This is a genomic window from Paractinoplanes durhamensis, from assembly GCF_016862175.1.
GTDB lineage: Bacteria > Actinomycetota > Actinomycetes > Mycobacteriales > Micromonosporaceae > Actinoplanes > Actinoplanes durhamensis.
This window is the reverse complement of sequence record NZ_BOML01000048.1, coordinates 1-56651: the sequence shown is the minus strand read 5'-3', so window position 1 is coordinate 56651 and position 56651 is coordinate 1. Positions and strand designations below refer to the sequence as shown.

The 56651-nt window shown below is 71.1% G+C and carries 48 protein-coding genes and 2 pseudogenes (1 of these 50 running past the window's edge); 22 read left to right on the top strand and 28 right to left on the bottom strand.

Annotated elements, in window-relative coordinates:
- Positions 1 to 676 carry the 3' portion of a helix-turn-helix transcriptional regulator gene (locus Adu01nite_RS29355; protein WP_203731412.1) on the top strand. Its footprint begins 20 nt before the window's first position, so the window shows 676 of its 696 coding nt (coding positions 21-696); the start codon falls outside the window, past its left edge; its stop codon occupies positions 674 to 676.
- 3 nt (positions 677 to 679) lie between these two features.
- On the opposite strand, the gene Adu01nite_RS29350 is transcribed toward Adu01nite_RS29355, so the two are convergent.
- Complete coding sequence (locus Adu01nite_RS29350; RefSeq protein WP_203731410.1) at positions 680 to 1081, bottom strand: hypothetical protein; 402 nt, start codon at positions 1079 to 1081, stop codon at positions 680 to 682.
- Positions 1082 to 1165: 84 nt separating this feature from the next.
- On the bottom strand, positions 1166 to 1540 hold the full coding sequence (locus Adu01nite_RS29345) for a VOC family protein (protein WP_203731408.1): 375 nt from the start codon (positions 1538 to 1540) through the stop codon (positions 1166 to 1168).
- A 105-nt stretch (positions 1541 to 1645) separates the two neighbouring features.
- Between Adu01nite_RS29345 and Adu01nite_RS29340 the strand changes: the two genes are divergently transcribed.
- A complete protein-coding gene (locus tag Adu01nite_RS29340; protein ID WP_203731406.1) occupies positions 1646 to 2431 on the top strand; it encodes a type 1 glutamine amidotransferase in 786 nt (261 codons plus the stop codon).
- Position 2432: 1 nt separating this feature from the next.
- A complete protein-coding gene (locus tag Adu01nite_RS29335; protein WP_203731404.1) occupies positions 2433 to 5441 on the top strand; it encodes a bifunctional [glutamine synthetase] adenylyltransferase/[glutamine synthetase]-adenylyl-L-tyrosine phosphorylase in 3009 nt (1002 codons plus the stop codon).
- On the opposite strand, the gene Adu01nite_RS48565 is transcribed toward Adu01nite_RS29335, so the two are convergent.
- Complete coding sequence (locus Adu01nite_RS48565) at positions 5428 to 5550, bottom strand: hypothetical protein (protein ID WP_275414707.1); 123 nt, start codon at positions 5548 to 5550, stop codon at positions 5428 to 5430. The two genes, Adu01nite_RS29335 and Adu01nite_RS48565, sit on opposite strands and share 14 nt — an antisense overlap.
- Before the next feature lie 651 nt (positions 5551 to 6201).
- On the opposite strand from Adu01nite_RS48565, the gene Adu01nite_RS29330 reads away from it, so the two are divergent.
- On the top strand, positions 6202 to 6486 hold the full coding sequence (locus Adu01nite_RS29330) for a MerR family transcriptional regulator (protein ID WP_203731633.1): 285 nt from the start codon (positions 6202 to 6204) through the stop codon (positions 6484 to 6486).
- A gap of 75 nt (positions 6487 to 6561) precedes the next feature.
- Here Adu01nite_RS29330 and Adu01nite_RS29325 read toward each other — a convergent pair whose 3' ends face one another.
- On the bottom strand, positions 6562 to 6867 hold the full coding sequence (locus tag Adu01nite_RS29325) for a hypothetical protein (protein WP_203731402.1): 306 nt from the start codon (positions 6865 to 6867) through the stop codon (positions 6562 to 6564).
- Between the two features lie 60 nt (positions 6868 to 6927).
- Positions 6928 to 7374, bottom strand: coding sequence for an Hsp20/alpha crystallin family protein (locus Adu01nite_RS29320; RefSeq protein WP_203731400.1), 447 nt, complete (start codon positions 7372 to 7374; stop codon positions 6928 to 6930).
- Positions 7375 to 7511: 137 nt separating this feature from the next.
- On the opposite strand from Adu01nite_RS29320, the gene Adu01nite_RS29315 reads away from it, so the two are divergent.
- A complete protein-coding gene (locus Adu01nite_RS29315) occupies positions 7512 to 8207 on the top strand; it encodes a type III effector protein (protein ID WP_203731398.1) in 696 nt (231 codons plus the stop codon).
- On the opposite strand, the gene Adu01nite_RS48015 is transcribed toward Adu01nite_RS29315, so the two are convergent.
- Positions 8153 to 8866 carry a Glu/Leu/Phe/Val dehydrogenase family protein gene (locus Adu01nite_RS48015; protein WP_239132780.1) on the bottom strand — a complete coding sequence of 238 codons (714 nt, stop codon included), beginning with the start codon at positions 8864 to 8866 and terminating at the stop codon, positions 8153 to 8155. The genes Adu01nite_RS29315 and Adu01nite_RS48015 overlap by 55 nt on opposite strands.
- Before the next feature lie 172 nt (positions 8867 to 9038).
- Positions 9039 to 9107: pseudogene (locus Adu01nite_RS48970) on the bottom strand (hypothetical protein); the annotation flags it as partial.
- A 217-nt stretch (positions 9108 to 9324) separates the two neighbouring features.
- Between Adu01nite_RS48970 and Adu01nite_RS29305 the strand changes: the two are divergent.
- A complete protein-coding gene (locus tag Adu01nite_RS29305) occupies positions 9325 to 9780 on the top strand; it encodes an Lrp/AsnC family transcriptional regulator (RefSeq protein WP_203731396.1) in 456 nt (151 codons plus the stop codon).
- Here the strand turns inward: Adu01nite_RS29305 and Adu01nite_RS29300 are convergent.
- Positions 9777 to 11342, bottom strand: a complete 1566-nt coding sequence (locus Adu01nite_RS29300; protein ID WP_203731394.1) for a hypothetical protein — start codon at positions 11340 to 11342, stop codon at positions 9777 to 9779. The genes Adu01nite_RS29305 and Adu01nite_RS29300 overlap by 4 nt on opposite strands.
- A gap of 58 nt (positions 11343 to 11400) precedes the next feature.
- On the opposite strand from Adu01nite_RS29300, the gene mptB reads away from it, so the two are divergent.
- From mptB to Adu01nite_RS29275, 5 genes are read left to right on the top strand one after another with little or no spacing between them, the layout of a single operon-like run.
- Positions 11401 to 12810, top strand: coding sequence for a polyprenol phosphomannose-dependent alpha 1,6 mannosyltransferase MptB (gene mptB, locus Adu01nite_RS29295; RefSeq protein WP_239132779.1), 1410 nt, complete (start codon positions 11401 to 11403; stop codon positions 12808 to 12810).
- The gene (locus tag Adu01nite_RS29290) at positions 12734 to 13897 is read left to right on the top strand and encodes a glycosyltransferase 87 family protein (RefSeq protein ID WP_203731389.1); all 1164 of its coding nucleotides are present in this window, start codon (positions 12734 to 12736) and stop codon (positions 13895 to 13897) included. Before mptB ends, Adu01nite_RS29290 begins: the two co-directional genes overlap by 77 nt.
- A 9-nt stretch (positions 13898 to 13906) precedes the next feature.
- Positions 13907 to 16099, top strand: a complete 2193-nt coding sequence (locus Adu01nite_RS29285; RefSeq protein WP_203731387.1) for an esterase-like activity of phytase family protein — start codon at positions 13907 to 13909, stop codon at positions 16097 to 16099.
- Positions 16096 to 17034, top strand: a complete 939-nt coding sequence (locus tag Adu01nite_RS29280; protein WP_203731385.1) for an ATP-binding cassette domain-containing protein — start codon at positions 16096 to 16098, stop codon at positions 17032 to 17034. The genes Adu01nite_RS29285 and Adu01nite_RS29280 overlap by 4 nt, the downstream gene beginning before the upstream one ends.
- Positions 17031 to 17819, top strand: a complete 789-nt coding sequence (locus tag Adu01nite_RS29275) for an ABC transporter permease (RefSeq protein WP_203731384.1) — start codon at positions 17031 to 17033, stop codon at positions 17817 to 17819. Before Adu01nite_RS29280 ends, Adu01nite_RS29275 begins: the two co-directional genes overlap by 4 nt.
- On the opposite strand, the gene Adu01nite_RS29270 is transcribed toward Adu01nite_RS29275, so the two are convergent.
- The 5 genes and pseudogenes from Adu01nite_RS29270 to Adu01nite_RS29245 form a co-directional block, all read right to left on the bottom strand.
- Positions 17745 to 20849 carry an AfsR/SARP family transcriptional regulator gene (locus tag Adu01nite_RS29270; protein ID WP_203731382.1) on the bottom strand — a complete coding sequence of 1035 codons (3105 nt, stop codon included), beginning with the start codon at positions 20847 to 20849 and terminating at the stop codon, positions 17745 to 17747. The genes Adu01nite_RS29275 and Adu01nite_RS29270 overlap by 75 nt on opposite strands.
- A gap of 225 nt (positions 20850 to 21074) precedes the next feature.
- Positions 21075 to 21904: pseudogene (locus Adu01nite_RS48010) on the bottom strand (PaeR7I family type II restriction endonuclease).
- A 167-nt stretch (positions 21905 to 22071) separates the two neighbouring features.
- Positions 22072 to 22878: a PaeR7I family type II restriction endonuclease gene (locus Adu01nite_RS29255; RefSeq protein ID WP_203731378.1), complete on the bottom strand. Its 807-nt coding sequence runs from the start codon at positions 22876 to 22878 to the stop codon at positions 22072 to 22074.
- Positions 22859 to 24619: an Eco57I restriction-modification methylase domain-containing protein gene (locus tag Adu01nite_RS29250; protein WP_239132778.1), complete on the bottom strand. Its 1761-nt coding sequence runs from the start codon at positions 24617 to 24619 to the stop codon at positions 22859 to 22861. Before Adu01nite_RS29250 ends, Adu01nite_RS29255 begins: the two co-directional genes overlap by 20 nt.
- A gap of 61 nt (positions 24620 to 24680) precedes the next feature.
- Complete coding sequence (locus Adu01nite_RS29245) at positions 24681 to 25871, bottom strand: MFS transporter (RefSeq protein ID WP_203731376.1); 1191 nt, start codon at positions 25869 to 25871, stop codon at positions 24681 to 24683.
- Positions 25872 to 25941: 70 nt separating this feature from the next.
- Between Adu01nite_RS29245 and Adu01nite_RS29240 the strand changes: the two genes are divergently transcribed.
- A complete protein-coding gene (locus Adu01nite_RS29240; RefSeq protein ID WP_203731374.1) occupies positions 25942 to 26238 on the top strand; it encodes a hypothetical protein in 297 nt (98 codons plus the stop codon).
- 46 nt (positions 26239 to 26284) lie between these two features.
- Here the strand turns inward: Adu01nite_RS29240 and glnA are convergent, their stop codons facing one another.
- Positions 26285 to 27709 carry a type I glutamate--ammonia ligase gene (gene glnA, locus Adu01nite_RS29235; RefSeq protein WP_203731372.1) on the bottom strand — a complete coding sequence of 475 codons (1425 nt, stop codon included), beginning with the start codon at positions 27707 to 27709 and terminating at the stop codon, positions 26285 to 26287.
- A 229-nt stretch (positions 27710 to 27938) separates the two neighbouring features.
- On the opposite strand from glnA, the gene Adu01nite_RS29230 reads away from it, so the two are divergent.
- Positions 27939 to 28340: an RDD family protein gene (locus tag Adu01nite_RS29230; protein WP_203731371.1), complete on the top strand. Its 402-nt coding sequence runs from the start codon at positions 27939 to 27941 to the stop codon at positions 28338 to 28340.
- 99 nt (positions 28341 to 28439) lie between these two features.
- Here Adu01nite_RS29230 and Adu01nite_RS29225 read toward each other — a convergent pair whose 3' ends face one another.
- The gene (locus Adu01nite_RS29225) at positions 28440 to 29132 is read right to left on the bottom strand and encodes a DUF4191 domain-containing protein (RefSeq protein WP_203731369.1); all 693 of its coding nucleotides are present in this window, start codon (positions 29130 to 29132) and stop codon (positions 28440 to 28442) included.
- A 163-nt stretch (positions 29133 to 29295) separates the two neighbouring features.
- On the opposite strand from Adu01nite_RS29225, the gene Adu01nite_RS29220 reads away from it, so the two are divergent.
- Positions 29296 to 29484: a hypothetical protein gene (locus Adu01nite_RS29220; protein ID WP_203731367.1), complete on the top strand. Its 189-nt coding sequence runs from the start codon at positions 29296 to 29298 to the stop codon at positions 29482 to 29484.
- Between the two features lie 44 nt (positions 29485 to 29528).
- Positions 29529 to 32375: a helix-turn-helix transcriptional regulator gene (locus Adu01nite_RS29215; RefSeq protein WP_239132777.1), complete on the top strand. Its 2847-nt coding sequence runs from the start codon at positions 29529 to 29531 to the stop codon at positions 32373 to 32375.
- Between the two features lie 234 nt (positions 32376 to 32609).
- Here the strand turns inward: Adu01nite_RS29215 and Adu01nite_RS29210 are convergent, their stop codons facing one another.
- Together Adu01nite_RS29210 and lipA are read right to left on the bottom strand one after the other, a co-directional pair.
- Positions 32610 to 33650, bottom strand: a complete 1041-nt coding sequence (locus Adu01nite_RS29210) for a hypothetical protein (protein ID WP_203731363.1) — start codon at positions 33648 to 33650, stop codon at positions 32610 to 32612.
- Positions 33651 to 34066: 416 nt separating this feature from the next.
- Positions 34067 to 34990 carry a lipoyl synthase gene (gene lipA, locus Adu01nite_RS29205; protein WP_239132776.1) on the bottom strand — a complete coding sequence of 308 codons (924 nt, stop codon included), beginning with the start codon at positions 34988 to 34990 and terminating at the stop codon, positions 34067 to 34069.
- A 355-nt stretch (positions 34991 to 35345) separates the two neighbouring features.
- Here lipA and aspS point away from each other — a divergent pair, with 355 nt between their 5' ends.
- Both aspS and Adu01nite_RS29195 read left to right on the top strand, forming a co-directional pair.
- Positions 35346 to 36611 carry an aspartate--tRNA(Asn) ligase gene (aspS, locus tag Adu01nite_RS29200; RefSeq protein WP_203731361.1) on the top strand — a complete coding sequence of 422 codons (1266 nt, stop codon included), beginning with the start codon at positions 35346 to 35348 and terminating at the stop codon, positions 36609 to 36611.
- 42 nt (positions 36612 to 36653) lie between these two features.
- Positions 36654 to 37868 (top strand): outer membrane protein assembly factor BamB family protein, encoded by a 1215-nt coding sequence (locus Adu01nite_RS29195; protein ID WP_203731359.1) that lies wholly within the window; start codon positions 36654 to 36656, stop codon positions 37866 to 37868.
- Positions 37869 to 37874: 6 nt separating this feature from the next.
- Here Adu01nite_RS29195 and Adu01nite_RS29190 read toward each other — a convergent pair whose 3' ends face one another.
- The 6 genes from Adu01nite_RS29190 to lpdA all read right to left on the bottom strand — a co-directional run bounded on the left by Adu01nite_RS29190 (position 37875) and on the right by lpdA (position 44830).
- On the bottom strand, positions 37875 to 38039 hold the full coding sequence (locus Adu01nite_RS29190) for a peptide ABC transporter substrate-binding protein (protein ID WP_203731357.1): 165 nt from the start codon (positions 38037 to 38039) through the stop codon (positions 37875 to 37877).
- Entirely contained in the window at positions 38039 to 38674 is a 636-nt protein-coding gene (gene lipB / locus Adu01nite_RS29185; RefSeq protein WP_203731355.1) for a lipoyl(octanoyl) transferase LipB, read from the bottom strand. The genes Adu01nite_RS29190 and lipB overlap by 1 nt, the downstream gene beginning before the upstream one ends.
- A gap of 23 nt (positions 38675 to 38697) precedes the next feature.
- A complete protein-coding gene (locus Adu01nite_RS29180; protein ID WP_203731354.1) occupies positions 38698 to 40566 on the bottom strand; it encodes a DUF6311 domain-containing protein in 1869 nt (622 codons plus the stop codon).
- A 32-nt stretch (positions 40567 to 40598) separates the two neighbouring features.
- A complete protein-coding gene (locus tag Adu01nite_RS29175; protein WP_203731623.1) occupies positions 40599 to 41516 on the bottom strand; it encodes a TIGR01777 family oxidoreductase in 918 nt (305 codons plus the stop codon).
- Between the two features lie 82 nt (positions 41517 to 41598).
- Positions 41599 to 43398 carry a 2-oxoglutarate dehydrogenase, E2 component, dihydrolipoamide succinyltransferase gene (sucB, locus tag Adu01nite_RS29170; protein WP_203731352.1) on the bottom strand — a complete coding sequence of 600 codons (1800 nt, stop codon included), beginning with the start codon at positions 43396 to 43398 and terminating at the stop codon, positions 41599 to 41601.
- 43 nt (positions 43399 to 43441) lie between these two features.
- The gene (gene lpdA / locus Adu01nite_RS29165; protein ID WP_203731350.1) at positions 43442 to 44830 is read right to left on the bottom strand and encodes a dihydrolipoyl dehydrogenase; all 1389 of its coding nucleotides are present in this window, start codon (positions 44828 to 44830) and stop codon (positions 43442 to 43444) included.
- Between the two features lie 164 nt (positions 44831 to 44994).
- Between lpdA and Adu01nite_RS29160 the strand changes: the two genes are divergently transcribed.
- Positions 44995 to 45327: a hypothetical protein gene (locus tag Adu01nite_RS29160; protein ID WP_203731348.1), complete on the top strand. Its 333-nt coding sequence runs from the start codon at positions 44995 to 44997 to the stop codon at positions 45325 to 45327.
- On the opposite strand, the gene Adu01nite_RS29155 is transcribed toward Adu01nite_RS29160, so the two are convergent.
- Positions 45324 to 46859, bottom strand: coding sequence for a leucyl aminopeptidase (locus Adu01nite_RS29155; protein ID WP_203731346.1), 1536 nt, complete (start codon positions 46857 to 46859; stop codon positions 45324 to 45326). The two genes, Adu01nite_RS29160 and Adu01nite_RS29155, sit on opposite strands and share 4 nt — an antisense overlap.
- Before the next feature lie 137 nt (positions 46860 to 46996).
- Here Adu01nite_RS29155 and gcvT point away from each other — a divergent pair, with 137 nt between their 5' ends.
- A complete protein-coding gene (gene gcvT, locus Adu01nite_RS29150; protein ID WP_379128208.1) occupies positions 46997 to 48100 on the top strand; it encodes a glycine cleavage system aminomethyltransferase GcvT in 1104 nt (367 codons plus the stop codon).
- Positions 48101 to 48104: 4 nt separating this feature from the next.
- Entirely contained in the window at positions 48105 to 48473 is a 369-nt protein-coding gene (locus tag Adu01nite_RS29145) for an MmcQ/YjbR family DNA-binding protein (protein WP_203731342.1), read from the top strand.
- On the opposite strand, the gene Adu01nite_RS29140 is transcribed toward Adu01nite_RS29145, so the two are convergent.
- Together Adu01nite_RS29140 and Adu01nite_RS29135 are read right to left on the bottom strand one after the other, a co-directional pair.
- The gene (locus Adu01nite_RS29140; RefSeq protein ID WP_203731340.1) at positions 48444 to 49184 is read right to left on the bottom strand and encodes an adenosylcobinamide-GDP ribazoletransferase; all 741 of its coding nucleotides are present in this window, start codon (positions 49182 to 49184) and stop codon (positions 48444 to 48446) included. The genes Adu01nite_RS29145 and Adu01nite_RS29140 overlap by 30 nt on opposite strands.
- The gene (locus Adu01nite_RS29135; protein ID WP_203731338.1) at positions 49181 to 51157 is read right to left on the bottom strand and encodes a bifunctional adenosylcobinamide kinase/adenosylcobinamide-phosphate guanylyltransferase; all 1977 of its coding nucleotides are present in this window, start codon (positions 51155 to 51157) and stop codon (positions 49181 to 49183) included. Before Adu01nite_RS29135 ends, Adu01nite_RS29140 begins: the two co-directional genes overlap by 4 nt.
- 84 nt (positions 51158 to 51241) lie before the next feature.
- On the opposite strand from Adu01nite_RS29135, the gene Adu01nite_RS29130 reads away from it, so the two are divergent.
- Both Adu01nite_RS29130 and Adu01nite_RS29125 read left to right on the top strand, forming a co-directional pair.
- Positions 51242 to 51439, top strand: a complete 198-nt coding sequence (locus Adu01nite_RS29130) for a hypothetical protein (RefSeq protein ID WP_203731336.1) — start codon at positions 51242 to 51244, stop codon at positions 51437 to 51439.
- 90 nt (positions 51440 to 51529) lie between these two features.
- Complete coding sequence (locus Adu01nite_RS29125) at positions 51530 to 52360, top strand: site-2 protease family protein (protein ID WP_203731334.1); 831 nt, start codon at positions 51530 to 51532, stop codon at positions 52358 to 52360.
- A 1-nt stretch (position 52361) separates the two neighbouring features.
- Here the strand turns inward: Adu01nite_RS29125 and Adu01nite_RS29120 are convergent, their stop codons facing one another.
- Positions 52362 to 53360 carry an aldo/keto reductase family protein gene (locus Adu01nite_RS29120; protein ID WP_203731333.1) on the bottom strand — a complete coding sequence of 333 codons (999 nt, stop codon included), beginning with the start codon at positions 53358 to 53360 and terminating at the stop codon, positions 52362 to 52364.
- Positions 53361 to 53366: 6 nt separating this feature from the next.
- Entirely contained in the window at positions 53367 to 56534 is a 3168-nt protein-coding gene (locus tag Adu01nite_RS29115) for a WG repeat-containing protein (RefSeq protein ID WP_203731332.1), read from the bottom strand.
- Between the last annotated feature and the right edge of the window lie 117 nt (positions 56535 to 56651).

Below are 56651 nucleotides of genomic sequence, written 5' to 3'. Positions count from 1 at the left end.
TTACGCCCTGGTCGAGGAGCTGCGCGCGGTCGCGCCGCGGCCGCGCAGCGCGCGCTGGCTGGCCGACCGCTTCGAGGTGAGCGTGCGCACCGTCGAGCGGGACATCTCGGCGCTGCAGCAGTCCGGCACCCCGGTCTACGCCGAGACCGGCCGCACCGGCGGCTACTGCCTCGACCGCGCGCACACGCTGCCCCCGGTCAACTTCACCCCGAGCGAGGCGGTGGCGATGGCGGTCGGGCTGCACGGCCTGGCCGGCTCGCCGTTCCACGCCGCCGCGGCCACCGCCCTGCGCAAGCTGGTCGCCGCCATGCACGCCGACGACGCGGCCCGGGCCCGGCAGTTGGCCGGCCGGGTGCGGCTGGCCGCGCAACCACCCGCGGCCGAGATGCCGCGCGTGCTGGCCGACGCCCTGTCGATGCGCCGGGTGCTGCGGATCCGCTACGCCGACAAGACCGGCGCCGGCTCGGTGCGCGAGATCGAGCCGCTCGCGTTCGTCGGCATGCCCACGTATTGGTATCTGGTGGCCTGGTGCCGCCTGCGCCGGTCGGTGCGGGTCTTCCGCACCGACCGGATCTCCTCGGTCGCGGTCACCGCCGAGGTGCCCCCGCCGCGCGAACTGCTCCCCGGCGACCTCGACGTGCCCGGCGACCGGATGAGCGAGCTCAGCCTGGCCTGAGGCTCAGAGCTCCGCGAAGCTCTTGATCCCGGCCGCCTTGAGCAGCTCGGCCCGGGTGTCCGGGCAGGTCTTGGCGGCCTGCGCGTCGACCACGTCGCCGCTGAGCTGGTCGAGGTGGTCGTCGTAGAGGTTGGCGATGCTGATGCTCAGCTGCGCCATCGCGCCGACCTCGGAGCCGACCGCCTTGATCCGCGGCGCCTCTTTCTTCAGGTGCGCGCAGAGCGCCTCGGCCGAGATCGGCGCGTCCGCGCCCGCTTTGTCGGCGGGAGCTGCGGCGTTGCCTGCGGCGTTGCCTGCGGCGTTGCCTGCGGCCGGGGCGGCGGTGTCGCTGCCGGTTACCTTGCACCCGGTCAGCGCCAGCGCCGCCGCCAAGCCGACGCACACCAGTGCCGGTCGAACTCGCATCGCCCACCTCGTTCGGTCCGGGAGGCGATCGTCCGCCTCCAGGACCACAAGGGCAGCACCGCCGGCCAAAGAACCGCCAAAGGACTAGTTGTTGGCGCCCGGGGTGTAGACGCCGAGGTGGTTGCCGCTCGGGTCGAGCAGGTGGGCGAAGATCAGGCCACCGCCGCCGTCGCGCGGCGCGACCAGGATCTTGCCGCCGGCCGCCTCGGCCCTACGGCAGGTCTCGGCGGTGTCGGCGACGTTGACGAAGAAGATGGCGTGGCTCGCCGTGCCGCCGTTGGTGGTGTCGGCAAGGCCACCGGCCGGCCCACCGGCCCCGGGCGTGCTGACCAGGCGGTAGCCCGGGGTGTCGTCGTCGTTGCCGAAGCTCCAGCCGAAGACATCGCCGTAGAAGCGCTCGGCCACGGCCGGCTGGTCGGTGCCGATCTGGAACCAGTCGACCTTGTTCACTGCGGACATCGGATAACTCCCTCGGTGTTGCGGGTTGATGGGTCCACCCTCGCTTCCGGCCGCGACAACCTCCTGTCGGTGTTTCCGGACGAGTCGGGTACTAGCCTCGGGGGCGTGGGAATCGCACTTGTCATCGAGAACGACCCGTCTGACGACCTGCGGCGGCTTGGCGAGTGGCTTACCGAGGCCGGGCTCGAGCTGAGCGTGCTGCGGCCGCATGCCGGGGACGCGCTGCCCGAGACGCTCGACGACTACCAGGCGCTGGTGGTGCTCGGTGGGGACCAGAGCGCCTACTCGGCGGCCGACGGCACCCCGGGCGCGCCCTGGTTCGCGGAGCTGGAGGGGCTGCTGCGCAAGGCGGTCCGCAACCGGGTGCCGACCCTCGCGGTCTGCCTCGGCGCCCAGCTGCTGGCCCAGGCGCACGGCGGGCTGGTCGAGCGCAGCACCTCGGGGCCGGAGATCGGGCCGGGGCTGGTCGGCAAGCGCGACGCGGCCGACACCGACCCGCTGTTCAAGTGGGTGCCGCTGCTGCCCGACGTGATCCAGTGGCACGCCGACGAGATCACCGAGCTGCCGCTGAAGGCGGTGCTGCTCGCCGCGTCCAGCCGCTACCCGCACCAGGCGTTCCGGCTCGGCGACCGGGCCTGGGCCGTGCAGTTCCACATCGAGTGCGACATCGAGATGATCGAGGCGTGGGCGGCGAGCGACGCGGCCACTCTCGACGAGCTGGGCTACGACGCCGAGGCGGTGGTCTACGCGATCGCCGACATCCTGGCCGACGTCGAGGAGGTCTGGCAGCCGTTCGCGGCCCGGTTCGCCGCGCTCGCCCTGGGCACGCTGCCCGACGCCGACATACCCAACCCGGGCAACATCCGCACCCTGCCGCTCCTGGGGCAGTGACGTGACGCGGCCCAGCCGGCTCGCCCGGTACGGCTTCGCCGACAACGGTGCCCGCGCCGCCGACCTGCTCGGGCCGACCGGCCTGCGGCTGTGGGACGGCGAGGCGCAGGGCCCGGTCGGCACCGACGCGGCCGAGCTGATCCACTCGCTGTCCCGGGCCGCCGACCCCAACCTGGCGCTGCGCCAGCTGCACCGGCTGGTCGACGCGGCCGCCCGCGCCGCGGCCCGGGCCAACGGCGGGCCGGCCATCGGCCCCAGCGGCGACATCAGCACCAACGAGGCCACCGACGAGCTGTTCGAGGCGCTGTTCCGCGATCACGGCCTGCGGCGGCGACTCGTCGCGGTGCTCGGGGCGTCCTCCGCGCTCGGCGATCACCTGGTGGCCAACCCGGACGACTGGCGGGTGCTGGCCACCGGCAAGACCGGGATGCCGCCGAGCGCCGAGGGCCACCTGGAGGTCGAGGGCGAGCCGACCGTGCCGGCGCTGCGCCTGGCGTACCGGATCTCGCTGCTGCGCATCGCCGCGGCCGACCTCACCGGTGGGCGGGGGCTGGAGCCGACCATGGCCGCGCTGTCGCGCCTGGCCGACGAGACGCTGTCCACGGCGTACGAAATAGCGCTGGCCGGACTCCCGAAGAGCGTGCCCGAACCGCGTCTTGCCGTTGTCGCCATGGGCAAGTGCGGCGGCAACGAGCTCAACTACGTCTCCGACGTGGACGTCATCTTCGTCGCGGCCGGCGACGAGGACCTGAGCACCGGCACCACGGTGGCGGCCCGGCTCATCGAGATCTGCGGGCAGGTGGCCTGGCCGGTCGACGCGGCGTTGCGCCCCGAGGGCAGCCGTGGTCCGCTGGTCCGCACGCTCGCCAGCCACCAGGCCTACTACCGGCGGTGGGCGCGGACCTGGGAGTTCCAGGCGCTGATCAAGGCCCGCCCGGCGGCCGGCGACCTGGCCCTCGCCCAGGAGTGGATCGACGATCTGGCGCCGCTGGTGTGGCACGCGGCCGAGCGGCCGGAAGCGGTCGCCGACGTGCGCGACATGCGCCGCAAGATCATCGAGAACACGCCGGCCGGCCAGGTGGACCGGGAGATCAAGCGCGGGCCGGGCGGCCTGCGCGACATCGAGTTCGCGGTGCAGCTGCTGCAGCTCGTGCACGGCCGGGTCGACGAGACGCTGCGGCACGGCGGCACCCTGCCGGCGCTGCGCGCCCTGGTCACCGGCGGCTATGTGGGCCGGGAGGACGGCGAGACGCTGCTGCGCGGCTACCGCTTCCTGCGCGGTGTCGAGCACCGGCTGCAACTGCAGAATCTGCGGCGTACGCACACCGTGCCGGACGATCCGGCCGGGCTGCGCTGGCTCGCCGCCGCCCTCGGCTACACCGCCCTGCCCGGCCGGGACGCGGTCGAGGCGTTCAAGTCCGACTGGGTCGGGCACGCCGCGCAGGTCCGCCGCCTGCACATCAAGCTGCTCTACCGCCCGCTGCTCGAGGCGGTGGCCCGGGTGCCGGCCGAGGCGCTGCGAATGACCGACGAGTCGGCCCGCAAGCGGCTGGCGATCCTCGGCTTCGACGACCCGGCCGCCGCGATCCGGCACCTGCAGGCGCTCACCGGCGGGGTGACCCGGACCGCCGCGATCCAGCGGACCCTGCTGCCGATGCTGCTGCAGGAGTTCGCCGACGCCCCCGAACCCGACCGCGGCCTGCTCAACTACCGGCACGTGTCGGACAAGCTCGGCAGCACCCCGTGGTATCTACGGCTGCTGCGCGACGGCGGCCCGGTGGCCCGCCGGCTGGCCCGGGTGCTGAGCCTCTCCCGGTACGCGACCGACCTGCTCATCCGCGACCCGGAGGCGCTGCGGCTGCTCGCCGACGACGCCGAGCTGGTGCCACGCAGCCGCGAGTCGCTGATCGTCGGCTTCGCGGCGACCGCCGAACGGCACTCCGACGACCCGGTCAAGGCGACCGCGGCGGTCCGTGCGCAGCGCCGCCGCGAGCTGTTCCGGCTGGCCTGCGCCGACATCCTCAGCAAGGCCGGCGAGCTCGCCCCGGCCCAGCCGATCGACGTCGGCAAGCTCGGCGAGGCGCTGTCCGACGTCACCGACGCCACCCTGAACGCGGCGCTGAAGGTGGCCTGGCGGGCCAAGCCCGGCCCGGACGGCCTGCGCTTCGCGATCATCGGGATGGGCCGGCTCGGCGGCTACGAGATGAGTTACCCGTCCGACGCCGACGTGCTGTTCGTCTACGACCCGCCGTCGGGCCGGCCGGAAAGTGAGGCGGCCGCCGCCGCGCACGCGGTCGCCGAGGAGTTGCGCCGGATGCTGGCCGCGCCCGCCCCCGACCCGCCGCTCGGCGTCGACGCCGACCTGCGCCCCGAGGGCCGGCAGGGCCCGCTGGTCCGCAGCCTCGGCGCCTACCAGCAGTACTACGCCCGCTGGTCGAAGGTGTGGGAGGCGCAGGCGCTGCTGCGGTCGAGGTTCGTGGCCGGCAACGAGTCGCTGGGCCGCGAGTTCGAACGGCTCGCCGACACCATGCGCTACCCGTCCGGCGGGCTGAGCCGGGAGCAGGTCACCGAGATCCGGCGGATCAAGGCCCGGGTGGAGACCGAGCGGATGCCCCGCGGCGCCGACCCGAACACGCACACCAAGCTGGGCCGGGGCGGGCTGTCCGACGTGGAGTGGGCGGTGCAGCTGTTGCAGTTGCGGTACGCGTACGCGGTGCCCGAGCTCCGCAAGACGCAGACCCTGGACGCGCTGAACTCGGCGGTGAAGGCGAAGCTGGTGGACAAGGTGGACGCGGCCGCGATGACGGCCGGCTGGACCCTGGCCGCCCAGGTCCGCAACGCGCTGACCCTGGTCCGCGGCCGCCCCACCGACCAGCTGCCCCGGCACGGCGTCGAGCTGGCCGGCACGGTGCTGCTGCTCGGCGGCGGCGACCCGGGCGAATTCGTCGACCGCTACCTGCGGCTGACCCGCCGCTCCCGGGCCGCGATGGAACGGGTCATGGATTCCTGAGCGCGGCCGGCAGCTTCTCGTCGTCGGCGACCTGGGCCGGCGAGAAGCTCCAGTCGTCGGTGCCGGCCCGCTCGACCGCGCCGGCTCCGCCTCGAACAGCCAGGCGCACACCTCGACGGGCCGGTCTGGTCGCTCGCCCACGAGCTAGGCGCGTCCTTCTAGAAAATCTATGTCTGAGTTAGTAGACATGCTCGCCGCGGTCGACTAATGTTCCTGATGTCGAGGACGAAGTAACAAAAAGACGCAGACGAAGAACCGCCTGTCAGGGGCGATGGGGCCGGACCGACAACGACCCGGCTCGAGAATGTGGCAGTGGATAGGAAATTGCAGGATCCCGGGGTTCTCGGGGGTGGCGGGGCCGACGTCAAGCATCAGGGCTTCGCCGCAGGAAGGAGTGTTCGTCGTACGTGTCAGGGGCCATGAAGTCGCGTGGGGCTCCGGCACCGGCGGACAGGTACGAAGAGATACAGATGTCAGGAAGTCAGAGGAAAGGGAGGGCTTTACACCGTTGGATCGCCCGCTGCCGGCCGCACGTATCGGGCCGGGCGCGGACACCGAAGTTTTCCATCGAACGAGAGGTGGTCTCCGGTCACGCTTATGCGATCCTCGCACCCGAAACCCTCAGCGAGGGCTGGTGTGGATACGACAAGCCGACGTTCCTGTCGGTAAATGGTGTTTCTGACCCGCAACCCTTGGGCCCCGGCGCTTTCCAGCGCCGGGGCCCTCGTGATGGAGGTGATGTGTGGCTCAACCGGACGACATGCTCGACGACGACGACTACCCCGCTTACACGATGGGCCGCGCCGCGGAGATCATCGGCTGCACGCCGGAGTTCCTGCGCCGGCTCGGCGAGGCGAAACTGATCGACCCCTTGCGGTCCGGTGGCGGGCACCGCCGCTACTCCCGCTACCAGATCCGGCTCGCCGCCCGGGCCCGCGAGATGTGCGACCAGGGCACCGACATGGCCTCCGCGGTACGGATCATCATCCTCGAAGACCAACTCGAAGAAGCCCTGCGGCACAACGCCGACCGTCAGGACCGCTGACTTTCGCGCCGCGGCCGGAACCAACGAGTCCGCCACCCGAACCGGGTGGCGGACTTTCGTCATGCGGGGTGTGTGTCAGGTCGGCGGCCGCGGGGGCCGGTCGGCCGGGTCGGGCTGATGCCCGGTGCCTGCGGCCGGTGCCTCCGGCCCGACGGCGGTGGCGGGCTGCGTTCCGGCCGGCTCAGCACCGGACGGAACGGGTGGGGCGGGTGGTGCCGGCGGCGTGGGCGGTTCGTCGAAGTTGGCGCCGATGAGCGCGTCGAACTCGGCGGCGACCAGGTCGGGGTCGCTGGTTATCAGTTCGGTGAAGGCCTCGTCGAAGCCACGGTCCCATTCCGGGGACAACGCGGTGCCCGCCTTCGCTACGGGGTCGCTGGTCATGCCGGTCACCACCCGCCACACAATCGGGGTCCTTGCCAGGGCTGACGTGACGAACGCCGGTCAGCCGGCGATCACCTTCTGCTCGGTGTGCTGCCGGCCGGCCACGGTGATCTTGCGGGGCTTGGCCTTCTCCGCGATCGGGATCCGCAGGACCAGCACGCCGTTGTCGTACGCGGCGTCGATCCGGTCGGCGTCCAGGGCGTCCCCGAGGAACAGCTGGCGGGAGAACACCCCGAGCGGACGCTCGGTCACCTGCGCGGTGGCCTGCTCGCCCAGATCGATCGGGCGGCGCTCGGCGCGCACGGTCAGCACGTTGCGTTCCACATCGATGTCGATCGCGTCGGCGTCGACCCCGGGCAGATCGAACGCGAGCACGAACTCGTCGCCGTTGCGGTACGAGTCGACCGGCATCGCTGTCGGCCGTGACCAGGTCCCGGCGGCGGCGGTGCCGAACAGCTGCTGGGCGAGCCGGTTGACCTCGGTGAAGGGTTCGCTGCGCATCAACATTTCCCCACCTCCTGCGGTATCGACTTGACGGTCAATGCGCGATACCGTGTTTCTAACACGTCATCGCGACGATGACAAGTGGGTCGTCAACGAAAAGATGACGTCGTCAGCGAAGAGATGAAAGGGACGGAGACCACATGGCCGACACACCCGCCGGGGCTGCGCTGTCGGCACCCGCAAAGCGGGATCTGGCGGTCGTCATCGCCGCGATCGCCGCCGCCGCACACGCCGTCCAGCAGCCCGCCGCCGACCACGCGGCCCTGCAGCCCGCCGAGCTGCTGGATGCCCTGGTGCTGCTGCGCTGGGCGCAGAGCGAACTCGCCGGCCTCGAACCGACCCTGATCGCCGCCGCCCGCGCCGCCGGGGTCTCCTGGCAGGCCCTGGCCCCCGCGCTCGGCGTGGCCAGCCGCCAGGCCGCCGAGCGCCGCTACCTGCGCAGCACCGCAGCGGCCACCGACCAGCCCGGCGACACCCGTGACGCCCGCGTGCAGGCCGAACGCGACCGCCGGTCCGCCCACCGCGCTGTCACCCAGTGGGCGAACGACAACGTCGCCGACCTGCGCCGGCTCGCCGGGCAGATCACCGCCCTGACCGACCTCGACGAGACCGCAGCCACAGCCCTCGCCCGGCTGCATCAGGCCCTCGGCGACCCGGACGCGTCCGCCCTGCCCGCTCTGCTCGCGGCGATCCACCACCATCTGCCCGAGCATCCCGATCTGGCCGGCCAGATCGACACGGTCACCGCCCACACCGACCACATTCGGCGCCGGCACCCAGCTCAGGGCAGGGGTGGCATCTCCCCGGCACCCGCGGCCGACCGGACGGCACGCTGATCGTTCACGTCCTGGAGCGCCCGGGCGGCCGCCTCAGCGGGCGGGATGCCGGCGACCGACGCGGATCGCAGCAGCGCGGCCAGGGTGTCGCCGATCGCCTCCACCCGGTGCCGGGCCTGGCGTTCCGGCTCGTGGCGCAGCTCGACGGCGGTGGCGTGGATGATGCCGCCCGCGCTGACCACCGCGTCCGGGGCCCAGAGGATGCCGCGCTCGTGCAGCAGGTCGGCGGTCGGCGGGGCGTCGAGCTGGTTGTTGGCCGGGCCGGCGACGGCCCGGCAGCGCAACGACGGGACGGTCGCGGGGGTGAGGACGCCGCCGAGGGCGGCCGGGACCAGCACGTCCACCTCGGCGCTGAGGCAGTCGGCCGGGCTCGTCCACGTCGCCGCCGGGGCCAGCGCCCGCCGTGACTCGTCGATGTCGCTGACGGTCAGCTTCGCGCCCGCGTCGGTCAGCAGGCCGGCGACGTGCGCGCCGACCCGGCCCAGGCCGAGGATCGCGAAGCTGTGCCCGGCCAGGTCGGGCGAGCCGAACAGGGCGGCGCACACCGCCTTCAGCGCGGCGACCGTGCCGATCGCGGTGGCGGGGGAGGAGTCGCCGCTGCCACCCAGCGCGGCCGGGCGGCAGAAGACGTGGCCGGTGCGCTCGCCGATGACGGCCATGTCGTCCGGGCCGGTGCCGACGTCCGGGCCGGTCGCGTAGGCGCCGTTCAGCTCGGCGATCGTGGTGGGCGTCGTGCAGGGCGGCGCGGCGCAGTTCCGGGTCGATCGGGCCGGGCGGCAGCGCGATCACCGTCTTGCCGCCGCCGTTGGGGAGGCCGGCCAGGGCGCACTTGTCGGTCATCGCGGCCGACAGCCGCAGCGCGTCGGCCAGGCCGTCCGGCCAGTCCGGGTAGGCCTTCATCCGGCAGCCGCCGATCGCCTGGCCGCGGGCGGTGGAGTGGACCGCCACGACGATCGGCAGGCCGGACTCCGGGCCGCGGCGCACGATCACCCGCTCATGCGAGAACATCGCTTTCCTCCGTACAGTTGCTCGGGTCAATGAGCAGAAGTTAGGCGCCTGGCCTGGGCCCAACGGGGTTTGCCGAACGAAGTTCGGCGGCGGAGGGAAAGTGGTGGTCGTGGACGACGTTGATTCGGCGATCGTGCGGGAATTGCAGCGCAACGCCCGGCAGACCAACCGCGACCTGGCCCGCGCGGTCGGCATCGCGCCCTCTACCTGCCTCGAACGGGTGCGGCTGCTGCGCGACCGCGGGGTGCTCACCGGCTACCACGCGGAGATCAGCCTGGCCGCGCTCAACCGGCACGTGCAGGCCTTCCTGCACGTGCAGCTGCGGCCGATGAGCCGGGACGTGATCGAGGGCTTCAAGGCGTACGCGACCGGGCTGCCCGAGGTGCTGAGCGTGTTCGTGGTGGCCGGTGGCGACGACTTCCTGGTGCACGTGGCGGTGCCGAGCGTGGACGCGCTGCACTCGTTCCTGATGGACAAGTTCACCGGCCGCCGCGAGATCGTCGGTTTCCGCAGCTCGGTGATCTACCAGCACGCCCGCAAGCCGGTGATCGAGTCGCTGGATTAGCTGGTCAGGGTGTATTCGCCGGCGGAGGGGACGCGGACCAGGGTCCAGACGCCGCTCTTCTCGACGACCGCGCCGCCGGAGGCACGCAGCCAGCGGTAATGGCGGACCCGGATCACCACGTCGCCGGCGCGTTCGGCGCGGAACGTCACCGCGTCGGCGGTCTGGGCGACCATGGTGGCCGGCGGCGCGACGATCGGCTGCGGGTCGGCCACCCGGTAGAGGTGCCAGTGGTCGCCCCGCCAGATCTCGGTCAGGTAGGGCAGGCCGGCCGTGACCAGCGCCGCCTCCGGGCGGCCCGACCAGGTCAGCTCGGCGTCGGGGACGGCCACGAACTGCACGGCCACGTCGGCCAGCCAGGTGCGGTAGCTGTCCGCGGTCAGGGCGACGCCGGTGCCGGTGGTGCCGGGGATGTCGGCGAAGAACAGCGGGTTGCGGTCGATGTCGGCCTGCCGCAGCCAGCCGCGGGCCAGCGGCACGTCGCCCAGGTGGGCGGACTCCCAGTAGTCGCGGGTCGGCGGGATCTCCACCCGGCCGGTCAGCGTCTCCTGGCCGAGGCGGGCCAGCAGGGGCGTGAAGTAGGCGCGGTCGGCGGTCGGGTTGCCCAGGTCGCGCACGTCGCCGGTGACCACCGGCGGTTGCCACCAGCACGCTACGACCAGTAACGGGAGCACGGCCCAGAGCGGAGCCGGCGGCCGGCCGGCTTTTTCGTGCAGGCCGGGCGGCAGTTTCGGTAGCGGCAGCGCGGCGTAGGCAGCCAGCAGCGGGAGGGTGAACATCACCGCCAGGCGGGTCGCGTTCAGGCCGACCGGGGTGTGCACCAGCGCGGCGGCCAGCACGCCGAGCGCCGACAGCACCGCGCCGATCCGGACCGGGCGGGCCGGGACCAGCAGCGCCACCACCAGGCTCGCCACCACGGCGCGCAGCGTGTCGGTGTGGCTGATGTTCATCCAGCCACCGTCGCCCAGCCACAGCGCACTCGCGCCGAGCGGCACCGCGGCCGGCACCGCCACCAGCAGACCGTCGAGCATCCGGCCGGACAGCAGCAGCGCGGCGCCGGCGAGACCGAGGAACAGGCCGGCCACCGGGCTCGTCGCGCCGGCCAGCAGCGCCGCCACGGCGGCGAGAAAGCGCAGCCTGGGCACGGTGAGCAGGGTCAGAGCACCAAGACCCAGAGCCACCCCGATGGCGTACGTCACCCGCCCGCTCACCAGGTTTCCGGCGATGCAGACCGTGCCGACCAGGGCGCCGAGCCACGGACGGGCCGCGGCGGTGCGGCGGAACAGCACGGCCAGCAGGGCGGCCGACGCGACCAGGGCGAGCGCGCCGGTGACCCGGACGCCGAGCAGCGCCATCACCGGCGGCGAGACCAGGCTGTAGCCGAGCTGGTCGACGCCCGCATACCAGCGCAGGTCGATCGGGGTCCAGCCGTGCCCGGCGAAGAAATCGGCCCGGGCCACCTGGGCGGACAGGTCCGAACCCATCGGCGGAAGCACCAGGTAGACCACGGCCAGCACCACCGCGACTCCGGCGGTGCCCCACTCGAGCCGATGCCGGGTCAACACCCGCCCGACCCTACCGGTCCGCCGAAAGGTAGCAGCGCGTCACGGTAGGGTGCTCGCCGTGCCCCGCCCCACCCGAGTCCGTTACGCCGGGCTGGCAGGAAGTCTGTTGCTCGCCGTGGCCGCCTACCTGGGCGGCGCGCACCGTCCGTGGTCGCCGACCGTCACGCCCGCCACCATCTACTTCGGCGACAACGGCGTGCTGCTGCCGGTTGCCTGGCTGGCCGGCACCGCGCTGCTGATCGGCGCGTGGTGGGTGGGGCGCCGGGACATCCCGTCGGCCCGGTGGGCCTACGTGACGGCGGCGCTGTGGATGGTGCCGCTGCTGCCGTTCCTTCCGCTGGGCAGCTACGACGTCTACTCGTACGCGTGTCAGGGGTGGCAGCAGGCGGCCGGGCTGGACCCGTACTCAGGCGGGGTCGATGTTCTGGGTTGTCCCTGGGCCGACGGCGTCGCGCCGACCTGGCGGGCCGCCCCGGCGCCGTACGGCCCGGTGTTCCTGCTGCTGGCCGCGGCCGCCGCGAAGCTGGGCGGCTCACTCTCCGGAACCATCGCGGTGTTGCGTCTCGTAGCGGTGCTCGGCGTGGGCCTGATCGCGGTGTCGCTGCCCGCGATCACCCGCCGGTCCGGGGTGCCGCTCAAGCGCGCGGTGTGGCTGGCGCTGGCCTGCCCGCTGATCCCGATCCACCTGGTCTCCGGCGCGCACAACGACGCCGTGATGATCGGTTTCCTGCTGGCCGGGCTGGCCCTGGCCGCGGCCCGGTGGCCGTGGGCGGCGGGCGCCCTGTTCGGTCTGGCGATCGGCGTGAAGGCGACGGCGGTGGTGGTGGTCCCGTTCGCGGTGCTGATCGTGTTCGCCTACCGGAAGTGGCGGGCCGCGGCCGAGCTGCTCGCCGCGCTGGCCGTGACCCTCGGGGTGGTCTCGCTCGTGTCCGGCCGCGGGCTCGGCTGGATCACCGGGCTGACCGGGAGCGGCGCCTCGGTGCAGTGGACCTCGCCGCCGACCGCGATCGGCATGACGATCGGCCTGTTCGGGGTGGACGCGGTGCCGGTCACCCGGATCCTCGGGATCGTGGCGCTGGCCGTCGTGCTGGTCGTGCTGTGGTGGCGGGTGCTGCGCGGCGCCGACGTGTGGATCTCGACCGGTTACGCGATGGCGGCCACCGTGCTGCTCGCCCCGGTGTTTCATCCCTGGTATGCGACGTGGGCCCTGGTGCTGCTGGCGGCGACGCTGCCGCGGGAGACCCGATGGGTGACCGTCCCGGCCGCGGTCGTGTCGGCGCTGTGCATGCCGGACGGCTACAACCTTGCGCTCGCGGTCAAGACTCAGGGTGCCGTCGCGATGACGGCACTTATCTGCTACATCGGGTATGTCCGATTCAGGAAAGCAAAGTATGCGGTTCAAAGTTCTGGTTCTCAGCCTGCTGGCCCTGATCACGCTGCTGATCAACTATCTCGCCGAGACCCGTAACGGATATTTCGACTCGAAGGTCTACTACGGCGCCATCCAGTACTGGTTCAACGGCGACGGCGGAATGGTCTACGACTGGCTGCGGCCGGGCTCGCCGTACGGCTTCACCTACCCGCCGTTCGCCGGTCTGGTCATGTCGCCGATGTCGGTGCTGCCGTTCGGCCTGGTCGTGGTGATCGCGGTGGTCGGCACCGTGCTGACCACCGCGCTGCTGATCTACTGGTTCACCGGGCCGCTGATCGCCCGGATGGGCTGGCCGCGCTGGTTCGCCCTGGGCATCGCGATCTGCCTGGCGATCTCGTTCGAGCCGGTCCGCGAGACGATCACCTTCGGCCAGGTCAACACCCTGCTGCTCACCCTGGTCGCCGGCGACATGCTGTTCGGCGTGGCCAAGGGCCGCCGCTGGGCCGGCGTCGGGATCGGGCTGGCCACCGCGATCAAGCTGACCCCGGGCATCTTCATCGTCTACCTGCTGATCACCCGGCGGTGGCGGGACGCGGCGACCGCGGCCGGCACCGCGGCCGGGGCCACCCTGGTCGCCGGGGCGATCTTCCCGGACGAGACCCGCGAGTTCTGGACGTCGGCGCTGTGGGACACCAACCGGGTCGGTGTGCTGTCGTTCCTGTCCAACCAGTCCGAGCGCGGCTTCCTGGCCCGGCTGCCGATCGAGCAGGCCGAGTCGAAGGTGTGGCTGGTCTGCGTGCTGGCCACCCTCGCGTTCTGGGCCTGGCGCGTCCGCACGGCGCCGGCGGACGTGGCCGGCGGGCTCGCCCTCACCGGTGTGGTCGGCTGCCTGATCAGCCCGGTCACCTGGGTGCACCACTGCGTCTACCTGATCCCGGCGCTGGTCCGCTGCGTCGACGCCGGACTGTCCGGCCGGGACCGCAAGCCGCTCTACCTGGCCGGCGCGGCCTATCTGGTGATGACGTCGCGGGTCACCTGGCTGTGGGAGAAGGGGCCGCGGCCGCCGCTGGCGATCATCGGCAGCAATCTTTATGTCTATTTCAGCCTGGCCCTGCTGATCTGGACACCCATCGGCACCGCGCGTTCGTCCGACGTCAAGGAGCCCGACAAGATCTTGACGTAGGCAGAGCGCATGCCTTTACGCCGTACCACCTCGGCTGTTGCCCTGATGGGCCTCGCGGCCGCGCTCAACGTCGCGCCCGGCGCGGCGTCCGCGCACGGCCGCACCCACGATGCTGAATTCCGGCGCCTGGCCACGTTTCCCGCGTACCTGAACTCGTCGATCGGCGACGCCGCCGCGGCGGAGATCTCCACGGTGACCGCGGACGGCCGGACGGTCGTCTACACCGACAGCCCGGGCAAGCGGCTCGGCTTCGCCGACATCACCGACCCGGCCGCGCCCAAGCCCGGCGGCACCCTCGCCGTCGGCGGCGAGCCGACCTCGGTCGCGCACCTCGGGCACCTGCTGCTGGCCGCGGTGAACACCCGGACCAGCTTCACCAGCCCGTCCGGCAAGCTGGTCGTCGTCGACGACCGGACCCGCGCGGTGGTCCGCGAGATCGACCTGGGCGGGCAGCCGGACTCGGTGGCGGTGGCGCCGAGCGGGCGGTACATCGCGGTGGCGATCGAGAACGAGCGGGACGAGGACGTCGACGACGGCGCTCTGCCGCAGTCGCCGGCCGGCTATCTGTCGGTGATCGACACCCGTACGTGGAAGGCCTCGGCGGTTTCGCTCTCCGGTCTTTCGTCGGTGGCGCCGAGCGATCCCGAGCCCGAGTACGTGAGCATCAACGCGCGGGACGAGGCAGTGGTTTCGTTGCAGGAGAACAACCACATTGCGGTCGTTTCTCTTCGGAATAAAACGGTCATAAATCACTTCTCGGCAGGGTCGGTCACCGTCTCCGGGGTAGACACTCTCGATGACTCGCAAATCGTCCTTAATGGAACGATCACCGCGAAGCGGGAGCCGGACGGGGTCGCCTGGATCAGCGACGACCTGTTCGCCAGCGCCAACGAGGGCGACTACGAGGGTGGCTCGCGCGGCTGGACGATCTTCGACCGCGGCGGCAAGGTGGTCTGGGACGCCGGTAACTCGCTCGAGCACATCGCCGTCGAGCACGGCCTCTACCCGGACGGGCGGTCGGACGCCAAGGGCATCGAGCCGGAGAACGTGGCGTTCGCCCGGATCAACGGCGTGCCGTATGTCTTCGTCAACGCCGAGCGGGGCAACTTCACCGCCGTCTACGACGTGTCCGATCCGCGCCGGCCGCGCTTCACCCAGATCCTGCCGACCGCGGCCGGGCCCGAGGGCGTCGTCGCGGTGCCGTCGCGCGGTCTGCTCATCGTGTCCAGCGAGACCGAGGACCCGGCCGTCAACCTGCGCGGGGCGGTCAACATCTACGGTCTCGGTCACGGACAGTTCCCGTCGATCGTCTCCGAGGACCTGATTCCCTGGGGAACTCTGGGGGCGCTCTCCGCCGTACCCGGAAAGTCTTCGCAGTTGGTCTCGGTGACCGACGCCGCCTACTCGCCCACCCGGATCCTCTCGATCGACGTGCGGTCGACGCCGGCCACCATCGTCGGGCAACGCACCGTCACCAAGGACGGCAAGCCGGTGGGGTACGACGCGGAAGGCCTCGTCGCTCGCAAGGCCGGCGGATACTGGCTCGGCGTCGAAGGCTCGGCGACCAAACCCAACCTGCTGGTCCGGCTCAACGCGGCCGGTGCCGTGCAGCAGGAGATCGGTTTCCCGGCCGACATCGCCGCCGCGGTCACCACCAACGGCATCGAAGGCGTGGCCGAGGTGGGCGACTACGTGTGGGTGGCGGTGCAGCGCTCGCTGAAGACCGACCCGCAGACGATCAACCGGATCGGCCGCTACGACACCAGGACCGGCGAGTGGGCGTGGCTCGGCTATCCGGTCGACGCGGCCCCGCTCGGGTGGTCCGGACTGTCCGAACTGGTCGCGGTGGACGGCAACACGTTCGCGGTGATCGAGCGGGACAACCAGCGCGGCCCGCAGGCGTCGATCAAGAAGATCTACGAGTTCGACGTCCCGGCCACCTGGACCGGCTTCCCGACCGTGCCGAAGCGCCTCGCGAAGGACCTGCTGCCGCTGCTCAAGTCGGACCACGGCTGGGTGCAGGACAAGATCGAGGGCCTCGCGATCGCCGGCAACGGCCATGCCTACGCGGTGACCGACAACGACGCGCTGGACGACGCCACCGGCGAGACGCAGTTCTTCCGCCTTAATCAGCCGCCTGACATGGCGCTGATGCCGATGTCAGCGCCATGTCAGTGGCTCGGGTCACACTGGCCGGCATGACTGATGCCATTGTCGCCGAGGGGCTGGTCAAGCGCTTCGGCGAGACGACCGCCCTCGGCGGCGTCGATCTTGCCGTACGCGAGGGGACCGTCCTCGGCCTGCTGGGCCCGAACGGTGCCGGCAAGACCACCGCGGTCCGGGTCCTGGCCACCCTGATCCGGCCCGATGCCGGACACGCCACCGTCGGCGGTTACGACGTGGTTCGCCAGGCCCACCAGGTGCGAAGCCAAATCGGACTCACCGGCCAGTACGCCTCGGTCGACGAAACCCTGACCGGCGTGGAAAACCTGCTGCTCATCGGCCGCCTGCTCGGCCTGTCCCGGCGCGATGCCCGGGCCCGCGCGCACGAGCTGCTCGGCCAGTTCCACCTCGACGACGCCGCCGACCGCGCGGCCGGCAAATACTCCGGCGGCATGCGGCGCCGCCTCGACCTGGCCGCCAGCCTCGTCGGCAAACCGCGGATGCTCTTCCTGGACGAGCCGACCACCGGCCTCGACCCGCGCAGCCGCAACGAGATGTGGGACATCATCCGGCTGCTCGTCCGCGACGGCGTCACCGTGCTGCTGACCACGCAGTATCTCGACGAGGCCGACCAACTGGCCGACGAGATCGTGGTGATCGACCACGGCAAGGTCATCGCCACCGGCACGTCCGACCAGCTCAAGGCCCGGACCGGCGCGCAGACCGTCACCGTGCGACCGGCCGTCGAGGGCGACCTGCCGGCGATCGCCGCCCTGGTCGGCGAGATCGCGGCCGGCCCGGTCGACGTGCGCGGCCCGATCGTCTCCGCCCCGGTCACCGACCCGGCCGCCCTGGCCAAGCTGGTGCGCCGGCTCGACGAGAAGGACCTCGCGGTGAGCGAGCTGGCGCTGCGCAGCCCGAGCCTCGACGAGGTTTTCCTGACTCTTACCGGGCATACGACGGAGGAACCATGACCGCCACTGTGGAATCCCGGGTCAGTCCGATCGTCGCCGTGCGCAACACCGGCACGCTCGCCTGGCGGACCCTCGTGCAGATCAAGCACAACCCGTTCGAGCTGCTCGACTTCAGCGTTCAGCCGATCATGTTCCTGGTGCTCTTCACGTACGTCTTCGGCGGCGCCATCTCCGGCTCGACCGGTGATTACCTGACCTTCGGCCTGCCCGGCATCATCGTGCAGAACCTGCTGTTCGCCACCCTCAACACCGGCGTCGGCCTCAACACCGACATCAGCAAGGGCGTCTTCGACCGGCTCCGGTCGCTGCCGATCTCCCGCTGGTCGCCGCTGTCCGGCCGGATCGTCGCCGACGTGATCAAGCAGGCCTGGGCGGTCACCCTGCTGCTCGTGGTCGGCACCATCCTCGGTTTCCGGATCGGCACCGGCCCGGTCGAGGTGATCGGCATGTACGGCCTGCTGCTGGTCTTCGCGTTCGCCACGTCCTGGATGTCGGTGCTGGTGGCGATGCTGGTCAGCGACCCGGAGAAGGTGCAGATCTTCGGCTTCGTGCTGCTGTTCCCGCTCACCTTCGCCAGCAACGCGTTCGCGCCGACCGCGACGATGCCCGGCTGGCTGCAGGCCTGGGTCAAGGTCAACCCGGTGTCGATCCTCGCCGACGCGGTCCGCGGACTGCTCAACGGCGGTCCGATCGCGACCCCGGTCACCCAGTCACTGATCTGGGCGGCGATCCTGCTGGTCGCCTTCGCCCCGGTCTCGGTCTGGGCCTTCCGCCGCCGGGTCTAGCAAGCCGGTCACCATCGCCGTGGTCGTTCCGGCCGCCCGGCGGTAGGCCGCCTCGAAGCCCGCGTCGCCCAGTGCGGCGCGGGCCTCGAACGTCAGCCGCTCGACGTCCGGCACCGTGCGATCCTCCGATCCGCGCACCGCGTCCGCGGCCCCCAGCAGGTAGGCGGCCCGCTCCGGATCGCCCTCCCGGATCGCCAGGTCGGCGATGCCGACCACGACCATCGCGATCACCGGCGCATCCCGGGTGTCCACCGCGATCCGCAGGGCCTCGCGGTGGTGGCGCCGGGCCCGCCCCAGATCGCCGGCGGCCGCCTCGACCAGGCCCTGCGTGCCGAGGGTCACCGCATAGAACTGCGGCGCGAACACCGGATTGCCCATCAGATGCGCCGACCGGCCGATCATCTCGCGGGCCACCTCCAGGTCACCCTCGAGCCGGGCGAGCGTGGCGTAGCCGTACTGCACCGACGCCAGCACCTCGGGCAGGCCGATCTCCAGCGCCGCCTCCCACGACTGCTTCAGCACCCGCCGTGCCTCGTCCGGCTCGCCGGCCAGGTAGAGCTGATGCGCCAGCTTCGTCTCCAGCTGCGGCAGGTCCTCCCGGACGCCGACCTCGCGGACCAGCGCGATCGCCTCCCGCTGCAGCCGGACCCCCTCGACGAAGTCGCCGCCGCCCGCGACCATGTCACCGAGCGCGCTCAGGGTGAAACCGATGCCCCAGCGCTCGCCCAGCTCCCGGAAACCGGCCAGCGCCTCGCGCATCTCCGCGATCGCCACCACACCGCTCTGCCCGAAATTCAGCCGCAGATGCGCCACGATCATCTTCGCGGCCGAGCGCAGCCACAGGTCCGGGTCCTCGAACAGCGGCTCCACCGCGCGGAAGCCGGCCTCCATGTCCGGGTTGTCGAAGATGGCGGCCAGCGGCTGCAGCAGCCGCAGCGCCGGATGGGCGGCGTCCGGCCCGGCACCGTTCACCTCGGCCAGCCGCAGATGCTCCTGCACCACCGCCATCGACAGGGCCCCCTCCAGCCCGTTGATCGCGGCGAACGTGTGGGTGAGCGCCAGATCCTCCCGGCCGGTGTCGCCCGGCAGGCCGGCCGCCTCGGCGGCCAGGACGGCGCCCTCCATCCGGTGCGCGCGCAGCCACCAATACCACCCCAGCCGGGCCACGAACGCGGTCGCCGTGGCCTTGTCGCCGGCGTCGATCGCGGCCCGGGTCGCCGCGTGCAGGTTGTCGTGCTCGACGCTGAGCCGGCGCAGCCACACCAGCTGGTCGGCGCCGCGCAACTCCGGCTCGGCGTCGGCGGCGAGCGCCAGCAGCCAGCCGGCCAGGGCCATCCGCTGCGACTCGGCCTCGCCCGCCTCGGCCAGCCGCTCCAGGCCGTACTCCCGGATCGTCTCCAGCATCCGGTACCGCCCGTCCGGCGCCAGCACCAGCAGCGACTTGTCGACCAGGGCGCCGAGCAGGTCGAGGTCGGCGTCGCAGACCTGCTCGACCGCGGTCACGTCGGCGCCGCCGGAGAACATCGCGAACCGGCGCCACAGCCGGCGCTCGTCCTCGCCGAGCAGGTCCCAGCTCCAGCCCACCACCGCGCGCAGCGTCTGGTGCCGGGGGAGAGCCGTCCGGCTGCCGCCGTTGAGCAGGCGGAACCGGTCGGCCAGGCGGTCGGCGAGCACGGCGATCGGGAGCGTACGCAACCTGGCCGCGGCCAGCTCGATGGCCAGCGGCATGCCGTCCAGCGCCCGGCAGATCCGGACCACCGGCTCGACCGTGCCCTCGGTCAGGGTCACATTGGCGGCGCGGTCGAGCAGTAGGCGTACCGAAGGAAATGCCGACGCCGACGCGGAATCCGCACCCACCGGGGGGAGAGCCAGCGGCTCGACCGCATGAAGCCGTTCGCCCGGAATCCCGAGCGGTTCCCGGCTGGTGGTCAGCAGCCGCAGGCCGGGCGCCGCCCGCAGCAGCACGTCGGCCAGCTCGGCGGCCGCACCGATCAGATGCTCGCAGTTGTCGAGGATCAGCAGCATCTCGCGGCCGGCGAGCGCCTCGGCCAGCCGGTGCAGCGGCTCGCTCGGCGCCGGCATCGCGGTGGTCCGCCCGATCAGCACCTGCCCGCGCAGCCGCAACGCGGTCTGCACGGCCTGCGGCACCTCGGCCGGATCGGTCACCGGCGCCAGCTCGACCCGCCACACCTCACCCGGCACCAGCGCGCCGACCTCGACCGACAGCCGGGTCTTGCCGTTCCCGCCCGGCCCGAGCAGGGTGACCAGGCGATGGTTCGCGATCAGCGCGCGCACCTCCCGGACGTCCCGCTCCCGGCCCACGAAACTGCTCACCTCGGCCGGCAGGTTGCCCCGGGCCGGCGGCGGCACCGCCCGCAACAGCTCCAGATGCAGCTCGGCCAGCTCGGCCGACGGGTCGATGCCCAGCTGATCGGCCAGCCGCGCCCGGGTCGCCTCGAACACCTCCAGCGCCCGGCCCGGCTTGCCCTGCGCACGCAGCGCCCGCATCAGCAGCGCGGCCAGCGGCTCGTCCAGCGGGTGACTCGCCACCAGCCCTTCCAGCTCCGGGACCACATCGTGCTGCCCGATCTGCCCGGCCAGCCGGCGCCGCAGCGTGGCCAGCCGCAGCTCTTGCAGGCGCACCGCATCGGCCCGGGCCACCGCGGGGAAGTCGAGGTCGCCGCGCCACAGTTTCAGGGCGGCTTCCGGGTTGTCCGCCGCCTCGTTGAGGAAACGGTTTGCGTCGATCCGGTCGGGGTCGATGACCAGGCGATAGCCGTTCGGGGCGACCTCGACGATCAGCTCCGGGGTGGTGCGGCGCAGCCGGGAGACCAGCGCCTGCAGCGCGTTCCCGGCCGCCTGCGGCGGCTCGTCACCCCACACCCCGTCGATGAGACGGTCGGCGGTGACGACGCGGTTGGCGTCGAGAGCGAGAAGAAGCAGGAGGGTACGCAACCGGGCGCCCGCCACCGGCACCACGTCACCGGTGCCGGCACGCAGCTCGACCGCCCCGAGCACCGCAATCTCCACCCGTACGATTCTGCCCGCCCTGTCGAGCGGGATACGACCCGCGGTCCGTAGGCTCCGCCGAGGCGTTGAGACGTCCCTTTCCGGCCACATCCGCCTGCCGACCCTCGGTTGGCCGCCAAGCAGCGAAGGCGGCCAACATCTAGCGAATGGGTCATTTGCTCATAGTTTCGAGCGTAAATCTGTTAGCGCGGTGCCGAGAGCGCCGGGTGCTGTCGGCGAGGCAATTCAGTAATATTTGGCTATATGCGCAGAAAGCTGAGCGACGAATCCTGCGTAGCCAGAGGAAGTGGGGTCCAGTTCGCGCCACCCGAAATTATGGGTGTGTTCGAATTTGGGGCCGGTCAAGCCCATTCTGATTTTGGCGCATCTGTTCGGTTCCTTTTTGCTGGCTGGGCAGTTCGGCCTGCTCGTCGCGACTGCCCATGTCGCTTGATAGAGGCGGTCCTCGATGAGTCGCTGGCACGGGAGGCGCACTCGATCAATATATGACCAGTTGTCAAAAATTTCGTCCTTGGCCAGCATGCCGCGATCGTGTTTACCGCCCAAATTGGCAGAACGCTCGTCGTCTTCGATGACGAATATGTACCCCGCCCAAAGGTCGCTGTCGATTAATCCCGCCTTGCGTGCGCGCGCGAGGTCAATAGCATTTCCGATAGCTTCCTCGGCCCGGTTGTTGGCATTGTTTCCATAGGACGGCCCGTTTGACTTTTTAATTCAATTGCGACAATCGGAGCGTTTAGGTGGTAGACGACCACGTCCCATTGTTTGGTCGGCCGATAGTAGCCGGGAAGCGTGTAGCCATCGGTGGAATTCTTTCGCCAGTATGGATCAGTTTCGGGCACTCTGTAGTGAACCGCGTGGCGTGGTGCACCTGCGGCGACGCATACTTCCGCCAAGAGTTGGGCGACTCGGTCCAGGTGAGTGCCGGACGTTACGCCGGCACGTTCACCAACATCGGTGATGCCGCGAATGGTCTGCTGATCTTTTGCGTGGGCTCTGCTGGTCCAATACGCGAGTAGTGCGTCGTGGACGTCGTTTTCCTGATCGGGGGTCACAATTTCTCCAACGCCTCGAATACGTTGGCCAGAACCCTACAGACTGCTCAATGGAGTCGATCGGAATGACGCGCCGCAGTGGCGGTGTGTTTATTTTCGATTGCACCGCTCACCCCGAGGTTGCTCGACGAGCGCTTCCCGGGATCAGCCATCCAAACGGCAGATGACTAGATCAGATCAGGATTTGGCGCGGGTAGGCCTCCAGGGAAAGCGGCACGGATATCGGCCGCGAATCGAGCCCAGCCAACGCTAGAATCTGGTTCATACCAATTGAACGGATTTTCCTCCACCGCGACCGCCCAAGCCATGTGAAAGAGGCCACTCTCGCGCATGCGTCTGCACATTATCGCCATGCGCTGGAGGTAAGACGCGCCTTGGAACTCCTCGTCGGGGTTACCGAGAGGATTTCCTACGCCGACTGGCCGCGTGCTGTCTTCGTTGGCGCCCATGATGAAGACGTAGGCACGTCGCATGCGCGGTGGAAGAATTCCGCGTAGCTCTGCCTGTCGAGCATCCTCGGCCATGCCAAAGATCTCGTCAGCCCGATTGTTGAGGTTTTTGCCTTCGCTCCCGCTCATCGACTTGTACTCGACAGCGAGCACGGGAACCTCGTCCTTCAGGACGACCAGGTCCCAAGACTTGCTGGAGCGGTAGTAGCCGGCAAGGGTTGCTGCGCGGTTGGTCCTCACTTCGAGTCCGGCGGTGCCCGTGCCGTGTACTTCATCGACAACCAGCTGATTGATGGCGTCCAGATGGCGGCCGCCGGTGACCGAGCTGCGTCGACCCTGTTGTGCCTGGCCTGAGGCGACCGAACTTGCAGCCTGTGCATTGCGGACAGTTATCCATGCCAGCAGGGCGGCGCCCAAGCGCGCCTCCATAGCATCGTCCATCGCATGTCTCCCCTGGGTGAGGGGAACACCATACTGGGTGCCTTCGCGCTTGAGTCGATGACCCTCAGTCAGGAACTGATTCAACTCCGTACAGGCGCAGGGCAATCTCTGTGGCTGCTGCTGTGTCCCGCGCCTTGAAGGCCACTCGCAAGCACTCTCGATCGTCAGGGCTGATGGTTTCGAACCGGGGTACCCGGATTCGGCGGAGATACTGGGCTTGGAAGCGCAGGGTTCCACCGCGCATTCGGACGCAATATGTCGATATAAAAAGCTCTGCTATATCGCTTAACAGCAGACCGCCCAGGACCTCCAGATCCCAGTTGCTGTCATTCTCGTGAATCCAATAAAGATTGTGGTGCGGGTAGTACTCGCCTTCGTCGAGCACTGGCCAAATGCGGCTACTCATGTCGGCGAGGAGCAGCTTTCGGCGTGTCTGCAATCCTTCGATCACTCGGTCGATGGTCCGGTGCTCGCGTCCGGGATTGCGTTTACCGACGTTGCGACCTGCCAGTGTTTGCCAATGTCCTCGGAGGTATGCCGCCATACGCGGCCATTTCGTGAGATCGACCAGACCATCGGCAGCCCACGGGTTGACGAGATAGTGACGGGACCACCTCACCTCGCCGGACTGCAGGTCTCCTCGCATGACCATCGGCAGCATGCGTTCGCGCTCGGCGACTGAGGCGTCGTCTGTCACGTAGATTTGATCAGCCCCTGAGGCCAGTCCGATCCCGACCTTCGCTCCCGTGTCTTCCAGGAGAGGGAACCGCTCTTCAAGGTCGGCAACCAAGGCAAGGCGGTCGGGGCTTCCCGTCGGCCAGCCTGCTTGGGTGGTGAACCAGTGCCCTAGCCAGGCTGCCGAAATCGCTTCGCTGTGCAGGGGATCGCCGGGGCCGGCTCGGAACCATCCTGCCAGCAATGTTGCGTCACGCTCACCGAACCTTGCATTGGTGTCTGCGATGACTGCAGGTCCTTGTTCGCCAGAACGAATCACAGTGACTGCCGGGTATGCAGCTACTTGCTCTTCGAATGCGTCGACATCATGCATGGAGATTGCTGCCTCTACCGCATATTCGGCGGCGACGAGGGCGCGAATGTCCTTACCATACGCATTACGCATCCAGCGGTCGGCGCAGATGTATCCGAGCCGACCGCCGGGTTTTAGGCAGCGCAGACCGCGCTCGTAGAACCCGACGAAGATGTCCGCTCGCCCGCCCATCGTCGGGCACGCCGACCGGTAGGCATTCGACCGGGCTTCCGGTACGTCTTCGAGTCGAATGTAGGGAGGATTTCCGACAACGAAGTCAGCGGCGGTCTCGTCGTGTGTCTGGAGGAGGAAGTCGCCTTGCGTGATCCAGGCCTTGGCCAGCCTTGTGGCTGTCGGCATGTCGACGTCATGAGCCTTCAAGAGCTGCGTGACCGCAACGCGTGCCGCTTCAACGTTCACGGGGAGCAGATCGTATGCACGGATCGCCTTGGAAGCGCCCGAGATCTGACGGTCGTGCTTCTCGCAGCTCTTGACGAGGCGCTCGACCAGCGGCAGGAGGAAGGCGCCGTGGCCGCACGCAGGTTCGACGATCAAGAGGTCCGAGAGATCCTCGGCAGGGTCGTAGCCCACTAGGTCGAGGATGAGCTCGACGACCCACCGACGCGTGAAGATCTCGCCGTGGTTTTCGAGCGGGTCGGGTTGAACTGCGTGCAGGGACAGGAGGAGCTCCCGGTTGTCGAGTAGTGCGAGCTGGATCGACTGTCGAGTGCTCCGAGTGTATGACCTGCGCTTTGGCATGCTGGTACGCCCTGCCGCGGTTGCCGCCCATTCGAACATGCGTCTCATAGTTTCACGTCATCTAGTCGCATGTACAGACGCAGGTATGTCTCTTTTGGGTTCAGCCTCCGTCGCGAGCGCCAGGCTGCGAGCTGGCTCGGCCGCGACGGGGCCCGGCCAGCAGAGTTACCAGGGCAGCCGCGGTCAGAAGCGCGGCAATCAGGAAAGTGCTGCGTACGCCGGTGTGGGCCAGCAGCACGCTGCCGATCAGGGCGCCGGAGGCGATGCCGACGTTGAACATCGCCGAGAAGACCGCCGAGGCCATGTCGGTGCTGCCCGGGGCGACCTGGAGCACCCGGCTCTGGAAGGTGGCCGGGATCTGCGGCATGGCGAAACCCCACACGGCGACGCAGACCACCGTCGCGGCCTGGCCGGTGCCGAACAGGTAGAGAGTCAGCAGCGTCGCCGACAGGATCACGAGCGGAGCGAGCATCGCGGCGCGGGGTGCACGGTCGGCGAGGGCGCCGCCGGCGGCCACCCCGCCCGGGCCGGCCAAGCCGTAGACCAGCAGCAGCACGCTGACCGTCGCCGGGGCGAAGCCGCTGACCTCGGTGAGGAACGGAGAGATGTACGTGTACGCGGCGAATACGCCGGTGATCGCCACCGCGGTGGCCGCGACGATGGTCCAGTAGCGGCGCGAGTCGGGGGCCGATCCGGTGGCCGCGTGGCCTCCGTCCGGCGAGGACGTCGGCATCAGGATCGCGACCCCCGCCAGCGACAGCAGGCCGAGGCCGGCGACGGCCAGGAACGCGGTACGCCACCCGGTCTGCTGGCCGAGCCAGGTCGCGGTCGGCACCCCGAGGACCGAGGCCAGCGACCCGCCGCCGATCAGGGCGGCGGTGACCCGGCCACGCACCTGCGGCGAGAACAGTGCGGCCGCGGCCGGCGGCGCGACCGCCCAGAACACCGCCTGCGCGAGCGCGGTGACGACCCGCCCGCCCAGCAGCAGCCAGTAGCCGCCGGTGACCGACACGCAGGTCGCCACGACGAAAACGGCCAGCAGTCCGGCGATCAGATGCCGGCGCGGAATCCGCCGGACCAGATGGGTGAGCGGTAGCGACGCGATCGCCACGGTGACGCCGTACCCGGTGACGAGAAGCCCGGCGGTCGATTCGGAGACCCCGATGTCATCGGCGATCACCGACAGCAGCCCGACCGGCAACATCTCCACCGTGAAGAACGCGAACCCGGCCAGCATCAGGGCCCCCAGCGCGACCACGCTGCGCCGTCCCGTGGCCGTCTGGTTGATCACCTGATCAGCGTAGATCCTCCGTACAGCCGATTTAGCCGCGCGCACAGCGCCCGACTGGCAGGCTGCGGGCATGCGCGCACGAATCGACCACCGCGGTCTCTATGTAGACCTGATCCCGGACGACGGCCAACTGCTCGGCCTGGTCCGGGCCGTCCGCGCCGCCGGCCTGGCCACCATGCAGATCGAGCAGACCAGCGACGACAACGGCCTGGCGGTGAGCGTCCCGCTCCCCGACGGAGCTTTCGCCGCCCCGACCTTCGCCGCCATGCTCCTGATCGTCGCGGAGGTGGACAACCGCCCGGCCGCCACTTTGATCGAGGACTTCCGGTCTCGTACCGGCTTCGACCAGAAGCTCTACCAACAGTAAGAACGGCGGCCGCGCCAAGCGCGACCGCCGTCCTCGTTACGTCAGGTCAGACGTTGTAGTACATCTCGAACTCGTGCGGGGTGGGGCGCAGGCGGACCGGGTCGATCTCGTTGGTTCGCTTGTAGTCGATCCACGTCTCGATCAGGTCGGGGGTGAAGACGCCGCCGGCCGTCAGGAACTCGTTGTCGGCCTCGAGGGAGTCGAGGACGGCGTCGAGCGAACCCGGGACCTGCTTGACGCTGCCCCACTCCTCCGGGGGCAGGTCGTACAGGTCCTTGTCGATCGGGGCCGGGGGCTCGATCTTGTTCTTGATGCCGTCGAGGCCGGCCATCATCTGCGCCGAGAACGCCAGGTACGGGTTCGACGACGGGTCCGGGACGCGGAACTCGATGCGCTTGGCCTTCGGGTTGCTTCCCGTCACCGGGATGCGGGTGCAGGCCGAGCGGTTGCGCTGGCTGTAGACCAGGTTGACCGGGGCCTCGTAGCCGGGCACCAGGCGACGGTACGAGTTGACCGTCGGGTTGGTGAAGGCCAGCAGGCTCGGCGCGTGGTGCAGCAGGCCACCGATGTACCAGCGGGCCATGTCGGACAGGCCGGCGTAGCCGGTCTCGTCGTAGAACAGCGGCTCGCCGCCGAGCCACAGGCTCTGGTGGGTGTGCATGCCGGAGCCGTTGTCGCCGAAGAGCGGCTTCGGCATGAACGTCGCCGTCTTGCCGTGCTCCCAGGCGGTGTTCTTGATGATGTACTTGAACAGCTGCATCTGGTCGCCGGCGTGCAGCAGGGTCGAGAACTTGTAGTTGATCTCGGCCTGGCCGGCGGTGCCGACCTCGTGGTGCGAGCGCTCGACGGTGAAGCCGGTGTCGATCAGCCGGCGAACCATCGAGTCGCGCAGGTCGCTGTAGTGGTCGAGCGGCGAGACCGGGAAGTAGCCACCCTTGTACGCGGTCTTGTAACCGCGGTTGCCACCCTCCTCCTCCCGGCCGGAGTTCCAGGCGCCCTCGATCGAGTCGATGTAGTAGAAGGCCTGGTTGGCGGCGGTGGAGTGGCGGATCGAGTCGAAGATGTAGAACTCCGCCTCGGCGCCGAAGTACGCCGTGTCGGCGATGCCGCTGGACGCGAGGTAGGTCTCGGCCTTCTTCGCCACGTTGCGCGGGTCACGCGAGTACGCCTCGCGGGTGAACGGGTCGTGGATGAAGAAGTTCAGCGCCAGCGTCTTCTGGGCCCGGAACGGGTCGATGAAGGCGGTGGTGACGTCCGGCAGCAGCATCATGTCGGACTCGTGGATGGCCTGGAAACCGCGGATCGAGGATCCGTCGAAGGCGAGGCCGTCGGTGACGACGCTGTCGTCGAACGATTCGACCGGGGTGTTGAAGTGCTGCATCACACCGGGCAGGTCACAGAATCGTACGTCGACGAACTTGACGTCCTCGTCTTTGAGGTATCGCAGGAGTTCCTCGGGATTGGCGAACACACGTCCTCCTGGCACATGATTCGATACCGGGGCGGCGTGAATCCGCCGCGTGGCTAGGCTGGTCGCGACGCTATGGGTACGGAGTTGCCCGGGCGTATCCCTATTGTTTCCGTCGTGTTACGGAAGCTGAGAGCCTGAGCCGTAGAGCATGGCGCGACACACCGGAGGGTATCGCGGCTGCGGCGGCGGCGCGCCCGGTCGGCGAAACCGGCCCGGTTACGCTGACCTCATGGCAACGACCAGCGAACAGCCGCCGGCCCTCGACCCGGGGCGGACCGAGACGGCCTCGTTCGGCCGGCGGTTCGTCGCGCTGCTGATCGACTGGGCGGCCTGCACGCTGGTGGCCAGCTTCCTGGTCGCCGATCTGCGCACCAACGCGTGGCCGCAACTGGGCGTCTTCGTGCTGGCGCACGCGTTCTTCGTCGGCCTCTTCGGACAGACGCTGGGCATGGCCATCGCCCGGATACGCTGCATCTCCATCGCGGACGGTGGCGGGATCGGGATCCCCCGGGCGCTGTTACGCGCGGTGCTGCTGGCGCTGGTGATCCCGGCGGTGATCTCCGATGGGGACGGTCGGGGACTGCACGACCGCGCGGCCGGGTCGGTCATGACCGTACTCAGCCGTGGTTGATTCCTGGGCCGCGGTTGATTCTTACTCTGAGGCGGGAACGGCCGCTGCCGGGACGGGGCGGTGTTGACCTCGTACGATTCGCGTTGGTTTTGTGGTCTTTCAGCGTTGACGCTGCTGGCGGAACGCGCCCTTCGACGGCCGCATGTTTTTCGGGATCGCGCCCTTGGGCATCTGCGGGCGCGCCATCAGGGCACCGAGGCGCTTGTCGAGGGCGTTGACGTCCTTGCCGGTCAGATTGCGCGGCAGGCGCATCAGGGTGGAGCGCAGCTTGCGGATGGCGAGCTGGTTTTCCTCCGTGCCGATCACGAAGTCGTAGATCGGGGCGTTGCCGATCACCTTCGACAGGCGCTTCTTCTCCTGGCCGAGCAGGCCGCGCACGCGCTGCGGGTTGCCCTCGCCGAGCAGGATGACGCCGGGGCGGCCGATCACCACGTGCACCATGTCGAACTGGGTGGTCGAGCTGGCCGCGGGGCGGACCCGCCAGTCACCGCGCATGTTCTCGATGAGCGAGGCGGCGGCGCCGGGCTGGCCCTCCGCGGCATTCATCATCGCGGCGTTGGAGCGCAGGTTGAGCACGATCACGGCGGCCAGCAGGGTGACCATCACGCCGATCGGGATCCAGATGTAGCCACCGGTCAGGAGAACGACGAGCACGGTGAGCGCGACCGGGATCAGAACCGCCGCAGCCAGCAGCGGAATGAACCACTTGTCCTGCTTCGCCGTGAACGAGAACACCTGGCCGATCTGCTTCAGGCGCTCGCCGAACGACACCTTCTCCTGGGGGTTTGCCATAACCCGGAAGTGTAGTGGGACGGCGGTGCCTTACGCGGGGCGGGCGGCTGCCGAGTCCTGGGTAAGGAGGGTGCGGGGCGCAAGATGAGGAGGCTTCCCCATGTGGCGGGGGTGCCTTCGGGCGAAGAGTCGTTGTCATCAGCTCTTCGAAAGGTGCATCCCGATGTTTCCTCTCTCCGATCCCACCCTCCGGCTCGATCTGCACCACCAGCGCGTGGCCGAGATGATCCGGGCGGCCGACCAGCACACACTCGCGCGGTCGGCCGAGCCGGCCGGGCGGCACCGCAGGTTCGGCCGGTGGCGGCGGCCCGCACGGCACGGGGGCGTCTCGCGGGTGACCGCCACCATATGAACGGGGGCCGATTCTTGTCGTACCCCGATGGCATGCTCGACCTCATGACAGCGCATGTGCACAGCGAGGTTCTGGTCGGCCGGGAAGCCGACCTCGCCCAGCTGCGCGACGCGTTGAAGCGTGCCCGCAGCGCCGAGCCGTCCACCGTTCTGGTGGGCGGCGAGGCCGGGGTCGGCAAGACCCGGCTGGTCGAGGAGTTCTGCCGCACGCTGGCCGGGGAGCCGGTCCGGGTGCTCTGCGGGCAGTGCCTCGAGCTGGGCGAGGAGGGTCTGCCGTTCGCGCCGTTCGCGGCCGCGGTGCGGGAGCTGGTCCGGGCCGAGGGGACGGCCGTTCTCGACGGGCGTGAGCGGGAGTTCGCCCGGCTGCTGCCCGAGCTGGGCCCGCCACCCGAGCCGGGGGACGCCCGGCGCGGCCTGCTCTTCGAGTCGGTCGGTGCGCTGCTCGAGCGGATCGGTTCCGATCGGCCGGTCGTTCTGATCATCGAGGACCTGCACTGGGCCGACCGGGCCACCCGTGACCTGATCGGCTTTCTGGTGCGGTCGGCGCGGGTGCCGCAGCTGCTGCTGATCGGCACCTACCGCACCGACGAGCTGCAGCGGGGGCATCCGCTGCGGGCGTTCCTGGCCGAGCTCGACCGGGTGCGCGGGGTGCAGCGGCACGAGGTCGACCGGCTCGACCGGGACGGCACCGCCGAGTTGCTGACCCAGCTCCTCGGCGTCGAGCCCACCGACCGCACCGTCGACTCGGTCAACGAGCGTGCCCAGGGCAACCCGTTCTTCATCGAGCAGTTCGCGTCGGCCGGCGATCCGGGCTGCAGCGACATCCCGACCAGCCTGCGTGACCTGCTGCTGTCCCGGGTCGACCAGTTGTCCGAGCCGGCCCAGCAGGTGCTGCGGGTGGCCGCAGTCGGCGGCACCCAGTTCGGGCACGAGCTCCTCGCCCGGGTCGCCGGTCTCGGCGAGGCCGCGCTCGAGTCGGAGCTGCGGGCCATCGTCGCGGCCCAGTTGATCGTCTTCGACCCCGACGGGGGCTACGAGTTCCGGCACGCCCTGGTCCGCGAGGCCGTGCACGACGACCTGCTGCCGGGGGAGCACGCCCGGCTGCACGGGCGCTACGCGGAGGCGATCGAGGCCGAGCCGCACCTGGTGCCGACCGGGCGGGTGCCCACCGAGCTGGCCCATCACTGGCACGCCGCGCGCGACCATCCGCGGGCGCTGGTGGCGGCCAAGCGGGCGGCCGACGCGGCCGGCGGCAGCTTCGCCTTCGGCGAACAGGCCCGGCTCCTCGACCGGATGCTCGAGCTGTGGGCGGATGTGCCGGAGGCCGAGAGCCTGCTCGAGATGAACCACCTCGACCTGCTCGAGGAGGCGGCGCTCGTCGCGATCGACGCGGGGGACCACAAGCGCGCGCTGTCGCTGACCCGGGCGGCGCTCTGCGACCTCGACGGGGAGGCGTCGCCTATGCGGGCGGCGCGGCTGCTGCTGCGCCGGGCCAAGCTCCTGCGCAACGAGGGCAAGAGCGACGGGCGGGCCGAGTGCGTCGAGGCCCACCGGCTGCTCGGGCTGGCGCCGCACGGGGCCGACCGGGTGCGGCTGCTGGCCGACCTGGCGCACGTCTATTCGAGCGTCGACGGCGAGCAGGCCTCGCTCATCGCGCAGGAGGCGGTGGCGGCGGCCTCCGCCGAGGCCGATCTCGCGGCGACGGTGGCGGCCGAGGTCGCGCACGGCGAGGTGTGTGCCGGGCGGCTCCCGCCGGAGGAGGCGTTGCTGACGATCATGGCCGCGGCCGAGCGGGCGCGGGCGGCCGGTGACTGGTCCAGCCTCATGCACGCCCTGGTGGCGATTTCCGACACGCTCTATGCGCTGGGGCGCTACGAGGAGTCCGCGGCGGCGGCCGCCGAGGGGGTGCCGCACGCCGACCGGGTGGGGGTCAGCCGCACCACGGGGGTGTTCCTGCGGGCCAACCACGCCGAGGCGCTGATCGCGCTGGGGCGGTGGGACGAGGCGGACACGCGGCTCGCCGAGGCGGCCCGGCACGACCCGCCGGGGCGGCTCGCGCTGCCGTGGGTGCGGCAGCGGGCCTGGCTGCGGCTGGCCCGCGGGCAGGACGGGGCCGAGCCGCTGGTGCGGCAGGCGACGGCGTGGTTGAGCAAGACCTTCCTGCAGGCGGAGAACCGGCTCTACCTCCTCGACCTGCGGATTCTGCAGGCGCTGCGGTCGGGCGATCTGCGCGAGGCGGCCGAGGTGGCCCGGGCGGCCGTCGCGGAGCCGGGGGTGGTCGAGCAGCCGCGCTATTCGTGGCCGTTGCTGGCCACCGTGGCTCGGGTGGCGGTGGACGTCGGCGACCCGGCGCTGGCTACAGCGGTCGCCGAGGCGGCCGCTCGCGTGCCGTGCCGGCATCCGGCCGAGCGGGGGTTCGCGGCGCAGGTCCGGGCCGAGCTGTCCGGCGGGGTGGAGCTCTGGCATCACGCGGTGGAGGCGTGGCGGGCCGATGGTCATCGGTATGAGCTGGCGGTGGCGCTGCTGGGGCTGGCCGAGGCGCAGGCGGCCGATCGCGGGGCCGCGGCCGAGACGCTCGACGAGGTCAGTGCGGTTGCCGAGGAGCTGGGGGCGGGGCCGTTACTGGCGGCGGCCGATGCGCTCGGGCGGCGGCTGGGGGTTCGGGCCTCGGTCGCCGTGGTGGTCCCCGGGGTCGAGGCGCTCACCGCGCGGGAGCGGGAGGTACTGCGGCTGGTGGCGGAGGGGCTGAGCAACAGCCGGATCGCTGCGAGCCTCTACATCTCGCCCAAGACGGCAAGCGTCCACGTCTCACGGATCATCGCGAAGCTTCAGGTGACCAACCGCGGCGAGGCGGCTGCGGCTGCCCACCGTCTGGGCATGCTCACCGACTGAGCGGACCCGGCGCGGCTGGCTGAGCGAGGCCGGCGGCCTTCGGCTGGGCGCCGGCCGGAGGCCCGGCTGGGCGGTGGGCCGCGTCCGGGCCGCGGGCGGTTGCCCCGGCTTGGCGGTGGGCTGCGGCTTGGCGGTGGGCTGCGGCTTGGCGGTGGGCTGCGGCTTGGCGGTGGGCTGCGGCTGAGTGGCGGGCTGCAGCCCCTGGCTGGGTGGCAGGCCCGGCAGGCGGCGGGGTCAGGCCGTCTGGCGGTTCATGCGGATCAACCAAGTGATGGCGGCTGCGCCGGTGGCGATCATCAGCAGGCCGAGGGCGATCGCGATGATGCTGGTTGTGCTCATGCCCTTGGCGGCTACGTCCGACGACGTGGCGGGGGCCAGCGCGGCTGGGTTGGTGGACGCGAGCGGGCCGGCCGTCTCGTAGGTGCTTGCCGACGCCGACGGGGTGGGGGAGGTCGTCGTCGGAGCCGCGGTCGTGGGGGCGGTCGTGGCCGTGGGCTGGGTCGGCAGCGGGGCCGCGATGGTGGGGGACGCCGCCGGGGTCGTGAGGCAGTCCGTGGCGGGGGCGCGCCAGCTGGCGATGGTGGTCGTCAGGCTGCTGTCCCGGACCGTCAAGGTGCCGCCCTTGGCCACCTTGATCGTCGTCGTCGCGCCTGGCGTCAGGCGGATGCGGCGCGAACCCGTCAGGAAGACGGCGGCGGTGCGGGCTCGGGGGCTGTTGGACAGCTGGGCCGTGAAGGTTCCGTCGCAGGCGTTGGTGATGGTGACCGTCGGCCAGTAGACGCAGCGGGTGGTGCCGCCGGCGTACCAGGCCAGGGTGCCCTGCGAGCGGGCACCGGCGCCCGCGGCGGCGCCCAGCATCGCGGTGCCGTAGAGGGCGTCCGTGCTGGTCGACTCGGTCTGCACCGACGAACCGAAGAACGCCTCGACCTGGGTGTCGCAACCGGGCAGGGCGACCCGGAGCGTCACGCTGCGCTTCGACGCGGTGATCGTGTCGCGGTCCGAGTCGTAGATGAACTGGCCGCGGTTCACGCCGGTCGTGTAGCTGGCGATCGAGAACGTCTCGGTCTGGCCGGCGCACAGCGGGCGGGTCGCGGTGATCGTCGTGGTGCCGGCCGCGCCGTCGAAGCTGTGCCGATAGGTGGCGGCGGCCGACGAGACGCACGCGGTGGCGGCGGAGACGGTGGCGGCAGAGGAGACGGTGGCGGCCGTGGCCGGGGCGGCGGCCGTAGCGAGGACGGCGATGATGCCGGACAGGACAAGCAAGAACCGACGCATGGCCGGGACCCCCAATGCGAGCGCATGGGGGCGGTCTCACCACTGACTCACCGGGCCGTTCGAGGGTGACCGATTGGAACTCGGCCCGGGTCTACGTCTCCCCGCTAGGGCGATTTGCCATAGCTAATCAAGATTAGGCCGGACAAATGGCTATCGCCAAGGGCCGAAGAGACAACGATGCCCCGGCCAAATCGGCCGGGGCGTCAGAGAGCCGGCCGGGGCGTCAGAGAGTCGGCCGGGGTGTCAGAGAGTCGGCCGGGGTGTCAGAGAGTCGGCCGGGGTGTCAGAGAGTCGGCCGGGGTGTCAGGGAGTCGGCCCGGGTGTCAGGGAGTCGGCCCGGGTGTCAGGGAGTCGGCTGGGGTATCGAAGAGGCGGCCCGGGCGTCAAGGAGTCGGCCCGGGCGCCGAAGAAAGGGCTCAGCCTCGGGCGTCGAGTGCCTGGCGGTAGAGCCGGCCGGCCCGGTACGACGAGCGGACCAGCGGGCCGCTCATCACGCCGGCGAAGCCGATCTGCTCGGCCTCCTCGCGGAGCTCGACGAACTCCTCCGGCTTCACCCAGCGCTCGACCGGGTGGTGCCGCGGGGTGGGGCGGAGGTACTGCGTGATGGTGATCAGCTCGCAGCCGGCGGCGTGCAGGTCGCGCAGGGCCTGGGAGATCTCGGATCGCTCCTCGCCCATGCCCAGGATCAGGTTGCTCTTGGTGACCAGGTCGGCCGAGCGGGCCTGGGTGATCACGTCGAGGGAGCGCTCGTAGCGGAAGCCGGGGCGGATCCGCTTGAAGATCCGCGGGACGGTCTCGACGTTGTGCGCGAGGACCTCGGGGGTCGCGCCGAAGACCTCGGCCAGCTGGACCGGGTCGGCGTTGAAGTCGGGGATGAGCAGCTCGACGCCGCAACCGGGCTGGAGCTTGTGGATCTGGCGGACCGTCTCGGCGTAGAGCCAGGCGCCGCCGTCGGGCAGGTCGTCGCGGGCCACGCCGGTCACCGTCGCGTAGCGCAGGCCCATCGTGGCGACCGACTCGCCGACCCGGCGGGGCTCGTCGGCGTCGAACTCGGCCGGCTTGCCCGTGTCGATCTGGCAGAAGTCACACCGGCGGGTGCACTGGTCGCCGCCGATCAGGAAGGTGGCCTCGCGATCTTCCCAACACTCGTAGATGTTGGGGCAACCGGCCTCCTGGCAGACCGTGTGCAGGCCTTCTTTCTGCACCAGGCCCCGCATCTGGGTGTACTCGGGGCCCATCTTGGCTTTGACCTTGATCCACGGTGGCTTCCGCTCGATCGGAGTTTCGGCGTTGCGCGCTTCGATGCGCAGCAGGCGGCGGCCCTCAGGAGCAATAGTCACAGGGTCGAGATTACGCCTGAATAGGCCACCGCCTAGACAGGGGCGACGAGGCTCACGTGACGGCCGGTGTGACCGCCGTCACGCGTCGGCGGTTAAATGGGTTTCGCCGGGCGGACAGCCGCTGTTAACGTCCCGGGGACGGCAGTGACGGAACCAAGTAACGCTCCGACCGCCGGCCGAGAGAGCCACCGGCAGCTGTGATGGTGGCCCGAGCGCCGGAGCGTGAAGACACTCCTGAGCCGAGCACGACAAGAGGCGCCCGCAGAGGGCGCGAAGGTGTGGTGGCACCGCGAGGATCCCGCTCGCCCACACCTCCCTGGGGCCGCGTTGCAGACCACCAGAGGAGGACAAAGCCATGCAACGCATCCTCTCCACCCAGCTGGCGCAGCACGCCGGCAAGACCGTGACCGTCGCCGGCTGGATCCATCGCCGCCGCCTGCTCAAGTCGGTGGCGTTCCTGATCGTCCGGGACGCCGAGGGTCTCAGCCAGATCGTCGTCGAGGACCCGGAAACCCGCGCCCGGCTGGAGACACTCAGCGAGGAGAGCGTGGTCGAGGTCGTCGCCACGGTCACCCGCAACGAGCAGGCACCCGGCGGCGTCGAGCTGACCGGCCCGAGCATCCGGGTTCTCTCCGCCGTGGACGTACCCCTGCCGTTCGAACTCCATCGCCCCACGCTCGGCGCGACCCTGCCGACGCAGCTGGACCACGCGGCCTTGGCGTTGCGTCACCCGGCGCGACGCGCCGCCTTGAAGGTGGCGGCTGCGGCAACCGCTGGATTTCGTACGGCGTTGGCAGAGCAACGGTTCGTCGAGATCCAGACGCCGAAGATCGTCGGGTCGTCGACGGAGTCGGGCGCGAACGTCTTCCCGATCGACTACTTCGGACGCCCCGCCTACCTGGCGCAGTCGCCGCAGCTCTACAAGCAGTTGATGGTCGGCGTCTTCGAACGGGTCTTCGAGGTCGGCCCGGTGTTCCGTGCCGAACCCAGCGACACCGCCCGCCACCTGGCCCAATACACGTCGCTGGACGCCGAGATGGGCTTCGTGACCGACCACCGCGACGTGATGGCCACGCTGACCCGCACGCTCAGCGTGATGATGGCGACCATCGCGGCCCGGGCCCGGGTGACGACCCCGAAGGTGCTGCCGGAGATCCCGGCCGTTCCGTTCGCCGAGGCGCTGCGGATCGCCGGTGCCGCCGAGGGCGAGGAGGACCTGGCCCCGGCGCACGAGCGGGCGCTGGGCGAGTGGGCGCTGCGCGAGCACGACTCCGAGTTCCTCTACGTGACCGGCTATCCGATGCGCAAACGGCCGTTCTACACGCATCCGGACCCGGCTTCCCCGGCGTACTCAAACGGCTTTGACCTGCTCTTCAAGGGTTTGGAGATCGTGACCGGGGGACAGCGGCTGCATCGGTACGACGAGTACGTGGCGGCGTTGACCGCGGCCGGCGAACCGCTCGAGCCCTACCGGGGTTACCTGGACGGGTTCAAATACGGGATGCCGCCGCACGGTGGCTGGGCGATCGGGCTGGAACGCTTCGTCGCGCGGCTGCTCGGGATCGCCAACGTGCGCGAGGTGACCGCGTTCCCGCGCGACCTGCACCGCATCACCCCATAGCCGAGCGCCTTAACCGGGGTTTGACGTGCGATGGGGTCGACTGTGCGCGTGCTCATCGACCTCGATGCAACGCCGGCCCCGTCCCGTCCGCGCCCCAAGCTGGGGTTGCGGATGGAACGGCGCCTGGTCACGCCGGTAGCGCTGGCGACGCTGCTCCTGCTGGTCGTCGGGGGAGCAGCGTCGCCGGCCCCGGCCCGGGTGATTACCGAGGTGGCCGGCACCGGCGGCGTATCCGCGACATCGCACCTGCTCACTCCGGCCGCGCTCTACGTCTCGCACATCGCCGACTTCGCGCCGGAGACCCCGGAGGACGCCCGCAGCGTGGTCGAGGCCTGGCCACTCGTTCCCGGTGGCCCGCGGTGGAGCACCACGGTGCGCGCCACCGATCCCGACCTCACCCTCGACGAGGCCGGCACGACGCTGGTGGTGCGGCCGGGCAAGACCGGCACGCTCACGCTGATCGACGTGGCGACCGGCCGGGTGCGCTGGCGCACCGACGACTACGCGGTGGCCGACCTGGCCGGCTCCCGGATCGTCTACGGCGACCTGGGGACGATCCGGATGGTGGACGTCGCGACCGGCCGGGTCCGCTGGGAGCACGAGGACCAGCCGATGGCGGTGGACGTGGACCCGAAACGCCGGGTGGTGCTGGTCATCGACCAGGAGGGGCTGCCGTCGATCCGGTCGCTGGCGGACGGTCGCATGCTGGTGAAGCCGCGGAGCGTCGGCATCGACCCGTTTGAGTGGGAGCAGGGCGGCCAGTCCGAGACGATCATCGGGGACACGCTCTACCTGCACACCGACATGTTCCTGGCCGCCTACCGGCTGCGTGATCTGCACCGGCTCTGGTCGGTCCGGATCGCCGAGCCCGACATGCTCGGCATGTGCGGCGCCCTGCTCTGCGCGGCCGGCGGGCGCGGGGTGACCGCGATCGACCCGGCCACCGGCGGGATCCGCTGGACCGGCCCGCGGTGGCGGTCGATCACCGCGGACGGCCAGGTGGTCGGCATCGATCTCACCGCGGCCCGGCTCGACCTGGCGACCGGGCGGGTCCTCGCCGAGTTCGGCCGTGGCGCCACCGTCGGCGATCTGCTGCTGCGCAACGACCGCGACCACACCTGGGTGACCGGGCTGGCCGGCGGGGAGATCATCGGCGAGCTGCCGCTGATCGTCAGCACCCGGGCCTGCTCGGCGGCCGGCGCCTACCTGGCCTGCCCCACGAACGGGCAGACGGTGACGGTGTGGAAGGTCAGGTGAGCCCGGTCAGGTGAGCGTGGCGATGGTGACCACCGCGACGATGGCGAGCGGCATGATCGTCATGCTGATCAGGATGGCCCAGGCGATGGGGTGGCCGAAGTTGAGCGCCACCCCGCCGCCCTTCTTGGGGACGAACACCCGCTTGTCGCGCGGATCGCGATAGAGCGCCATCAGAGCAGGGTCGGCAGGTGCCGTTCGAGCACCGGCGTGACCTCGGCGACCGTGACCGGGCGGCCGAGCTCGGCGCTGAGCGAGGTGACGCCCGCGTCGCGGATGCCGCAGGGGACGAACCGGTCGTACGCCCCGAGGTCGCAGTCGCAGTTGAGGGCGAAGCCGTGCTGGGTGACGCCGCGGGCGACCCGGATGCCGATCGCCGCGATCTTGCGGTCGGGGCCGCGCTCGTCGGCGAGCACCCAGGCACCGCTGCGGCCCTTGATGTCGGAGCGCTCGGCGGTCACGCCGAACTCGGCGCACACGTCGATCAGCATCTGCTCGGTGCGCCGGACGTAGGCGACCACGTCGATCGGGTCGGGCAGGCGCAGGATCGGATAACCCACCAGCTGGCCCGGGCCGTGCCAAGTGATCTTGCCACCGCGGTCGACGTCGACGACCGGGGTGCCGTCCATCGGGCGGTCGGCGGGCTCGGTGCGCTTGCCCGCGGTGAAGACGCTGGGGTGCTCCAGCAGCAGGACGGTGTCGGGCTGGTCGCCCGCCACCACCGCTTCGTGCAGGCGGCGCTGGGAATCCCAGGCCTCGCGGTAGTCGACCAGGCCGGGTCGCAGCACGGTGAGCGTGGAGGTTGTCACGCGCTCCACCCTATCCCCGGCGGTTACCGGTTGACCGGATCCAGGCCCTGGCGGATGCGCCACACCAGCACGCCGCCCACCTTGTCGGGCGGGCCGAGCAGGTCGGTCGCGACGATCTCCAGCGCGGCGCGGTAGAGCATGCCCTCCGGGCCGGTGATGGTCGGCGCCAGGAAGACCGCGTCGATGCCCCAATACTTGAAGTCGGTGCGGGCGCTCGCCCGATCGTTGTTGTTGACCTCGGTGATGTGGCCGTACAGCGCGGCGCGCAGGAAGAGCCAGTCGGTCTTGCGGGGCTGGGCGCCGATCCGGCCGTTCCCCTCGGCGCCGCCCGGGCCGGGCCCGAGGAAGTAGCCGTCCGGGATGTCGAACTGCCGGCCACCCCGGGCCATCGTGTACGCCTGCCAGCGCTGCCCGTCGGCGGCCACGTTGATCGCGAACGGCAGCGCGGACATCGTGCCGCCCTCGGGCACGTACTTCTTCCAGAGGCCGTCGGCGATGAAGGCCGGCTCCGGCGCGCGGGTCGTGTAGAGCAGCGGCAGCGGGATGATCGGGATCAGCGCGAACGCGAACGCGGTCGCGAACGCGGTCTGCGCCGGGTGCGGCACCCGCTCGCGGTCCAGCAGGGTGTCGGCGGCCAGGGCCAGGACGACGCCGATCACTCCGACCAGCACCAGCGCGAACCGCAGCGGCAGGGCCGAGTCGAACAGCGGCAGGCGCTGGAGCAACGCGTACGGCAGGGGGATGTCGGTCTCGTTGTCGAGGAAGATCAGGCGCGGGCCGAGCGACAGCACCATGAAGACCAGGCCGACGATGATCAGGGCGCGCAGCGTGGCCCGGCGGCCCGGATCGGCCCGCCGCCACAGCATGAACAGCGACGCGATCACCAGGATCATCAGCGGCAGGCCGAAGAACGAGGTCGCCTCGGTCGGGTTGGGCGCCAGGTCGCTGCCGAAACCGGCCAGCGCGGCCAGGCTGCGCTGCGAGAACGAGAAGTACGCCCCGAGGTCCTCGGCATAGTGGGTCTGGTTGAAGCCGGTGCCCTTGAACGTCTGCGGGCCGTCGAAGTGCATGTAGAGCGGGTAGGCCAGGATGATGCCGGCCACCACCGCGGCCACCCCGAGCGCGGCCAGCACGGTGGTCAGCGCGGCCCGCGCCTCCGGCCAGGTGGTGCGGGACAGCGACCAGGCGACGACGAACACGCCGCCGGCCAGGGCGGTGAAGAACAGGCCCTCGGCGGCGAGCGTGAAGAAGGTGCCGAGCATGGCGCCGAGGATCGCGCCGTTGCGCAGCCAGCGGCCCTTCTCGCGCAGCTTCAGCAGCTGCCACAGCACCAGAGGGGCGATCCAGCCGGACGTCCAGTTGAGGTGGCCGTTGGCGTGCGAGATGAAGCCGGGGGCGAAACCGCAGAACATCCCGCCGATGGCCGCCGAGATCCGGTTGCCGGCGATCCAGCGGTTGAGGAACAGGTACCACGCGAAGGCGGACCCGGCCAGGTTGAGCGTCAGGATCGTCACGAAGGTGATCTGCGGGCCGGCCAGCACGGTCAGCGGGGCGAGCAGGATCGCGTAGACGGTGACCGACGTGTTCGCGGCCAGGTTGACCCCGAGCGGAGTGTTCAGCATGGTCGTGAAGAACGGGTCGCCGCCGTCACGCAGCAGGTGCACGCCGTAGGACAGCACCCACTCGAAGAAGGCCTGGTCGCCCACGTTGTCCGCGAGGACGTTCGTATACGGCTGCTGCCACAGGCCGTGGGTCACGTAGACCGCGGCGGCCAGCGCTGCCACCGCGACGAAGACATGGAAGCGCAGCCGCCTGACAATCGTCGCCGCGGACGCGGCAGGCAGGGTCGGCTGATCTTCGGTGGACGCGGTGGCGGGGGCTGCGACGGACATCACGCGCAGGTTAGCAAGTGAACGCCCCTCACTCAGCGCGGAGCGGTCGCTTCGTGCCCGATCGCGGCCCGCAGCGCGCCCTCGATGTCCGGATATGCCCACTGGAAGCCGGCTCGCTGGAGCACCGCCGGCACCGCCCGCTCGCTGATCTGCAACTCCTCGGCCAGGCCGCCGAGGGCCAGGTCGAGCGCGAAGCCGGGCACCGCGAGCAGGGCCGGGCGATTGAGCGCCCGGGCGAACGCCTTGGTGAACTCGGCGTTGGTGCACTGCACCTCGCTGACCATGTTGACCGGGCCGGCGATGTCGTCCCGGCCGAGCAGGAATTCGGCCGCGCCGAGCCAGTCGGCCAGTGCCATCCACGCCATCCACTGCCGGCCGGCACCGAGCTTGGCCCCGGCGCCCAGCCGGAACGGGAGCAGCAGCGGCTTGATCAGGCCGCTCTCGGCGTCGACGACCGGGGCGGTCCGCAGCAGCACCACCCGGGTGCCGGCGTCCTCGGCCGGACGGGCCGCGGCCTCCCAGACCCGGCAGAGATCGGCCAGGAAGGTCTTGCCGGCCGGGGCTTCCTCGGTGGCCGGGGTGTCGCCGGTGTCGCCGTAGCGGCCGACTCCGGAGGACTGCAGCATGGTCCGCGGGCGATCACCGGCGGGCAGGTTCTTGATCGTGTGGGCGAGGGTGCCGGTGGAGTCGACCCGGCTCGACCGCAGCACGCTGCGATAGCTGGGGGACCAGCGCTTGTCGCCGATGTTCGCCCCGGCCAGGTTGATCACCACGTCGGAGCCGGCCACCAGGGCCGGGTCGAGCTGGCCCTGCGATGGCTCCCAGCTCGCCTCGCCCGGCCCGGGGTGCGCGTGCCGGACCAGCCGGGTGATCTCGTGCCCGGCGCCGGCGAGCCGGTCGGCCAGGCGCGTGCCGAGGAAGCCGGAGGCACCGGCCATCAGGATCCGCATGTCGTTCATGATGCCCTTATTCGAACCCGTTCAAAACGATAGGGGGCGCCTAAGCGCCCCCTATCACATACCGGGTCTTGAACTACAGGCCGAGCTCGTACTCGAACTGGCCGCCCTCCAGGCGCTCCTTCAGGGTCACCAGGAAGCGGGCCGCGTCGGCGCCGTCGACGATCCGGTGGTCGTAGCTCAGCGCCAGGTAGACCATCGAGCGCGGCACGATCAGCTCACCGAGGTTCGGGTCCTCGACGACCACCGCGCGCTTGACCACCGCGCCGGTGCCGAGGATGCCGACCTGCGGCTGGTTGATGATCGGGGTGTCGAACAGCGCACCCCGGCTGCCGGTGTTGGTCAGCGTGAACGTGCCGCCGGAGATCTCGTCCGGGCCGATCCGGTTGTTGCGGGTCCGGTCGGCCACGTCGGCGATCCGCTTGGCCAGGCCGGCCAGGTTGAGGTCGCCGGCGTCCCGGATCACCGGGACGATCAGGCCCTTCGGGGTGTCCACCGCGACGCCCAGGTGCTCGGCGTCGTGGTACGTGACGGTGCCGGCCTCCAGGTCGATCGAGGAGTTGACCACCGGGTGCTGCTGCAGGGCCTCGACCGCGGCCAGGGCGAAGAACGGGTTGAAGGTGAGCTTCACCCCGTGCTTGGCCTGGAAGTCGGCCTTGGCCTTCTGCCGCAGCTGGGCGATCTTGGTGACGTCCACCTCGACGACCGTGGTGAGCTGCGCCGAGACCTGCAGCGACTCGACCATGCGGCGGGCGATGGTGGCCCGGGTGCGGGTCAGCTTCTCGGTGCGGCCACGCAGCGGGCTCGGCGACGGCTTGGCGGCCGTGGCCGGCTTCGCCGGGGCAGCTGCCGGTGCGGCGGCCTTCGGCTTCTCCGCCGCAGCCGCCGCCGCGGCGGCAGCGTCGGCGGCGTCGATGACGTCCTGCTTGCGGATGCGGCCACCCACGCCGGTGCCGGTCAGGGTGGACAGGTCCACGCCCTTGTCGGCGGCGAGCTTGCGCACCAGCGGCGTCAGGTAACCGGCGTCGGCCGAGCCGTTGGACTTGACCGACTCAGCGGCCGGGGCGGCCGGCTGAGAAGGAGCCGACTGCGCGATCTGCGGCGCGGGCGCCGACTCGATCTTCGGAGCCTCGGCCTGCGGGGCAGGCTTGGGCGCCTCCGGCTGCGGGGCCGGCTTGGGCGCCTCGGCCTGCGGGGCCGGCTTCGGAGCCTCGGCCGCCGGGGCCGGAGCGGAAGCAGCCGAACCGACCACGGCGAGAACCGCGCCGACGTCGGCGGTCTCGTCCTCCGGCACCCGGATCTCCAGCAGCGTGCCGGCGACCGGCGACGGGATCTCGGTGTCGACCTTGTCGGTGGAGACCTCGAGCAGCGGCTCGTCCGCCTCGATCGTCTCGCCGACCTGCTTGAGCCAGCGGGTGACGGTGCCCTCGGTGACGCTCTCACCGAGCGCCGGCATCTTCACCTCGGTGCCCTCACCGGAGGGGGCCGGGGCCGCCTGCGGGGCCGGGGCGGGCGCTTCCGCCTCGACCGGCTTCGGGGCCTCGGCCGCGGGGGCCGGTGCCGCGGGGGCCGGTGCCTCGGGGGCCGGTGCCTCGGGGGCGGCCGCGGGCGCCGGGGCGGCCGCGGCCGGTTCGTCGCCGTCGCCCGAGATCACGGCGAGCTCGCTGCCGACGTCGGCCGTCTCGTCCTCGCCCACGACGATGCGGGTGAGCACGCCCGCGGCCGGCGACGGGATCTCCGTGTCGACCTTGTCCGTGGAGACCTCGAGCAGCGGCTCGTCGGCCTCGACACGCTCGCCCTCCTGCTTGAGCCACCGGGTGACGGTGCCCTCGGTGACGCTCTCACCCAGCCGCGGCATGGTGACCGATACCGGCATGTCTCAGAACTCCTTTGACCGCTTCACGTTGACGAACAAAAGCTCAGCTGTGCGAGTGCAGGGGCTTGCCGGCGAGCGCGAGGAACGCCTCGCCCAGCGCCTCGTTCTGCGTGGGGTGAGCATGCACCAGGGAGGCGACATCCGCCGGGAAGGCTTCCCAGTTGTAGATGAGCTGGGCCTCGCCGACCTGCTCGCTCATCCGGGCGCCGATCATGTGCAGGCCGACCACCGGGCCGTCCTTCTCGCGCACCAGCTTGACGAAGCCCTGCGTCTTGAGGATCTGGCTCTTGCCGTTGCCGCCGAGGTTGTAGTTGTACGTCTCGATCTTGTCGGCGCCGTACTTCTCCTTGGCCTTGGCCTCGGTCAGGCCCATCGAGGCGATCTCCGGGTCGCAGTAGGTGACCCGGGGGATGCCGGTCTCGTCGATGACCGCCGGGCGCAGGCCCGCGATCTCCTCGGCGACGAAGATGCCCTGCGCGAAACCGCGGTGCGCGAGCTGCAGGCCGGGAACGATGTCGCCGACCGCGAAGATGTTGCCGACGCCGGTGCGCAGGCGCTCGTCGGTGAGCACGAAGCCGCGCTCCATCTTGACGCCCTGCTGCTCGTAACCCAGGTTGGCGGTGGTCGGGCCACGGCCGACCGCGACCAGCAGGATCTCGGCCTCGACGGTCTCGCCGCCGGCGATCGTGACGCGTACGCCGTTCTCGGTCTTCTCGACCTTCTCGAACGGCTTGCCGACCTTGAAGTTGATCTTCCGCTTGCGGAATGCGCGCTCGAGCTGCTTGGAGACGTCCTCGTCCTCGAGGGCGACCAGCCGGGGCAGCGCCTCGATGATGGTGACGTCGGCGCCCAGCGACTTCCACACGCTGGCGAACTCGACGCCGATCACACCGCCGCCGAGCACGATCGCCGAGGTCGGCACCCGGTCGAGCTTGAGGGCGTGCTCGCTGGTGAGGACCCGCTTGCCGTCGACCTCGAGGCCGGGCAGCGAGCGCGAGTAGGAGCCGCTGGCGAGGATCACGTTGCGGCCGGTGTAGCGCTGGCCGTTGACCTCGACGGTGTCCTTGCCGACCAGCTTGCCCTCGCCGGCCACGAGGGTGATCTTGGGGTTTTTCAGCAGACCCTGGAGACCCTTGTACAGACGGGAGACGACACCGTCCTTGTACGAGTTGACCGCGGCCATGTCGATGCCCAGCAGCTCGGCCTTGATGCCGAACTGCTCGGCCTCGCGGGTCTGGTCGGCGATCTCGGCGGCGTGCAGCATCGCCTTCGTCGGGACGCAGCCGCGGTGCAGGCAGGTGCCGCCCAGCTCGGCCTTGTCGATCAGCGCTACGGAGAGGTCGAGCTCGGCGGCGCGCAGTGCGGCCGCGTAACCACCACTGCCGGCGCCGAGGATGACGATGTCGAAGGTTCCGCCGTTCGGCTGGCTCACGTTGACTCCAGTGGTCGCATCGTCGCCATGTGGGTCACACAATGGAAACGGTCACAGTATGTCCAAGCCATCTTGTCACTTATGGAACCGATCGATGCAGTCAGGTGGCCACCGGCGTGCCCGCGCGTCGTACCCTTGCCGCAATTGACGGTGAGGAGCGGGTGGTGGCCTGGTTTCGGCGGCGCAGAGAGACAGGTCGGCCGGCGGGCCGGCCGGTGGATCGTGCCGATCTTGAGTATTTGGGGGAGTTCGTCCGCTCCCGTCGCGGTGTCGAGGCGTTCATCGAGCCCCGCACGACCGTGACCGAAACCACGGTGTTGCTCGTGGCACACGACGGCGAGTGGACCCGCCGCCGGATCGAGTCGCCGGAGATCGCCCGCCGCTGGGCACACGGACTGTCGGTCCCGATCTACGACGTGAAGCTTCTCGGCTACCCGCAAAGAATGCGCGACTACAACGCCCGGCGTAAGGCTACGCCGGGCGACAGCCTCCCCTAGACCAGATCGTCGATCGCCTGCAGCAGGGTCCGGATCGGCACGCCGGTGCCGCCCTTGGTCCAGTAACCGCTGGCCTCGCCGGCGTGGTAGCCCGGACCGGCGATGTCGATGTGCGCCCACTCGACCCCGTCGGCCACGAACTCGCGCAGGAACACGCCGCCCTGCAGCATGTGCCCGGCCCGGTCGAGGTTCGAGTTGGTCTGGCAGATGTCGGCGATGTCCGACTCCATGCCCTTACGGATCTCGTCCGGCATCGGCATCGGCCAGGCCGGCTCGCCGACCTTGTCGCCGGCCGCGCGGACCAGCTCGGTGGCCGGCGCCGAGCCCATCAGGCCGGCGATCCGCTTGCCCAGCGCGACCACCTGGCCGCCGGTCAGGGTGGACGCCTCGAACACGTAGTCGGTGCCGTCCGCGCAGGCCCGGGCGATCGCGTCGCCGAGCACCATGCGCCCCTCGGCGTCGGTGTTGAACACCTCGACCCGCTTGCCGTTGAACATGGTGATCACGTCGCCCGGCCGGTACGCCGAGCCGGACGGCATGTTCTCCGCCATCGCCAGGTAACCGGTGACCGCCACGGCCGGCTTGAGCTCGGCCACCGCCAGCATCGCCGCGCCGATCGCCGCCGCCCCGGCCATGTCCGACTTCATCTCCCACATCCCGGCGGCCGGCTTGATGCTGAGGCCGCCGGTGTCGAACGTGATGCCCTTGCCGACCAGCGCGACCCGCTTCGGCGACTCGACCCCGGCCGGTGTGTAGGTGAGCTTCACCAGCCGCGGCGGCGCCTCCGAGCCCTGCCCGACCGCGACGATGCCGCCGTAGCCGCCCGCCTTCAGCTCGTCGAGGTCGAGCACCTCGACCTCGAGCCCGCTGCCCTGCGCGGCGGCCACCACGGCGTCGGCGAACGACGGCGGGCGCAGCTCGTTGGGCGCCATGTTGACCCAGTCGCGGGCCAGCCGCACCGACCGGCCCACCACCGCGGCCCGGGTCAGCTCGGCCCGCGCCGCCTCGTCGGCCGCGTCCGGCACGTGCACCTGCAGCGCGGTCACCGGTTCGCGCCGGTTGGGCTGCGGCTTGGTCTTGTATCCCGCGAACCGGTATCCACCCAGCAGCGCGCCCTCGAGGATGGCCCGCAGCACGCCGGGCGCGTCCTCGTCGTCGGGCAGCGGCAGGGCCAGCGCCACCGTCGCGCTGCCGGCCAGCGCGCGGACCGCCGCGCCGGTGCCGCGGCGCAGCTTCTCCAGCTCGGGGGCGGACCCGGACGGCTCGTCGCCGAGCCCGACCGCGACCACCAGCGGCGCCGCGATGGTGCCGAGGGTGGCCAGCTTGGTCACCTCACCCGGAGCGCCGCTCGCGCCGAGGAGCGCCAGCGTCGAGGTCAGCTTCCCGTCGAAGGCGGCGGCGATGCTCTCGGCACCGGCCGCGGGCAGCAGAGCGCCGCCGTCGTCGGGCTGACTGTGCAGGCCGATGACGATGGCGTCGACGGTCAATTCGGCCGGGTCGGTGTCGACCAGGCTGAGGCTGGGCTGGCTCACGGGCTCTCCGGGACTTCGGGGCCGGCACCCTCGTGGGCGCGCCGACTGCTCGGTGGGGATCCCCGGAGCGATGGCTCCGGGTGAAGGGCGTCCCCGCGACAATAACCAGTCCCAAGGTCACGGGTAAGTTGACTCTCATGTCTGCCGACGTCGCCGATGCCCTTTTCCGTTCGCCGCTGCACGAGCGGCACGTCGCGCTGGGTGCCAAGCTGGCCGCCTTCGGCGGTTGGGAGATGCCCTTGGAGTACGCCGGGGGCGGTGTCCTCAAGGAGCACACCGCGGTGCGCGAGGCGTCCGGCGTGTTCGACGTGTCCCACCTGGGCAAGGCCCGGGTGCGCGGGGCCGGCGCGGCCGCCTTCGTCAACTCCTGCCTCACCAACGACCTGGGCCGCATCCGCCCCGGCAAGGCGCAATACACACTGTGCTGCGACGAGACCGGCGGCGTGGTCGACGACCTGATCGTCTACCTGTTCGCCGACGACGACGTCTTCCTCATCCCGAACGCGGCGAACACCGCCGAGGTGGTGCGCCGGCTCGCCGCGGCGGCGCCGGCCGGCATCACGGTCACCGACGAGCACCGGGCGTACGCGATCCTCGCCGTCCAGGGCCCGGCCAGCGCCGACGTGCTCGGCAAGCTGGGCCTGCCCGGCGTCGACGACTACATGGCGTTCACCACGGCCACGCTGGGCGGCGCCGAGCTGATCGTCTGCCGCACCGGTTACACCGGCGAGCACGGCTACGAGCTGGTCATCCCGTGGGACGACGCGACCGCGGTGTGGGATGCGATCGCCGGCGCCGGGGTGCGGCCGTGCGGGCTCGGCGCCCGGGACACGCTGCGCACCGAGATGGGCTACCCGCTGCACGGCCAGGAGCTCACGCTGGACATCAGCCCGGTGCAGGCCCGGTCGGGCTGGGCGGTGGGCTGGTCGAAGCCGGAGTTCTGGGGCCGCGACGCGCTTCTCGCGGAGAAGACCGAGGGCCCGCGTCGCGTTCTGCGCGGCCTGGAACTGACGGGCCGCGGGATCCCCCGCGGGCACATGACGGTGTACGCCGGGGAGCAGCCGATCGGCGAGACGACCAGCGGCACGTTCTCGCCGACCAAGAAGGTGGGCATCGCGCTGGCCCTCATCGACACCGCGGCCGGCGTCGCCGACGGGGCCGAGGTCGAGATCGACATCCGGGGTCGGCGGGTTGCCGCCAAGGTCGTGAAGCCGCCGTTCGTGCAGCCGTCGGTGCGGTGATTCGGTGGCCGTCACCTACGAGCAACTGCGCGACTGGGTGCTGGCCCTGCCCGGCACCCGGGAGGTGTTCGTCGAGTCGTGGGGGCACCCGACGCTGCGCTACGGCGACAAGATGTTCGCCTCGGGCAGCCCGGAGTCGTCGCACGCGTCGGTGAAGGCCTCCCGGGAGGACCAGGCCGAGCTGATCGCGGGCGCCCCCGAGGCGTACGAGATCGCCGCCTACACCGGCCGCTACGGCTGGGTGCGGGTCGACCTGACCAAGGCGGACCCGGACGAGTTGCGGCACGTGGTGACCGAGGCCTGGCGGCGGACCGCCCCGAAGCGGGTGGTCGCGCAGTACGACTCAGCGCAGGGACAGCACGACCAGGGCTGAGGTCGTCGCGAGTTCCACCGAGGCGCCGAGCACGTCGCCGGTGATGCCGCCGAAACGGCGTACGCCATGACGCAGCAGCAGGAGCACCGCCGAGAGGGCGATGACGACGGCGACCGGGCCCAGCCACGGACGGCCCGGGGTCGCGGCCGCCGCGGCACCCGCCACGACGATCGCGCCGAGCAGCGCGACCGGCACCGGGACGGTGCCCGCCACCAGCGCGCCCAGGCCCTCGGGCCGGGCCGCCGGCACGCCCCGCCGGCAGGCCACCGTGATCGCCAGCCGGCCGGCCGCGAACGCCGCGACCAGCGCCCAGGGCGAGAGGGCGGCCACCGTTGCGGTCTGGATCAGTAGGGTGAGCGCGATCGCCGCCACCCCGAACGGGCCGATGTCCGACTTTTTCATGATGTCCAGGGCGGCGTCGCCGGACCGGTACGAGCCGAGCGCGTCGACCGTGTCGGCCAGGCCGTCCAGGTGCATGCCCCGGGTCAGCAGGGCCGCCGCCGCGACCGTCACCGCCGCCGCGACCAGCGGGGGAGCGCCGAGCTCGCGCAGCGCCCAGAGGATCGCGGCCAGTGCCGCCCCGAGCGCCGCGCCGACCACCGCGGAGAGGGACATCGCCCACGCCGCGGCCGGCCGGTCCACCCGGCCGCCGCGGATCGGAAAGACCGTCAGCGTCGTCACGGCCAGCCGAAGGCCGGCCCCGGCGCTCACTCCCCGGCGGTGGTGGACGAGCCGGTGGCGGACGAATCGGTGCCGGCCGAGTCGGTGCCGGCCGAGTCGGTGGTGGCCGAGTCGGTAGTAGCCGGGCCGGGGCCGCCCGAAGTCGGCTCGGCGAAGTCGATGTCCTCGTCGTCGTTCGGCACGATCAGGTCGGTGAGGCCGTCGTCGCCCGGCTCGGTCAGCATCGCCGGGTGCACCGGCGCGGCCGCGGCCAGCGTGATCGCGGTGCGCAGCAGCGGCAGCGCGGCCAGCGCGTTCGCCCCCTCGCCGAGGCCCAGCCCGAGGTCCAGCACCGGCTCCAGGCCGAGCACGTCGGAGCCCTGCCGGACCAGCTCGATGCCGCCGTCGTCGGGCAGCAGCGACCAGTGCCGGATCTGGCTGCCGATGTCCCGGGCGATCAGCGCCGCGGCGATCCCGACCGGGCCGTCCAGCAGCACCGGCAGCCGCCGGGACGCGGCCCCGAGCAGGGCGCCCGCGGCCACCGCCAGGTCGGCGCCGCCGATCTCGCGGAGGATGTCCTTGGCGCCGCGCGACTCCTGCCGGATCCGGTGCAGCGTGTCCCGGACCGCGGCGCAGCGGGCCATCCACGCCTCGTCGTCGTAGAAGCCGCCCGGCCGCAGCACCCGCGGCAGCACGGCGACCGCCTCGGCGGCGGTGGTGGCGGCCGAGACCGCGGCGGCGACCGCGTCGGTGCCGACCCCGATCGAGGCCAGCACGAGCAGGTCGCGGCCCGCGTCGGCGGCGGCCTCGGCGACCCGCCAGCCCTGGCGCAGGGCCACTTCGACGGCGGCGTCGTCGATCACCGGGCCGTCCTCCATGGCGCCCGCGCGGATCAGCCGCAGCACGGCGATGTCGGCGCCGGCCTGGCCGGCCAGCCGGCTCAGCACGCCCTCGCCCCGCTCGACCTCGGCGACCCGGCGCTCCACGTCGGCCGGGTCGTCGCCGGCCGCGGCGCCGCCGTCGTGCGCGCCGGAGACCAGCAGGACCCGCGGCGAGGACCAGGCGCGGGGGATGGTGGTGCCCTGGGTGGCGGCGGCGAACTCGACCACCTCGGTCAGCGAGCCGAGGCCGGCCCCGGCGAAGTCGACGCCGATCAGGCGGTCGCGGGCGTCCGGGCCGGCGTCGCTGTCCGGCATCGGCAGGTCCATGCCCGGCTCGATGGCCAGGCCGCTGATGGTGGGCAGCTGCTGGGTGGGCTCGTGCAGCACGGCGGCGGTGGTCGCGGCCGGTTCCCCGGCGGCCACCTGCGCGAAGACCGGCGCTTCCGCAACGGGCTCGGCGACGGCGATCAGCTCGGCGTCAGCGACAGGCTCAGCGACAGCGGCGGGCGACGCAAAAGCGAGCGACGCAAAAGCAGGCGACGCGACCGTGGCCGGCGGCGCTTCGGACAAGACCGAAATGTCACTGGAAACGGGGGAAGAGGCGTCCTTCAGCCACACGGCCCGCCCGGCCACGACCAGGGCGACCCGGTCGCATGCCTCGGCCAGAGCCTGGTTGGTCGTCCCCAGCGCGTCGGTGAACGCCCGTCCCACCGGCGTGGTCGGCACCAGCGCCAGCCCCACCTCCGGGCTGACGAACACGACACGCCCGGCGCACCCGCGCACCGCGGCGGCCAGCGCGGCCACGTCGGCCTCGTCGTCGTTGGGCTGCCGGGCCGGGTCCAGCAGCGCGGCGACCCAGCCGCCGAGGTCGTCGACGAGCAGCGTCTCGTCCGGCTTGGCGTCGGCCAGCAGGGTGGCCAGCCGGGCCGGGTCGGCACCGGTCTCCTCGGTCGACCACGACTGTGGCCTGCGCCGCTGATGTGCCTCGATCCGCCCGCGCCACTCCGGGTCGTCCTCGCCGCCCACGGCCGTGGCTACATACCGCACCGCGGCGGCGTCGGCGACCAGCGCCTCGGCGAACGCCGACTTGCCGGAGCGGATCCCGCCGAGCACCAGGACGGTGTTCCACCGATCATCGGACATGCCCCGTACCTTAAGGCCGGGCCGCACAGGCGGAAGCCGTAGGGTGGAGGCCGCACCGAGCACAGACGTGAGGGGGACCGGCGAATGCCGTGGAGTTGGCGGTACGAGAGCGTCGACGGACAGGCCGTGACCGGCCCGGCCGAGACGTTCAGCAGCCAATCTGATGCCGAGTCGTGGATCGGCCAGGAGTGGCAGGAGCTGGCCGGCTCGGGCGTGGCCCAGGTCGTCCTGGTCGAGGACGACCGGGTCGACTATAAAATGAGCCTGCTGCCTGCGGAGTGACATGACCGCCTGCACCGAGCGGCACCCAGCCGCACCTGACAACGGCGCTGAACGCGAGGGCCAGAAGGGCATGTCTAGGGTGGCACAGTCGTGACCTACGAACCGGTCTACACGCGTACGCCGCGCAACGCCTTCATCCCGAGCCCGGTCTTCGTCGGCATCGTCGCCGTCTTCGGGGTGAGCGCCTGGATGACCTGGACCGGCTTCGGCAATGTCAAGGTCGACGTCTTCCTGTTCATCGTCACCGGCTGGCTGCTGTCGCTCTGCCTGCACGAGTACGCACATGCCCTGATCGGCTTCTTCTCCGGCGACAAGACCGTGGCCGACCGTGGTTACCTGCGGCTCAACCCGCTGAAATACACCAGCCCGCTGCTGTCCATCGTGCTGCCGGTGGTGGTGGTCATCCTCGGCGGCATCGGCCTGCCCGGTGGCGCCGTCTGGATCGACCACACGCACATCCGCAGCAAGGTCAAGGATTCGCTGATCAGCGCGGCCGGCCCGCTCACCAACGTGGTGCTGGCCCTGGTCCTGGCGATCCCGTTCTGGGCCGGCTTCGGCCCGAAGCTGGTCGAGCTGGGCTCGGGACAATACGGCCTGGTCGGCGACACCACGCACCTGGAGTTCTGGAGCGCCCTCGCCGCGCTGGCCTTCCTGCAGATCACCGCGAGCGTGCTCAACTTCCTGCCGATCCCCGGCCTCGACGGCGGCAGCATCATCGCGCCGTGGATGAGCCCGGCCTACCAGCGAGCGTGGAACCTCTTCGCGCCGTACGGCTTCATCCTGCTCTTCCTGGCCCTGTGGCAGACGCGCCTGGGCCAGTACTTCTTCGACGTCGTCTACTGGCTGGGCGAGCGCCTCGGGCTGTCCGAGGCGCTCGTCCAGCTAGGACTCCAGATGATGCGCTTCTGGAGCGGCAGCTAACTCACGGCCGGCGGGCGGGGCTCACGGTCTTGGCCGGGTCCCGCTCGGCCACCGGGTCCAGCACCGCGTCGATCGCCTTCATCAGGTCCGCTTCCAGGCGTACACCGGAAGCTTTGACGTTGTCCTTGACCTGCTCCGGGCGCGAAGCGCCGATGATCGCCGCCGAGACGTTGGCGTTCTGCAGCACCCACGCCACCGCGAGCTGCGCCATCGACAGCCCGGCCTGCTCGGCCAGCGGCTTGAGCCCGGCGACCGCGGTCAGCACCTCGTCGCTGAGAAGCCGGGAGATGAAGTTCGCCCCGCTCTTCTCGTCGGTGGCCCGCGACCCGGCCGGCGGCTGCTTGCCCACCTCGTACTTCCCGGAGAGCACGCCCTGCGCGATGGGCGAGAAGACCACCTGGCCGACCCCCACCTCGATCGAGGTGGGAACCACCTCGGCCTCGATGACCCGCCAGAGCATCGAGTACTGCGGCTGGTTCGACACGAACGGGATCTTCAGGTCCTGGGCCATCTCCCAGCCCGCCCGGATCTGCGTCGCGTTCCACTCGGACACCCCGATGTAGAGCGCCTTGCCGGAGCGCACCACGTCGGCGAAGGCCTGCATGGTCTCCTCGAGCGGCGTCGAGTAGTCGTAGCGGTGCGCCTGGTAGAGGTCGACGTAGTCGGTCTGCAGGCGGCGCAGCGAACCGTCGATCGACTCCATGATGTGCTTGCGGGACAGGCTGCGGTCGTTGGGCCCGGGCCCGGTCGCCCAGAAGACCTTGGTGAGGATCTCCAGGCCCTGGCGGCGCTCGCCCTTCAGCGCCCGGCCCAGCACCTCCTCGGCGCGGCCACCGGCGTAGACGTCGGCGGTGTCGAACGTGGTGATCCCCTCTTCGAGGGCGGCCCGCACGCACGCGACGGCGGCATCCTCCTCGACCTGGGAACCGTGGGTGATCCAGTTGCCGTAGGCGATCTCACTGATGAGCAGGCCGGAACGGCCGAGATGACGGAACTCCATGCCCATTTATAGAACGGGACGCCCGTCCGCCAGTAGCCGGTCCAACTCCTCGAGCACATCGGCCTGCTCTTTGTACTTCTGCTCGATCAGCATCTCGCCCTTGCGGTTGAGCGCGCCCCACAGGCCGTACTGGTCGGCGATCAGGAACGCCACCGGGTGGATGACCAGGCCCGGGTGCACCGGTTCGACGATCAGCTGCCCGTTGCGGTCCACCACGCCGAACCGCTCGCCCGCGTCGACCACGGCCAGCCCCTCGTCGGTGAACCCTTCGATCGGCCCGCCGGACACCAGCGGCGTCACGAACCCCCGGAACCGCGGCTGCACCACGACCCGGCCGTGCCGGTCGATGACACCCCAGCCGCCGCGCCGGATCAGCGCCAGCCCATGGTGGAACGGCTTGGCGTCGTCGAACCCGCCCGGCACGATGAGCCGGTTCTGCCGGTCGATCGCATACCAGCCGCCGGCTTCGTCCCGGGACACCCAGGCCAGCCCGTCGGCGAACCGCTCGGCCGCCCGATAACCGGACGACGCGTCGATGACCACCTCACCGGCCAGATCGATCAGCTCCCACGAGGGCGACTCCGGGCGGCGCACCCAGGCCAGCCCGTCCGCGAACGGCTGCGCCTGCGCATACCGCGGCGGCACCGCGCCGACATAGCCCCACAGCCCGGACCGCTCGTCCCGCAACGGCCGCGGCGACTCGGTGAGCCCGAGGATCTCGTCCCGGGTCCGCGGATAGGGCCCCCAGTCGCCACCCTTGGTCCGCCGGGTGATCGTGTCCAGCGCCAGCTCGATCCGCTCGACCAGCTCCGGGTCGGCGCCCTTGCGCAGGTCGAGCGCGGTCTCGAAGTGGTTCATCGCCTCCAGGAAGCGCCCCTGGTCGAACGCCGACCGTCCGGCCAGCTCGTGGATCTCGGCGCGCAGCCGCGACGGCAGCTCCGGCGACCCGGCCTCGGCGTAGAGCTTGTCGGCCTCGGCGTACTCGCCCCGCCACTGCAGCACATGCGCGAGCCGGGCCTGCACGATCGCGATCCGCCGCAGCTCACCGGTGGCCTCGGCGTGCCCCAGCGCCTGCCGGCCGTCCTCCAGCGCGGCATCCAGGTCACCGATCAGCCGCTCGGCCACCGCCCGCAGACTCAACAGCTGCGCCCGCACCGCATCCCGCTCGGCGTATTCGAGCTTGTCGGTCAGCCGATCGATGACAACGAGCATCTGCCCTTCGTCGTCGATCTCCTCCCGCAGCGTCTGCGGGTCGAAGGCCCACGGATAAGCCGCAAGAACCTGCTCCGGATCGGCCCGCCGGGTCTTGGCCTCCAGCGGCGGCCGCTGCCGAATAGGCCCAGCCGGTGCAGCGACAGCAGCGCTGACGGCCTCGGCCTCATCGGCCGGCGCGAGCGGGGCGCCGGCGTCCTCTTCGGCCGCGTCTTCCGCCGGGCGGTCGGTCTCCGCGAGCACGGCGTCATCGCCGGCTTCTGCCGCGTCCTCCGCTTCGTCACCGGTTTCGCCATTTTTATGTACGCGTCCCGCAGCCCCCGCCGAATCGGGTCGTTCCGCCTGCTCGGCAAACGCGGGCTCGGCGGCTTCCACATCGACCGGCGCGGCCTCGGCCTCAGCCACCACCGCGCTCGGCCGGTCCTCGATGATCGGCTCGTCCTCGACGATCGGCTCGTCCTCGACCACCGTTTCCGCTTCGAGAACCGGCTCAGCCACCGGCTCCGGGGCGACTTCGCTCTCGGCTGCGGGCTCCCACGCCGTTTCTGGTTCGGGCTCCCATGCCGCTTCCGGCTGAGGGTCGGTTTCCGCCTGGTCGCCGCGGAACGACGACTCCAGGGCCGGCAACTCACGCGCGACGGCGACCGGTTGGTGGGCAGCCCCGGGAACCTCGGCATCGACCCACATGGCATCGACCGGCTCGATATCAACGAGCTCGGCGTCGACCGGATCGGCATGAACCAGCTCAAAGCCAACCGAAGGCCCGAACTCGCGGGGCGCGGCACTGACCGGGACAGCGCTGACCGGCTCGGCCTCGATCGGAGCCGCGCTGACCGGAGCCGCGCTGACCGGCGCGGCGCCGAAGGGCTCAGCCTCGATCGGAGCCGCGCTGACCGGGGTCGAGCTGACCGGAGCTGCGCTGACGGGAGTCGCGCTGACCGGGGTGGTGCGGAAGGGGCCCGCCTCGGCCGGGGCCGCGCTGACCGGCTCGGTGCTGAACGGCGGCGCGCTGGCCGGGTGCGCGTCGAACGGCGAGTAGTCCGCCGGGGCGGCGCTGACCGGCACCGAGCTGACCGGCGTGGTGCTGCGCGGCATGCCGAAGGGGGAGTACTCAGCCGGGTCGGAATCGGCGGGAGCGGCACTCACCGGCGCCGCGCTCACCTGACTCGCGCTGACCTGACCCACATCGATGGGCTGCGCGCTGATCGGCGCAGGGCTGACCGGCACAGGGCTGACCGGCACAGGGCTGATGGGCGCGGCGCTGATGGGCGCGGCGCTGATGGGCGCGGCGCTGACCTGGGCGGTCGGGAACGGCTCGGCAGTGGGCTCGTCGATCGGTGCCGGCTCGGGCTCCGGGGTTGCGGCGGCCGGCGTGATGATCGGCTGGGAGCCGGTGACCGGGACGAACCAGTTCGGCTTCTCCGGGGCGCCGCTGACCGGGGCGTTCTCCTCGGCGAAGAACTCCGCGGCCGGCGCCGGAGCGTCCGGTTGCGCCGCGAACTGCTCGGCCGCAGGCGGCGCGGAGGCGGGCACCGCCGAGACCGGCGGCGCGGAGGCGGGCATTGCCGACGCGGGCCGGGCGCTCTCCACCGGCTCGGCCGGGTCCAGCGGCACCTGGGTAGGTGCGCCGAGGCCGCTCATCGACAGCAGCCAGCCGAGGCCGTGCTCCTCCGGCTCGGGTTCGGCGGCCGCGGGCGGCTGAACCTCCGCAGCGGTTTCGTCCGGCTCCGGCGTGGCGGTGCGGGCCCAGGCCGAGTCGGCCCAGTTCGGCTCGGGTTCGTTGGCCGGCGGCGCCGTGACCGGCTCGACACCGGACCCGGCGGTCGGCCCGTCCGGCAGATCGAATCCGTCGGCAGCCGGCGGGTAGGCATGCGCCTCCGGCATCGCGTTGGGCGGCGCGGTGGTCGGCTTGGGCGCCGCAAACCGCGTCTCGCCACCCATCGCCTCCCAGGCACGCTGCATCGGCGGCTCGTCGTGCTGCGCAGGCCCACCGGTGACCGGCCGAGCAGCGGCCGGATAGCCCTGCCCGGCGGCGGGCCCGGAGACGGGCTGACCGGGATAGCTCTGCCCGGCGGCAGG

Excerpts from the sequence above, each read along its gene's own strand:
- Adu01nite_RS29315 (WP_203731398.1), top strand. The coding sequence starts at position 7,512 with ATGGCCGACACACCCGCCGGGGCTGCGCTGTCGGCACCCGCAAAGCGG.
- Adu01nite_RS29250 (WP_239132778.1), bottom strand. The coding sequence starts at position 24,619 with ATGTTCGAATGGGCGGCAACCGCGGCAGGGCGTACCAGCATGCCAAAG.
- Adu01nite_RS29220 (WP_203731367.1), top strand. The coding sequence starts at position 29,296 with ATGTTTCCTCTCTCCGATCCCACCCTCCGGCTCGATCTGCACCACCAG.
- Adu01nite_RS29350 (WP_203731410.1), bottom strand. The coding sequence starts at position 1,081 with ATGCGAGTTCGACCGGCACTGGTGTGCGTCGGCTTGGCGGCGGCGCTG.
- Adu01nite_RS29120 (WP_203731333.1), bottom strand. The coding sequence starts at position 53,360 with ATGGAGTTCCGTCATCTCGGCCGTTCCGGCCTGCTCATCAGTGAGATC.
- Adu01nite_RS29175 (WP_203731623.1), bottom strand. The coding sequence starts at position 41,516 with ATGCGGATCCTGATGGCCGGTGCCTCCGGCTTCCTCGGCACGCGCCTG.
- Adu01nite_RS29210 (WP_203731363.1), bottom strand. The coding sequence starts at position 33,650 with ATGCGTCGGTTCTTGCTTGTCCTGTCCGGCATCATCGCCGTCCTCGCT.
- Adu01nite_RS29320 (WP_203731400.1), bottom strand. The coding sequence starts at position 7,374 with ATGTTGATGCGCAGCGAACCCTTCACCGAGGTCAACCGGCTCGCCCAG.
- Adu01nite_RS29215 (WP_239132777.1), top strand. The coding sequence starts at position 29,529 with ATGACAGCGCATGTGCACAGCGAGGTTCTGGTCGGCCGGGAAGCCGAC.
- Adu01nite_RS29230 (WP_203731371.1), top strand. The coding sequence starts at position 27,939 with ATGGCAACGACCAGCGAACAGCCGCCGGCCCTCGACCCGGGGCGGACC.
- Adu01nite_RS29325 (WP_203731402.1), bottom strand. The coding sequence starts at position 6,867 with ATGACCAGCGACCCCGTAGCGAAGGCGGGCACCGCGTTGTCCCCGGAA.
- Adu01nite_RS29345 (WP_203731408.1), bottom strand. The coding sequence starts at position 1,540 with ATGTCCGCAGTGAACAAGGTCGACTGGTTCCAGATCGGCACCGACCAG.
- Adu01nite_RS29330 (WP_203731633.1), top strand. The coding sequence starts at position 6,202 with ATGCTCGACGACGACGACTACCCCGCTTACACGATGGGCCGCGCCGCG.
- Adu01nite_RS29285 (WP_203731387.1), top strand. The coding sequence starts at position 13,907 with ATGCCTTTACGCCGTACCACCTCGGCTGTTGCCCTGATGGGCCTCGCG.
- Adu01nite_RS29280 (WP_203731385.1), top strand. The coding sequence starts at position 16,096 with ATGACTGATGCCATTGTCGCCGAGGGGCTGGTCAAGCGCTTCGGCGAG.
- Adu01nite_RS29275 (WP_203731384.1), top strand. The coding sequence starts at position 17,031 with ATGACCGCCACTGTGGAATCCCGGGTCAGTCCGATCGTCGCCGTGCGC.
- Adu01nite_RS48015 (WP_239132780.1), bottom strand. The coding sequence starts at position 8,866 with ATGGCCGTCATCGGCGAGCGCACCGGCCACGTCTTCTGCCGCCCGGCC.
- aspS (WP_203731361.1), top strand. The coding sequence starts at position 35,346 with ATGCAACGCATCCTCTCCACCCAGCTGGCGCAGCACGCCGGCAAGACC.
- Adu01nite_RS29130 (WP_203731336.1), top strand. The coding sequence starts at position 51,242 with ATGCCGTGGAGTTGGCGGTACGAGAGCGTCGACGGACAGGCCGTGACC.
- Adu01nite_RS29180 (WP_203731354.1), bottom strand. The coding sequence starts at position 40,566 with ATGTCCGTCGCAGCCCCCGCCACCGCGTCCACCGAAGATCAGCCGACC.
- Adu01nite_RS29190 (WP_203731357.1), bottom strand. The coding sequence starts at position 38,039 with ATGGCGCTCTATCGCGATCCGCGCGACAAGCGGGTGTTCGTCCCCAAG.
- Adu01nite_RS29135 (WP_203731338.1), bottom strand. The coding sequence starts at position 51,157 with ATGTCCGATGATCGGTGGAACACCGTCCTGGTGCTCGGCGGGATCCGC.
- gcvT (WP_379128208.1), top strand. The coding sequence starts at position 46,997 with ATGTCTGCCGACGTCGCCGATGCCCTTTTCCGTTCGCCGCTGCACGAG.
- Adu01nite_RS29290 (WP_203731389.1), top strand. The coding sequence starts at position 12,734 with ATGCGGTTCAAAGTTCTGGTTCTCAGCCTGCTGGCCCTGATCACGCTG.
- Adu01nite_RS29240 (WP_203731374.1), top strand. The coding sequence starts at position 25,942 with ATGCGCGCACGAATCGACCACCGCGGTCTCTATGTAGACCTGATCCCG.
- Adu01nite_RS29225 (WP_203731369.1), bottom strand. The coding sequence starts at position 29,132 with ATGGCAAACCCCCAGGAGAAGGTGTCGTTCGGCGAGCGCCTGAAGCAG.
- Adu01nite_RS29115 (WP_203731332.1), bottom strand. The coding sequence starts at position 56,534 with ATGCAGCGTGCCTGGGAGGCGATGGGTGGCGAGACGCGGTTTGCGGCG.
- sucB (WP_203731352.1), bottom strand. The coding sequence starts at position 43,398 with ATGCCGGTATCGGTCACCATGCCGCGGCTGGGTGAGAGCGTCACCGAG.